47 protein-coding genes and 1 pseudogene (2 of these 48 running past the window's edge) are annotated in these 57,671 nt (G+C 49.9%); 21 read left to right on the forward strand and 27 right to left on the reverse strand.

Going from position 1 to position 57,671, the window contains the following annotated elements:
- From BMY62_RS01510 to BMY62_RS01545, 8 genes are all read right to left on the reverse strand, one after another.
- A protein-coding gene (locus tag BMY62_RS01510; RefSeq protein WP_090655549.1) for a hypothetical protein crosses the window boundary here: on the reverse strand, positions 1 to 82 show its beginning. The gene continues 779 nt to the left of window position 1, outside the view; 82 of the gene's 861 nt are visible here — the first part of the coding sequence; it begins with the start codon at positions 80 to 82; the stop codon falls past the left edge of the window.
- 84 nt (positions 83 to 166) lie between these two features.
- Positions 167 to 751 carry a Pvc16 family protein gene (locus BMY62_RS01515; protein WP_090655552.1) on the reverse strand — a complete coding sequence of 195 codons (585 nt, stop codon included), beginning with the start codon at positions 749 to 751 and terminating at the stop codon, positions 167 to 169.
- Between the two features lie 34 nt (positions 752 to 785).
- Complete coding sequence (gene dacB, locus BMY62_RS01520) at positions 786 to 2,261, reverse strand: D-alanyl-D-alanine carboxypeptidase/D-alanyl-D-alanine endopeptidase (protein WP_256207384.1); 1,476 nt, start codon at positions 2,259 to 2,261, stop codon at positions 786 to 788.
- A 35-nt stretch (positions 2,262 to 2,296) separates the two neighbouring features.
- Positions 2,297 to 2,635 (reverse strand): hypothetical protein, encoded by a 339-nt coding sequence (locus BMY62_RS01525; RefSeq protein WP_090655558.1) that lies wholly within the window; start codon positions 2,633 to 2,635, stop codon positions 2,297 to 2,299.
- A gap of 183 nt (positions 2,636 to 2,818) precedes the next feature.
- A complete protein-coding gene (gene sucD, locus BMY62_RS01530) occupies positions 2,819 to 3,697 on the reverse strand; it encodes a succinate--CoA ligase subunit alpha (protein WP_090655560.1) in 879 nt (292 codons plus the stop codon).
- 42 nt (positions 3,698 to 3,739) lie between these two features.
- Positions 3,740 to 4,906 carry an ADP-forming succinate--CoA ligase subunit beta gene (sucC, locus tag BMY62_RS01535; protein WP_090655802.1) on the reverse strand — a complete coding sequence of 389 codons (1,167 nt, stop codon included), beginning with the start codon at positions 4,904 to 4,906 and terminating at the stop codon, positions 3,740 to 3,742.
- Positions 4,907 to 5,094: 188 nt separating this feature from the next.
- Positions 5,095 to 6,096: an agmatine deiminase family protein gene (locus BMY62_RS01540; protein ID WP_090655563.1), complete on the reverse strand. Its 1,002-nt coding sequence runs from the start codon at positions 6,094 to 6,096 to the stop codon at positions 5,095 to 5,097.
- Positions 6,097 to 6,210: 114 nt separating this feature from the next.
- Entirely contained in the window at positions 6,211 to 6,582 is a 372-nt protein-coding gene (locus tag BMY62_RS01545; RefSeq protein WP_090655566.1) for a DUF4156 domain-containing protein, read from the reverse strand.
- 286 nt (positions 6,583 to 6,868) lie between these two features.
- Between BMY62_RS01545 and BMY62_RS01550 the strand changes: the two genes are divergently transcribed.
- Entirely contained in the window at positions 6,869 to 8,377 is a 1,509-nt protein-coding gene (locus BMY62_RS01550) for an alpha/beta hydrolase family protein (protein ID WP_090655568.1), read from the forward strand.
- Between the two features lie 3 nt (positions 8,378 to 8,380).
- On the opposite strand, the gene BMY62_RS01555 is transcribed toward BMY62_RS01550, so the two are convergent.
- From BMY62_RS01555 to BMY62_RS01580, 7 genes and pseudogenes are all read right to left on the reverse strand, one after another.
- Entirely contained in the window at positions 8,381 to 8,713 is a 333-nt protein-coding gene (locus BMY62_RS01555) for an acylphosphatase (RefSeq protein ID WP_090655571.1), read from the reverse strand.
- A gap of 61 nt (positions 8,714 to 8,774) precedes the next feature.
- On the reverse strand, positions 8,775 to 9,503 hold the full coding sequence (locus BMY62_RS01560) for a hypothetical protein (protein ID WP_090655574.1): 729 nt from the start codon (positions 9,501 to 9,503) through the stop codon (positions 8,775 to 8,777).
- Positions 9,504 to 9,651: 148 nt separating this feature from the next.
- Complete coding sequence (locus tag BMY62_RS01565) at positions 9,652 to 10,773, reverse strand: deoxyguanosinetriphosphate triphosphohydrolase (RefSeq protein ID WP_090655577.1); 1,122 nt, start codon at positions 10,771 to 10,773, stop codon at positions 9,652 to 9,654.
- Positions 10,766 to 11,866: a 3-dehydroquinate synthase gene (gene aroB / locus BMY62_RS01570; RefSeq protein ID WP_305728779.1), complete on the reverse strand. Its 1,101-nt coding sequence runs from the start codon at positions 11,864 to 11,866 to the stop codon at positions 10,766 to 10,768. Before aroB ends, BMY62_RS01565 begins: the two co-directional genes overlap by 8 nt.
- A gap of 105 nt (positions 11,867 to 11,971) precedes the next feature.
- Positions 11,972 to 12,466: pseudogene (locus BMY62_RS16635) on the reverse strand (shikimate kinase); the annotation flags it as partial.
- A gap of 79 nt (positions 12,467 to 12,545) precedes the next feature.
- A complete protein-coding gene (locus tag BMY62_RS01575) occupies positions 12,546 to 15,725 on the reverse strand; it encodes an efflux RND transporter permease subunit (RefSeq protein ID WP_090655583.1) in 3,180 nt (1,059 codons plus the stop codon).
- Positions 15,726 to 15,767: 42 nt separating this feature from the next.
- A complete protein-coding gene (locus BMY62_RS01580) occupies positions 15,768 to 16,901 on the reverse strand; it encodes an efflux RND transporter periplasmic adaptor subunit (protein ID WP_090655586.1) in 1,134 nt (377 codons plus the stop codon).
- 484 nt (positions 16,902 to 17,385) lie between these two features.
- Here BMY62_RS01580 and BMY62_RS01590 point away from each other — a divergent pair, with 484 nt between their 5' ends.
- From BMY62_RS01590 to BMY62_RS01610, 5 genes are all read left to right on the forward strand, one after another.
- Positions 17,386 to 19,110 carry a multicopper oxidase domain-containing protein gene (locus tag BMY62_RS01590; RefSeq protein ID WP_090655592.1) on the forward strand — a complete coding sequence of 575 codons (1,725 nt, stop codon included), beginning with the start codon at positions 17,386 to 17,388 and terminating at the stop codon, positions 19,108 to 19,110.
- Positions 19,103 to 20,230 (forward strand): cupredoxin domain-containing protein, encoded by a 1,128-nt coding sequence (locus BMY62_RS01595; protein ID WP_090655595.1) that lies wholly within the window; start codon positions 19,103 to 19,105, stop codon positions 20,228 to 20,230. Before BMY62_RS01590 ends, BMY62_RS01595 begins: the two co-directional genes overlap by 8 nt.
- Positions 20,231 to 20,444: 214 nt before the next feature.
- Positions 20,445 to 20,624 (forward strand): hypothetical protein, encoded by a 180-nt coding sequence (locus tag BMY62_RS01600; protein ID WP_090655598.1) that lies wholly within the window; start codon positions 20,445 to 20,447, stop codon positions 20,622 to 20,624.
- 214 nt (positions 20,625 to 20,838) lie between these two features.
- Positions 20,839 to 22,182: a SulP family inorganic anion transporter gene (locus BMY62_RS01605; protein ID WP_090655601.1), complete on the forward strand. Its 1,344-nt coding sequence runs from the start codon at positions 20,839 to 20,841 to the stop codon at positions 22,180 to 22,182.
- A 295-nt stretch (positions 22,183 to 22,477) separates the two neighbouring features.
- Positions 22,478 to 22,888, forward strand: coding sequence for a universal stress protein (locus tag BMY62_RS01610; RefSeq protein WP_090655604.1), 411 nt, complete (start codon positions 22,478 to 22,480; stop codon positions 22,886 to 22,888).
- Positions 22,889 to 22,959: 71 nt separating this feature from the next.
- On the opposite strand, the gene BMY62_RS01615 is transcribed toward BMY62_RS01610, so the two are convergent.
- Both BMY62_RS01615 and BMY62_RS01620 read right to left on the reverse strand, forming a co-directional pair.
- Positions 22,960 to 24,240 (reverse strand): sensor histidine kinase, encoded by a 1,281-nt coding sequence (locus BMY62_RS01615; protein WP_090655607.1) that lies wholly within the window; start codon positions 24,238 to 24,240, stop codon positions 22,960 to 22,962.
- Positions 24,227 to 24,910: a response regulator transcription factor gene (locus BMY62_RS01620; protein WP_090655609.1), complete on the reverse strand. Its 684-nt coding sequence runs from the start codon at positions 24,908 to 24,910 to the stop codon at positions 24,227 to 24,229. The genes BMY62_RS01615 and BMY62_RS01620 overlap by 14 nt, the downstream gene beginning before the upstream one ends.
- Positions 24,911 to 25,227: 317 nt before the next feature.
- Between BMY62_RS01620 and BMY62_RS01625 the strand changes: the two genes are divergently transcribed.
- The 6 genes from BMY62_RS01625 to BMY62_RS01650 all read left to right on the forward strand — a co-directional run bounded on the left by BMY62_RS01625 (position 25,228) and on the right by BMY62_RS01650 (position 31,362).
- Complete coding sequence (locus tag BMY62_RS01625) at positions 25,228 to 25,680, forward strand: c-type cytochrome (RefSeq protein WP_090655612.1); 453 nt, start codon at positions 25,228 to 25,230, stop codon at positions 25,678 to 25,680.
- Positions 25,681 to 25,743: 63 nt separating this feature from the next.
- Entirely contained in the window at positions 25,744 to 27,075 is a 1,332-nt protein-coding gene (locus BMY62_RS01630; RefSeq protein ID WP_090655614.1) for a cbb3-type cytochrome c oxidase subunit I, read from the forward strand.
- A gap of 18 nt (positions 27,076 to 27,093) precedes the next feature.
- A complete protein-coding gene (locus tag BMY62_RS01635) occupies positions 27,094 to 27,906 on the forward strand; it encodes a CbbQ/NirQ/NorQ/GpvN family protein (RefSeq protein WP_177170264.1) in 813 nt (270 codons plus the stop codon).
- A 5-nt stretch (positions 27,907 to 27,911) separates the two neighbouring features.
- Positions 27,912 to 29,846 carry a nitric oxide reductase activation protein NorD gene (locus BMY62_RS01640; RefSeq protein WP_090655620.1) on the forward strand — a complete coding sequence of 645 codons (1,935 nt, stop codon included), beginning with the start codon at positions 27,912 to 27,914 and terminating at the stop codon, positions 29,844 to 29,846.
- Positions 29,847 to 30,201: 355 nt separating this feature from the next.
- On the forward strand, positions 30,202 to 30,576 hold the full coding sequence (locus BMY62_RS01645; RefSeq protein ID WP_218142913.1) for a pentapeptide repeat-containing protein: 375 nt from the start codon (positions 30,202 to 30,204) through the stop codon (positions 30,574 to 30,576).
- Between the two features lie 9 nt (positions 30,577 to 30,585).
- Complete coding sequence (locus BMY62_RS01650) at positions 30,586 to 31,362, forward strand: hypothetical protein (RefSeq protein ID WP_177170260.1); 777 nt, start codon at positions 30,586 to 30,588, stop codon at positions 31,360 to 31,362.
- Positions 31,363 to 31,585: 223 nt separating this feature from the next.
- Here BMY62_RS01650 and BMY62_RS01655 read toward each other — a convergent pair whose 3' ends face one another.
- The 5 genes from BMY62_RS01655 to BMY62_RS01675 form a co-directional block, all read right to left on the reverse strand.
- Positions 31,586 to 31,954: a VOC family protein gene (locus tag BMY62_RS01655; protein WP_090655626.1), complete on the reverse strand. Its 369-nt coding sequence runs from the start codon at positions 31,952 to 31,954 to the stop codon at positions 31,586 to 31,588.
- An 86-nt stretch (positions 31,955 to 32,040) separates the two neighbouring features.
- Positions 32,041 to 32,757: a glutamine amidotransferase-related protein gene (locus tag BMY62_RS01660; RefSeq protein WP_090655630.1), complete on the reverse strand. Its 717-nt coding sequence runs from the start codon at positions 32,755 to 32,757 to the stop codon at positions 32,041 to 32,043.
- Positions 32,758 to 32,794: 37 nt separating this feature from the next.
- Positions 32,795 to 33,958, reverse strand: coding sequence for an iron-containing alcohol dehydrogenase (locus BMY62_RS01665; protein ID WP_090655633.1), 1,164 nt, complete (start codon positions 33,956 to 33,958; stop codon positions 32,795 to 32,797).
- A gap of 10 nt (positions 33,959 to 33,968) precedes the next feature.
- Positions 33,969 to 35,360: an aldehyde dehydrogenase family protein gene (locus BMY62_RS01670; protein ID WP_090655636.1), complete on the reverse strand. Its 1,392-nt coding sequence runs from the start codon at positions 35,358 to 35,360 to the stop codon at positions 33,969 to 33,971.
- Positions 35,361 to 35,364: 4 nt separating this feature from the next.
- Positions 35,365 to 36,738, reverse strand: coding sequence for a glutamine synthetase family protein (locus BMY62_RS01675; RefSeq protein WP_090655639.1), 1,374 nt, complete (start codon positions 36,736 to 36,738; stop codon positions 35,365 to 35,367).
- A 617-nt stretch (positions 36,739 to 37,355) separates the two neighbouring features.
- On the opposite strand from BMY62_RS01675, the gene BMY62_RS01680 reads away from it, so the two are divergent.
- The 7 genes from BMY62_RS01680 to BMY62_RS16640 all read left to right on the forward strand — a co-directional run bounded on the left by BMY62_RS01680 (position 37,356) and on the right by BMY62_RS16640 (position 48,584).
- Entirely contained in the window at positions 37,356 to 39,653 is a 2,298-nt protein-coding gene (locus BMY62_RS01680) for an LPS-assembly protein LptD (protein ID WP_090655642.1), read from the forward strand.
- A 49-nt stretch (positions 39,654 to 39,702) separates the two neighbouring features.
- Positions 39,703 to 41,124: a peptidylprolyl isomerase gene (locus tag BMY62_RS01685; protein WP_256207385.1), complete on the forward strand. Its 1,422-nt coding sequence runs from the start codon at positions 39,703 to 39,705 to the stop codon at positions 41,122 to 41,124.
- Positions 41,124 to 42,146 carry a 4-hydroxythreonine-4-phosphate dehydrogenase PdxA gene (gene pdxA / locus BMY62_RS01690; protein ID WP_090655645.1) on the forward strand — a complete coding sequence of 341 codons (1,023 nt, stop codon included), beginning with the start codon at positions 41,124 to 41,126 and terminating at the stop codon, positions 42,144 to 42,146. The genes BMY62_RS01685 and pdxA overlap by 1 nt, the downstream gene beginning before the upstream one ends.
- Entirely contained in the window at positions 42,143 to 42,940 is a 798-nt protein-coding gene (rsmA, locus tag BMY62_RS01695; RefSeq protein WP_090655647.1) for a 16S rRNA (adenine(1518)-N(6)/adenine(1519)-N(6))-dimethyltransferase RsmA, read from the forward strand. The genes pdxA and rsmA overlap by 4 nt, the downstream gene beginning before the upstream one ends.
- A 144-nt stretch (positions 42,941 to 43,084) precedes the next feature.
- Positions 43,085 to 43,297, forward strand: a complete 213-nt coding sequence (locus BMY62_RS01700) for a DUF4177 domain-containing protein (protein WP_090655650.1) — start codon at positions 43,085 to 43,087, stop codon at positions 43,295 to 43,297.
- Positions 43,298 to 43,311: 14 nt separating this feature from the next.
- Positions 43,312 to 43,725: a TM2 domain-containing protein gene (locus tag BMY62_RS01705; protein WP_090655653.1), complete on the forward strand. Its 414-nt coding sequence runs from the start codon at positions 43,312 to 43,314 to the stop codon at positions 43,723 to 43,725.
- Positions 43,726 to 44,081: 356 nt separating this feature from the next.
- On the forward strand, positions 44,082 to 48,584 hold the full coding sequence (locus BMY62_RS16640; protein WP_090655656.1) for a calcium-binding protein: 4,503 nt from the start codon (positions 44,082 to 44,084) through the stop codon (positions 48,582 to 48,584).
- A gap of 85 nt (positions 48,585 to 48,669) precedes the next feature.
- Here the strand turns inward: BMY62_RS16640 and BMY62_RS01715 are convergent, their stop codons facing one another.
- From BMY62_RS01715 to BMY62_RS01730, 4 genes are all read right to left on the reverse strand, one after another.
- Positions 48,670 to 51,426, reverse strand: a complete 2,757-nt coding sequence (locus BMY62_RS01715) for a valine--tRNA ligase (RefSeq protein WP_090655659.1) — start codon at positions 51,424 to 51,426, stop codon at positions 48,670 to 48,672.
- Positions 51,427 to 51,611: 185 nt separating this feature from the next.
- Complete coding sequence (locus BMY62_RS01720) at positions 51,612 to 51,953, reverse strand: hypothetical protein (protein WP_090655663.1); 342 nt, start codon at positions 51,951 to 51,953, stop codon at positions 51,612 to 51,614.
- A gap of 288 nt (positions 51,954 to 52,241) precedes the next feature.
- Positions 52,242 to 52,670, reverse strand: coding sequence for a DNA polymerase III subunit chi (locus tag BMY62_RS01725; protein ID WP_090655666.1), 429 nt, complete (start codon positions 52,668 to 52,670; stop codon positions 52,242 to 52,244).
- Positions 52,671 to 52,701: 31 nt separating this feature from the next.
- Positions 52,702 to 54,198, reverse strand: coding sequence for a leucyl aminopeptidase (locus BMY62_RS01730; RefSeq protein ID WP_090655669.1), 1,497 nt, complete (start codon positions 54,196 to 54,198; stop codon positions 52,702 to 52,704).
- Between the two features lie 249 nt (positions 54,199 to 54,447).
- Between BMY62_RS01730 and BMY62_RS01735 the strand changes: the two genes are divergently transcribed.
- Together BMY62_RS01735 and serB are read left to right on the forward strand one after the other, a co-directional pair.
- The gene (locus tag BMY62_RS01735) at positions 54,448 to 55,902 is read left to right on the forward strand and encodes a sensor domain-containing diguanylate cyclase (RefSeq protein WP_090655672.1); all 1,455 of its coding nucleotides are present in this window, start codon (positions 54,448 to 54,450) and stop codon (positions 55,900 to 55,902) included.
- Between the two features lie 32 nt (positions 55,903 to 55,934).
- Positions 55,935 to 56,768, forward strand: a complete 834-nt coding sequence (gene serB / locus BMY62_RS01740; protein WP_090655675.1) for a phosphoserine phosphatase SerB — start codon at positions 55,935 to 55,937, stop codon at positions 56,766 to 56,768.
- 22 nt (positions 56,769 to 56,790) lie between these two features.
- On the opposite strand, the gene BMY62_RS01745 is transcribed toward serB, so the two are convergent.
- A protein-coding gene (locus tag BMY62_RS01745) for an NAD-dependent malic enzyme (RefSeq protein ID WP_256207386.1) crosses the window boundary here: on the reverse strand, positions 56,791 to 57,671 show its 3' portion. 784 nt of this gene lie beyond the right edge of the window; the window shows 881 of its 1,665 coding nt (coding positions 785-1,665); its start codon lies off the right edge, out of view; its stop codon occupies positions 56,791 to 56,793.

Below are 57,671 nucleotides of genomic sequence, written 5' to 3' on the forward strand. Positions count from 1 at the left end.
CAAAATTAAGTGACTTGCAGACATGATCGGTGAAATACATATGCTCTACAGAAACATTAAAAAGCAACTGGTAGGCATTCATCGGTTTGATTCACGCTCCATTGTAACTTTGGCTCATCCTCTGAGATCATTTTGGCAACACTGTAAATCCAAATGTTGTCAGCTGTCAATTACTACCCACGGGCGGAACCGTAGGTTTTGAAACAGTCACAACCGGCTGACGGCCGATAATGTCTTCCGAATCGAATGTAACCATGCGCACGCGGTACAGTATTGAAGGCATGTATTTCCCGCCTAAAGCACTCCATAAATTGCTCTGGTCCTGTACTGATAAATTTTCGATATCCAATACCAGTTTCTCGATTCGTTTATCCATCTCTGGTACCGTATGATGGCTAAACATCGGGTTTCGCTGAAAAAAACTGATCGTACTGGATAAAAACTTTAAAGCCTCGGCGTAATTGTTGCCGGTAAAGTTTGCAGTCATCATGACATACAGATTGAAATGCAGTGCGGTGTTGCGTTGGAGGGCCCTTTCGCCAAACCCCTGGCTTCCCCCCAGTGAGGCCGACACAGCATCTTTTTCAATATTAGTTAAGAAAATTACAAGTTTGTTATGTGTATTTGGCACAACGCTGCCATCCATTTCCAACAGATTGGAAACAATCGCCACATCTTCATTAACTGCGTAGGTTCGTTTCAAATGCTGATTGAGTTGTCCCGCCAGCAATTGTATTGCCAGGTTAATCATTTAATTTCCTTATTTGACGGTATCTTGACACATGCTACCGGTCATAAATCCACTGCAGCAGTGCATCCATTGCATCGCGGGAATGTACAGCTTGCGGGTGATTAACAAAAATGACGACAACGATACGCTGTCCGGATTGATCAAGCATATAACCGGCCAGTGCCCTGACGTTATTTAGTGTCCCGGTTTTCATATGTGCAAGACCACTGACCGCCGTACCGGTAAGCCGGCCTCTCATGGTACCGTCAACCGCTGCAATCGGTAAAGATGCAATAAATTCAGGCATCACCGGACTGTTAAAGGCCGTTAGCAGTAATTTTCCCATGTGCCTTGCACTGATACGTTCTATTCGCGATAAACCCGAACCGTTTTCGATAACCAGTTCGGGGAAAAACAGCTGTTTGGAAGCCAGCCACCGTTTCAGGGCATGCTCGGATTTGTCGAGTGTAGCCGGGGAACGTGTGCGATTTGTCGAGCCGGCCGTTCCAAGTGTCAAAAATAACTGGCGTGCAGCAATATTGTTACTGAATTTGTTAATGCCGCGTATTACCTCAGCCAGTGGTGGTGAGTAATAGGTCTTGATATGCAACAAACCTGCAGGCGCTTCTGCCGTAATGACATCGCCATCAAAAACACCGCCCTGCTGCGACCAGAATCGCTTGAACAAATCCCGTGTGTATGTTGCGCTGTCGTGCAGGCCCAGCATGATAGACTGCCTGCCACAGCGCGCGGAAAAACTGCCATTTAGAATTACCTGCAGCGAATTGTTGATTGTTTCACCATGCTGTATTTCAACGTCAAGATAATTGCGCCAACCGCCCCCACATGCTTTGTCGGTGAGCTTCAAATTGTTCACAACGTGCAACGAATCGGGTATCGGATCGGCAACCACTCTGATTCCTTTCTTTTCGACATCTGGCATGAGATGAAGCGCCGTGGAACGATAATTGACCAATAGCGCTTCGGGCAGAATGTTATATGTTCGGTAGGGCTCACCGTCAAACGCGCCGGGATCGCTTTGTGGAATATCGTAATAGCTATGATCCAGAATCAGATTGCCAGTAATCTGTGCCAACCCAGTCTGGCGCAGGCGGTGAATCAACAGCCAGAAATGTTCCAGATCCAGCTTTGGATCGCCATACCCCTTAATAACCAGATCGCCATGCAGGGTGCCATCGGATATTTTGCCGTGCGCAGACAAAACCGTTTGCCAGGCATATGCGGGCCCGAGAATTTCGAGTCCGGCATAAGTCGTCATCAGTTTCATAACAGACGCAGGATTCATGGCGGCATCAGCATTCAATGCCAGAACGGGGTGCGGCGCTCCAATTTTATGCACATAAATGCCGACAGCTGATAGCGGGATACCGGCTTTGTCCAGTTTTTGCTGGATTGTTGCAGGAAGTTGATCAATCGCTGCGGAATCAGCTTTTTGTTCGGCGACCAGCGATAACGGCATACAGACCAGCAACAAGAATCCCGTCAGTATGCCCAATTGCATGTATTTCATGGAAACAGTTTCAATCCGCCAATACGTTTTGACAATTATATCATTTTACCGCATATAGCATAGCCGTCATCCCAACCGGTCCGGTATTGACCATCGCTTTCATACCGCTCACGGTCTTTAAAGCCCCACTTGGATCCTTTGGCGCTTTCGCAACCGTCTATATAACCTTCTTGAGAGCCGGGCGGATAACCCATCAGGTTATAGGTTGGCCGGGTACTTGGTGGCAGTGGGCCTGCCGGGCGTTCTATAGAGGGTTTGGCGGCCGGTTTGGGTGGTTTCGGGGTTTGCGAGGCCGGTTCCAGCAGTGCGCAGCCTGACACCGTCAAAAAAACACACGCAGCAACACAGTATTTAAAATGGTTCTTTGTTTGCATCTACTATCCCCGTACGCGAAACAGATGAAAAAATGAATCCAGAACTCTATCCGTGCGTTATTGTCAGGTATAACGTTACCACGCTGTCATGCCGGAAGGTACAGCACGCACGAAAGATGCTTTCCTTTTTAGGTACTGCTTACCGAACCCGACAAAATCACGTGGATAAAGTACTCACCGCAATCAACCCAGCGCCGACTTCAGCAATTTTCCCATCTCAGCGGGATTGCGCGTTACCTGTATTCCACATTCTTCCATAACCGCAAGCTTTTCCTGTGCCGTGCCCTTGCCTCCCGAAATGATCGCGCCGGCATGCCCCATCCGCTTTCCTGGCGGTGCCGTAACACCGGCAATAAACCCAACGACAGGTTTGCGCATATTATCCTTGACCCAGCGCGCGCATTCTTCTTCATCGGTACCACCTATCTCGCCGACCATCAGCACTGCATCGGTTTCATCGTCATCATTGAATAACCGCATCACATCAAGATGTTTCAATCCATTGACCGGATCTCCACCGATACCGATACAGGTTGATTGCCCAAGTCCTTGCTCCATCAACTGAGCTACCGCTTCATAGGTCAGTGTGCCTGATCGTGAAACCACACCGATACGCCCTTTTTTATGAATATAGCCGGGCATAATGCCAATCTTGATTTCATCAGGTGTAATAATACCGGGACAATTCGGACCGATCAGGCGGGTTTTTTTGCCTCGCATTTTATAGCGCGTACGGATCATGTCACGTACCGGGATACCTTCGGTGATACAAATTACCAGATCAAGTTCCGCTTCCACTGCTTCATCAATCGCTGCAGCGGCATACGGCGGTGGTACATATATTACCGAGACAGTAGCGCCCGTGGCTTCCCTCGCTTCCCTGACTGTACCGAAAACCGGTATACCTTCGAAGTTTTCGCCCGGCTTGCGCGGATTGACGCCTGCCACAAAACATGACTGACCATTCGCGTATTCACGACACATTCGGGTATGGAACTGACCTGTTTTGCCGGTTATTCCCTGAGTCATTACACGGCTGTTCTGATTGATAAGGATGGACATGAATCACAGCTCCTTCAATAGATAAATCGAATACATAACAAATCAGGCGTTTTCAGCCGCCCTGACAACTTTCTGCGCCGCATCGGCCATATTCCCGGCAGCAATAACGGAAAGACCTGAATCTGCAAGTATCTGTTTGCCAAGCTTCACATTAGTCCCTTCCAGACGGACTACCAGCGGCACTGTCAACCGGACCTCACGCGCCGCCTGTACCACACCTTCCGCGATCACGTCACAACGCATAATGCCACCGAAAATATTGACCAGAATCGCTTCAAGCTTTGGATTTTTCAACATCAACTTGAATGCCTCGGTCACTTTCTCAGCTGTTGCACCGCCACCAACATCCAGAAAATTGGCCGGGTTACCGCCATATAACTTTATGATATCCATCGTTGCCATCGCAAGTCCGGCGCCGTTAACCAGGCAACCGATATTACCGTCGAGTGGAATATACGACAAATCGTGTTCAGAAGCCTCGATTTCAAGCGGTTCCTCTTCATCCAGATCACGCAGAGAAGCGATTTCTGGATGACGAAACAGCGCATTATCATCAAAATTCATTTTTGCATCGAGTGCGAGTATGTGGTTGTCTGCCGTCAACACCAGCGGATTAATCTCGGCAAGCGATGCGTCCTTGTCGTCAAATGCCTTGTACAGTCCTTTCAGCAACGCTGCGGCTTCATCACGACCCGCATCAGGAATACCGGTTTTCGCCGCCATGTCCAACGCCTCATCATCCGATATCCCGGCAATTGGATCAATCATCAGCTTGTGGATTTTTTCCGGCGTTTCCGCCGCCACCTGCTCAATATCCATGCCGCCTTCAGCGCTCGTCATCAAGCATACACGCTGGCTGTCACGGTCGACTACCATACCGACATAATATTCAGTGACGATACTCACGCCTTCTTCTATAAACAACCGGTGAACAGTCTGCCCATCCGGACCGGTCTGATGCGTTACCAGCTGCATGCCAAACATGTTACCGGCCAATTCACGAACTTCCTCAATCGATTGTGCGATCTTGACGCCACCACCCTTGCCTCGCCCGCCGGCATATATCTGCGCCTTTACAACCCAGGTGTCGCCACCGAGTTGCTGCGCGGCGTTTACAGCCTCATCGACGTTGAAACAGGCAATACCGCGTGACGTTGCCACCCCATATTGCCGCAGAATTTCCTTGGCCTGATATTCATGAATTTTCATAACACGGATTCTGATAAAGATTGGAAATTTGAATAATGCCCGCCAGTATAGCGCAAATTTTCTCACTCGCCATGCATGCCGGGAACACAATTATCTGGCCCAATCCATATAGCCTATACTGAAAAAACTGGCTTATGCCCGTTCCAGTAACGGGGCTGTGGCTAAATCAACAGCACTTCAACTACACGTCAGACCGGCCACTGTTGAGTCACACAATGAATGCCCCCGCCTCCGACAACCAGATTGCTTGCGTCAAACGGAACAATTTTCCTGCCAGGAAGAGCCCGTTTGATAGCATCGACGGCAGCGATATCATTTTTTTGTCCAAAAATCGGAAACAACAACGCATCGTTGACAAAATAAAAATTGATATATGAAGCTGCAAGGCGTCTTTCACCAGCATACATCGGCAACGGCTGATTAATTGGCACCACCTGCAGGCTGCGCCCCCGCGCATCCGTCTCCCGATTCAGAATAGCCAGGTTCTCTTGCAAAATCTCGTAATTCGGGTCGGTAGTATCATCGCTGCATAAAGCTGCGATCATGCCTGGCTGAATGAACGCTGCGACATTATCACTATGACCATCCGTTTCATCGTCGCAGAGACCCTGCGGCAGCCAGATCACTTTTGTCACGCCAAGCAAATCCTGAAAATACACCTCTGCTTCAACCTTGTCCAAACCGGGATTGCGGTTATTATTCAGCACGACGCTTTCGGTGGTGAGCAATGTTCCTTCGCCGTCAACGCTAAAACCGCCTCCCTCGAAATATAGCGGCGCTTCAATCAAATCCATGTTATCCAGCAGTGAAATATAGTCAGGAAGCCGGGCGTCGTTATGAAAAGGGGTGTACTTCCCGCCCCATGCATTGAACTTCCATTTCAGAATTTTCTGCGCATTGCTGTTATCATCGCTGACATAGACCGGTCCGCTGTCCCGCACCCAGCCGTCGTCAATCTGTACCGGGATAACGGTAACATTCGGTTCCTGCACATCCAGCCGATTAACAATAGATTGATGGTCCGCCGGTGGTACCAACAGGCGCACCGGTTCAAAACGCGCTATTTCTCTGGCCAGCGCCATATAAGTCTCGACCGCATCGTTGTACTTGTCTTGCCAAATACCGGATCTGGCAGGCCAGGCAATATACGTTAACCGATGCCTCGCCCATTCTGCCCTCATTATATACATCACACACTCATTGCCGAAAATTACGAACACGCATTTTGCTGTCTTTTTAATGTTCAATCTGCGTCATTTACGAAATCGCTGCCGGTATTTTTCTGCAACAATATTTCATTCGAATCATTCGCACACGTACGCGTTTCCCGTAAACATAATCCTTTGTTCGACTCCGGGAATTGCATAACGCGCAGTATTATAGGTCTGCAGTACATGCACGGTATTACCGCCCAGCTTTGCTGTTTCCGCACGCAACCTGTCGCGAGCGATAATCAGACGTTCCGGATAGGTTATATCGCTGTCCTCGGCCTCTGATGCACCTGTGACTTTGCCAAGCAGCTTGCAGCCCGTCAAATCCTGTTCCTTGCCTAGCAATAGCAAAATCGGTCCGGCCTTTTTGGAATCGGGCGTTTCGGCCACCACTGGCTGACCGGCCAGCAGAAAAACCAATCCAGCGACCGGAACCAGCAACGGCATTTTCAATTGAACAAACATCATAGCCTCCATAAACAATTGATTGATTGATTTTATTGATATTCAAGAACTGTTAAAACTAGCGATATATTTTAACACCCGTTAACGCTGTTGTTTCAGTCCCGCCAATCAACCGCCTCCTGCATTGCGCCCGGTGCAAAGCCAGTGCACACTGGCGCGATGCAAAACGGTTTCAAAAGAACAGATTGATTGACGTTTTTTATGTTAACGTGAGATTTATGATTTTTTTCACAAAAACTGCAAAATACAGAACTATCAAAACAAACCTGCGTATGGAAAAACCGGTATGAATCACGACATTTGCACACATTATCTGCTCCGGTTAAAGAGTCTGTTACGTTTTTTTACCGCATTGATGGTAGTTACGACTTGCACACCACTGCATGCCGTCGCATTGCTCTCCGACAAACTGGAACTCTATCTGCCCTGGACGCACTACCGCGGACAGACCTATTCCGTACAAATGAATCCAGCAGCCGGTAGCGTACATGCATTCCGACTGAACAGTACGACAACGCGCGACGTCAGTACGTTTGAATCCGTGCTTGCAATTGTCGACGATGACCTGACGGTAGCAATTCCGGTGGTTGGGTTCCGTGGCGAACTTTACCGCGCAACGCTGAATCATGACGGCGGCGATGTATTCCGGGTTACGAATGCCGCGCCTGTATCCGCCACAACTGGCAGGGGCGTTCCGCTTTCGGCGACACTGATGGAGACCAGAACAGTCGAACAGATTGCGCTGGAATATCCGATAGCCGCCTTCGCAGGGATAGAATTGCGTTATGATGTCTCGGTATACCGGATCGGATACCAGACACAGGATGCATTTGGCAATCTTGTTTCAGCATCCGGCGTTGTCGGCGTGCCGTTGGGCATACCGGCAGGTGCGCCGCTGCTGAGCTTCCAGCATGGCACCATTACCCGCAGCGACCACGCGCCAAGCATCAATCCTGAGGAAACGGGCGCCGATCTGGCACTGTATCTGATGGCCGCGCGCGGTTATGCAGTCGCGGTGCCGGACTATCTGGGATTTGGCGACAATACAGGCCTGCACCCGTTCATGCACGCCAAAACACTGGCCTGGTCGACGATCGACCTGATCCGCGCCGTGCGTTCCCTGGCAGCAGATATCGGTTTTCCGTTAAACGGACAATTGTTTCTGGCTGGTTATTCCGAAGGCGGTTATGCCACCATGGCAGCACAGCGCGAAATCGAAACCCATCATGCCGACGAGCTTATCATTACCGCTTCAGCACCGATGGCGGGCGCCTACGACTTGTCCGGCACCATGCTCCAGCAGGCACTGTCTGGCAACCCTTTACCCAGGCCGATGTATTTTCCGTATCTGCTGCTCGCTTACAACCAGATTTACGGTTTTGACGGCGATCTCGAAAATCTTTTAAATGAAAATATTGCCACTGCGGTACCCGGTCTGTTTGACGGCTCAAACGATGGCGACATGATCGATGACGCGCTGCCAGCAACGGCACGAGAACTGTTTTCACCCGTTCTGATTGCCGCACTGGAAAACAATGGTTATCATCCGCTCAGAGCGGCGCTGGCGCACAACGACGTGTACCGCTGGACGCCGGTTTCACCAATGCGCCTGTATCATTGCCTGGATGATGAACATGTGCCCTACGCCAACGCCCTGGTGGCCATGGATTACTTTAACACCGTGGGCGCTGATGTCAGCCTGGAAACACTGTTTCTCGGAGGGCACTCGGACTGTGCAATTCCGGCGCTGCTCAGCGGCAACGCCTGGTTTGATTCGCTGGTCGTGCTGCCGTAAGCATCACAGATAAAATTCCACATTGGGCGACCAGTTAAACCGGCTGACGTTGTCGGTGGTCACCTGATGTTCGAATAACTCGATAAAATGGTCGTAGACATGCAGCGATTCAACGCGTGCCTGCCACGAATTGATGGGTTTTCCAGCCTGCAGTTTCCCGATCATTTCATCGATCACGGCGGCATCGCCTACAAGCGAACAATGCACGCGGTTCGTATCGGCAGCATCGTTTGAGGCGCCACCCGCGAGTTTGCGCTGTTGTGCACCGCGAATAAACGTCTGCCTGAACATGACATTCTGGACATTGCCGGTCACATAAAAGCTGATCTTTTTCACCGATAATTCACAGTTAAATATTGAACAAATTTATGCCTATCAAAGTTCCGCCCATTGGCAGTCATTCAGACAGAAATGTGATTTTCTTGATAAACGCTTCCGATACACCTTGTGTTTTACTGGTATTCTTCTGAAAAGCGAACGCGGTAATCGGGGGTGTTTTCGCCTGATTAAAAACCGTTTTAAATCGCTCGTCTACTTCAAAATCCGTGGTAATGGTTTTACCCGACTGATCACCCGAAGCCACGCAAAAATAGCGGCCGCCTTCGCGCCAGAGTTTGCCGAGATACATTTTGCCCTGCTCTTCTTCCTTGCCGATAAACGGACTTAGAAAGTAAGGCGCGGATTTGATACCCAACGGCAACCCACTTGACAGTTTTTCCGTACCAAACGACAGCATGACCGCAATCGGCACGCTGTTGACACCATTATTCCAGTCCGCACCCTCGGGATATTGATTGACACCCCACACAATTTCCACACGCTTGACGTTGTGAATAAAATCCTGCTCTGCTAATCTCAGACCAAATAAACCCGCCGTCTCCATTTGTGTACTGATGACCAGAGCATCGTTTTCAAATCGCGGGGCCAGCGCTTCGGCGTCCAGTTCGAATTCGAACCCCTGCTGTTCAAGCCAGGCCAGTGCGCTGCCTTCGTCCTTTCCGGTAAAGTCAATTTCGTGAATCACTCGCTCTGCAGCAAGTGCAGTTGTTGTATAAACGAAAAACACCAGACAGGCTATCACTGCAGCCCATCCATGTTTTATGGTATGAAGTGATGTATCTCGCATTGTGTTTCCCTCAAAAACGGCTAAACTGGAAGTCACATGTCATAAAAACAACATTGTCTTTTTCAGATTAGGAACATATTTTAGCGAATAGGTTGCAGATTCTCTACCAGATTTGAAAGTACAGGATTTCAGATCCCAATATCTGCAGTTAATCCTGTGTGATTGCGAACAGCCGCTGATATTCGCGAATGGCGTAACGGTCGGTCATGCCTGCGATATAATCAGCGATGGCCTGATGGCCTTCCCGCTCGAATTTGTGTTGATATTTGACGGGAAGCAGGCGCACATTGGAATTGAAGGCTTCAAACAGCCGCCTGATCGTATGCGACGCCTTATTGCTCATACGCGTCACACGATAATGCAGGTACAAATTGTCATACAGGAATTTTTTCAGCTGTTGCTGTTCCTTTTTGACGGGCTCACTGAAACCGATCAGCGGCGGCGCCAGGTATACATCATCCAGACAATGCAATTGCGTCTTGGCTATATTCTGTCTGCTTTGTGTCGTCAAATCGATGGCCAGGGTGTTGATCATGCTGCGCACGGTTTCATAAACCAATCGCCGTTCTGTCAGTCCGGGATGCGTTTTCCTGACTTCATTCAGATGCCGGGAGAAGATACTGACCTCCAGCAACTGCTCAAGTGAAATCAGTCCTGAACGCAGCCCGTCATCAACATCATGATTATTATAAGCGATTTCATCGGCAAAATTGGCCAGCTGCGCTTCAAGCGACGGCCTTGTACTCTGAATAAAACGCTCTCCCACAGCACCCAGCTTGCGGGCATTATTTTTTGACGCACGTTTCAGGATGCCCGCACGGGTCTCAAAACACAGATTTAACCCGTCAAACGCGGCATAACGCTCTTCCAGAATATCAACCACCCGCAATGACTGCAGATTATGTTCAAAACCGCCATATTCCTTCATACACGCGTTCAATGCGTCCTGCCCGGCGTGACCGAACGGAGTATGCCCCAGATCATGTGCAAGCGTGATCGCTTCCACCAGATCCTCGTTCAGATACAGATTGCGTGCGATCGAACGACCAATTTGCGCCACTTCAAGACTGTGCGTCAAGCGCGTGCGAAACAGGTCGCCTTCATGGTTGACGAATACCTGGGTTTTATATTCAAGCCGCCGAAAAGCTTTTGAATGAATTATACGGTCACGGTCGCGCTGGAACTCACCGCGACCCGCAGGTGGTGGTTCGCTAAACGTTCTACCGCGGGAGTTTTTTTCGGATACAGCATACGGTGCAAGTTCATTCATGCGTCATACAGGTATTCAGTGTATCAATAATCAGCTCGGGTGGAATATCCGCACGCATTACGGCTTCGCCGATACGGTTGAGCAGAATAAAGCGGGTTTTTCCGGCGGATACCTTTTTATCCAGCGCCATCAGCTCAAGATATCTTTCCGGTTTGAGTCTTGGAGCTTTAACCGGCAGACCGGCCTGCTGAAAAATAGCATGTATACGAGCGACATCAGCTTCGTTGATTAATTTCATGCGCCGTGACAAATCTGCAGCCAGCACGGTTCCGGCTGCAACGGCTTCGCCATGCAGCCAGACACCATAACCCATACCATTTTCGATCGCATGACCGAAAGTGTGGCCGAGATTCAGCAGGGCGCGTACTCCACTTTCCTTTTCGTCTGCTGCGACAATTTCAGCTTTGTTTTCGCAACTGCGTTGAATTGCCTCATTCAATATCGCCGGATCGCGTGAAAGCAACCTTTGCATGTTTTTTTCAAGCCATTCAAAAAATGCCGGATCGCGAATCAAACCATATTTTATGATCTCCGCAATGCCTGCCCGCAATTCCCTGTCCGGCAGCGTATCCAGCGTCGCACTGTCGGCAAGCACCATGCGCGGCTGATAAAATGCGCCGATCATGTTTTTCCCCAGCGCGTGATTGATTCCGGTTTTACCGCCGACAGAGGAGTCGACCTGCGCCAGCAATGTGGTCGGTATCTGAATAAACGGCACGCCGCGCAGGTAGGTGGCTGCGGCGAATCCGGTCAGGTCGCCAATCACTCCCCCGCCCAGTGCCAGGATAGTTGTAGTACGTTCACAATGATTCTTTAACAGGGCATCAAAGATTTGATTCAACGTATCCCAGTTCTTGTAGGCCTCGCCATCGGGCAATATGATGGGGATCGACTGAACACCTTTTTGTTCCAGTGCAGCAGAGAGTCTATCCAGATACAAGGGCGCTACTGTGGTATTGCTGACAATGGCCACGCGCTGCTGCTTGAGACAGGACACGACAAGTTCTGCCTGGCCCAGAATACCGTTACCGATATGGATTGGATAATTCCGTGTCTCGGAGGATGAGGAAAATTCGACCGTTATGGTTCGCATAGATTGATCTGTATATGAAATGGGTTGAGTTAATTGGAAAGCTGCCAGTCGCTTGACCAGTTCCTTGACCAGAAAACGGATATTTTGCCTGGCTGTGTCTATGATAATATGGGCCGTTTGCTGATAGAACCTGTCCCGCTGCTGATACAGTTGAGTCAGTTTATCGCGCAGATTGCTTGTCTGCAGCAATGGCCGGTTTTTATCGTGTCGCGTCCGGCGATATAAATCATTAATCGATGCTCTTAAATACACCACGATTCCGCTTTGTCTCAATACATCCCTGTTTTCCTGACTAAGTACAGCACCACCGCCGGTCGCCAAAACAATGTTGTTTCTGCAGACTAGTTTTTTCAACGCCTGTGATTCCCGCCTGCGAAAGCCCTCTTCTCCTTCGATTTCGAATATAACCGGAATCTTTACACCGGTGCATTTTTGAATTTCATGATCGCAATCGAAAAACTGCTTGCCTGTATAGCTGGCCAGCGCTTTTCCTATGGTCGTTTTCCCGGCCCCCATCATGCCAATCAAAATGATATTACGGTTGTTTAGAGACTGTACGAGCTTTCTGTCCGAAACAGTAGCTTTATTACGTGTATTCATAGTCGGATTATATCAAGCCTGCCACGGAAAACTGTCGGTAACTCAGACATTGTAGTTAAACCATGAATCCAACTTCAGTCTATTCAGCTTTGCCGTTTCCAGTTGATGTCCGTAGGGTGTTATAGTGCAAACCATCTGCATTATCCGATTCAAACTTTTTCCAGCGCATGCTTGATCGAGGCGGTTCATGTTTTGAAACAAACCACGAAAAAAACAATGGTACAAACACAGTAGCAACAAACGCTGCCAGAATCATACCTCCAAAAACGCCTGTTCCCATGGATTGCCGTGCGGCCGAACCCGCGCCGGTCGCAATGACCAATGGCACCACACCCAGAATAAACGCCATTGAAGTCATCACAATGGGACGAAAACGCAGATGAGCGGACTCTATCGCCGCACGCTTGGCATCCATGCCCGTTTTCATTTTCTGGTTGGCGAATTCAACTAATAATATCGCATTTTTCGCCGCCAATCCGATCAACGTTACCATGCCAATCTGAAAATAAATATCGTTCGGCATATCCCGCAACAGTACGGCTATCAACGCACCAGCCATGGCAAAGGGCACCGCCATGATCACTGCCAGCGGCAGCGCCCAGGTTTCAAACTGGGCCGCCAGAATCAAAAACACCATGATAATCGCCAGGCTGAACGCAAATACTGCCGCCGCTCCCGTTCTTTTTTCCTGAAAATCCTTACCGGTCCATGCAATCTGATAGCCGTCAGGCAAAACCCGTTCTGCCACCTGTTCAATTAATGCAATTGTATCCCCCGAACTTGAGCCCGGCACACCGCTGCCTATAACCTTGGCTGACAGCAAACCGTTAAAACGCTCCAGTTGTTCGGCACCAACGATATGTTTGACCTGCACCAGTGCAGACAGCGGTATCATAAGACCCGAGTTTGAACGCACATACACCTTGCCGATATCTTCGGGTTTCATGCGATAGGCAGCTTCGGCCTGTAACTGCACACGATAGGTTCGGCCGGCACGATTAAAATCGTTCACATAAAGCGACCCCATCGTGCTTTGCAGCGTCTCGTAAATGTGTGCTATGGGCACACCCTGTGAAACCGCCTTGGCTTCGTCGACCGACACAAAAAACTGCGGTACCCTGGATCGATAGAAGGTATTGGCAGTTGCCAGTTTGGGTTCCTGTTTCAAAGCCTGCATAAAGTCATCCACAACCCTGGCAAGTTGCTGCGGATCAGTGTTTGTTCGGCTTTGCACATAAAGTTCAAAGCCCCCAGTGCTACCCAGTCCACGGATTGCAGGCGGATTGAATGCCACGGCCAGGCCGTCGGTTTGCTGCGCGCCCACGGCAAATAACTGATTTACCAGATCATCGGCAGTCGTTTCCCGGTCCGACCAGTCTGTCAATCGTGTAAAAACCGTCGCCACATTGGTCTTGTTGCCACCACCGATAAAATCCAGACCGTTTACAGCGAATTGAAAAGCAACATCCGGGTTTTTCGCAATTTCGGTACGAATCGCATCACTGGTCGCAATCGTACGCGACAGCGACGCACTGTCAGGAAGAATAACCGCAGTAATCACATAACCCTGGTCCTCCGATGGAACAAGGCTGCCCGGTATGATCTTCAACAGCAAACTCACGCCACCGATGAACGCGGCAAATATCAATACGCTGACCAGAACATGTCGTATTGCGGCATCGACCATGCTGACGTAAAAATTGCGCAGCCGGTTGAACGCACGGTTGAACCAATCAAAAAATACCGCACGCCGTTGGGTGGCATGTAGCAGCATGGCACACAAGGTTGGCGTCAGTGTCAACGCTACAACTCCGGAAATCACACCCGCCACCGCAACCGTTACGGCAAACTGACGGTATAACTCGCCAGCCATACCACCCAGAAACGCGACCGGAACAAAAACCGCCACCAGAACCAGCGTCATTGCAACCACGGCGCTGGACACCTGCTGCATGGCCTTAATGGCAGCATTTATCGGCGCGAGTTTTTCCTCGGAAATCAGCCGCTCAATATTTTCCAGGACCACGATCGCATCATCAACGACAATTCCGATAGACAGCACCATGGCAAACAGCGTCATGGTATTAATTGAATAACCCAGCAGCCATAATCCGGCAAACGTCCCGATAAGTGAAATCGGTACGGCTATGATCGGAATGATCGTCGCACGCCAGCTTTGCAAAAAGATATAGACAACAAGCACAACCAGCAACATCGCTTCCAGCAGTGTCTTGACAACTTCCCATATCGACGCCTTGACGAATTCGCTGGTGTCATACGGCAAAACATATTGCATGCCTTCCGGGAACGTCGGCTGTAGCGCTGCCATTTTGGCCTTGATCGCGGCAGCCGTATCCAGCGCATTTGCGCCGGTTTGTAAAAAAATACCGATACCGACGCCCGGTTCGCCATTCAGCAGATTTTGAATATTGTATTCCTGCGCACCCAACTCGATACGTGCGACATCCTTAAGGTATAAAATACCACGCTGCCCGTCGGCACGCAGAATAATATTGCCAAAATCCTCCGTTTCTAGGAGTCTGCCTTTAGCAGTCACAGTATAAACCAGCTGCTGATCAGCAAGAGCCGGCTCCTGACCGATTTTACCTGCTGCATATTGCGCGTTTTGAGTGCGAATCGCCGCGGCAATATCGCTGGTGGTAATCCCCAGTTGCGCCATTTTGTCCGGCTGCAACCAGATGCGCATAGAATAGTCCTGCGATCCAAAAATTCGCGCTTCGCCGACACCAGCTGTACGTTTGAGTTCATCAAGAAAATGATTGGTGATATAGTTGCTCAAAAACAGCGGTGTGTGGGCTTCGTCAGTCGAGGTAACTGCAAATACAAGCAGCAAATCATTGGCACGTTTCTGAATGGTGATGCCTGAACGCCTGACTTCATCAGGCAGACGTGGCAGCGCGATATTGACCCGGTTGCTGATATTGAAAGTCGCAAGATCGATATCTGTCCCGATCTCGAACGTTACGGTGATGGTCAATTGACCACTCGAATCAGCACTCGAATTAAAATACAGCAAGTCATCGACACCGCTTAACTGTTCCTCTATCGGTGCGGCAACTGTTTTTATCAGCGTCTCGGCGCTGGCACCGGGAAATCTCGCAGTTACCTGAACAACAGGCGGTGTAATTTGTGGATATTGTGCGATGGGTAATTGAAATGCCGCTGCGATACCGGCAAGTACGATAATTATCGACAGCACGGACGCAAAAATGGGACGTGTTATAAAAAACTTGGTCATTATTCTTAGGATCGTTTATGCGTGCATACCAGGTGGCTGCTTTCAATAGTGTCCGGAAGACAACACAGCTGAGGCGTCGAGCCGCTCCGGGCTGACGACCATCCCCGGACTCAGCCGTATTAGATTGTTGATGACAACCTGATCACCCGGGTGCAAACCATCCAAAATGATCCAGTCCTTGCCAATCCACTCGCCAATGGTTATCTGTCGCGCAGCAACGACATTGTCATTCTCGATCACGTAAACGTATCGCCCCAGATCGGACGTCATAACCGCCACTTGAGGCAACAGAAACACATCGTCTGTTCTTCCAGAAATGACGCGAACACGCACAAACTGGCCAGGCAATAGCCGACGGTCCGGGTTTTCAAATGTTGCTCTGAGCTGCTGCGTCCCAATCAACGGATCGATTTCGCTCGCGGCAAAATTGATGGTGCCGCTAATGGGATACTCGGTACCATCAGGCAAAATTAAAATAACTTCCTCAACATTATCTTCACTGAGCCGGCCGTTAAAGCGGGCAAGTTCATTATCGGAAAAGCTGAATCGCACCCAGATTGGTGATATCTGCGTCATCGTTGTCAGTACGCTGCTGTTTGCAGCCACCAGCGCCCCCTCGGAAATCAGTGAGCGCCCGGTAATACCATCAATGGGCGCTTTGACCGTAGTGTATGACAAATCCAGTTCAGCCTGCTGCACACGCGCTTTCAACGCGTGCAATGCCGCCTCGGTAATCATCAGGTCGGCTACTGCATTATCGTATGACCGCTGGCTGACAAAATTTTCGGCAACCAGTTTTTCCTGCCGCTCTTTTTCGGTTTTGGCTTTCATGGCTCGAATGCTCTGTTCAAGAAATTCCGCCTGCACCTCGGCCAGGTTTTTTTGGAACGGATCCGGATCAATCAAGTACAACGGTTCATTGGCCCGAACGGCCATTCCTTCATGATAGTGACGTTTAAGTACAATACCGCCGACTCTGGGGCGAATTTCAATCTCTTTGGCACCTTCCGTCTGAGCGATTGTCTCTGCACTCAAACGCATATTGACCGGCTCTACTTGCAGTACACCAACTACCAGAGGTTCAACGGATGATTCAGTGTCAACGGTATCATTGCTGCAGGCGGAAAGTAACAGCAATGCAGCAACCACCGCTAAAGAAACAAAAATTATTCTCATTATCAAAATTTTATTGTTCAATTCTTATTTGATCAATACATCTAAAAAACAGAATTTGAGCCGGCATGCCGAATCAGCGACAAGAATACATCAGTGGCAAATGGCATTCCAAGAAAAGCTTACATGGCCGAATGGGTTCTGTATAATAAAAAAATTTGCATTGGGTAGGGGTATTGCTCTTGCATGCACGGATGCACACAATATCAAATTTCTGCAGCAAACAGAATGATACAAATATTAAACATAATTCATACATAGAAAGTAAAATCTTAAAAACCTTTTAGCAAATAAGGTATCTAAAAAAATTAAAAGGAAATCTGGGGAATTTTAATCAATCGGTGGATCCTGGTAAAACAACAGATCGTTACTAATATCAATAAAGATTGTGTCGCGTTCGGTTCGGGATAACGCAGATTGAGAGTTTATATAAAAAAACGTAATAGTTTTTAGATAAAATTAATTCAAAGAAAAGGTGCTTAAAAAAATGCCAATCCGTAATTTGATGGCCGTTCTGGCAGCCTGCTGCATCGTTTTACCGGTGAATGTGCTGGCCTCGCTGAAGTTGCCTGAAACTATAAAAGTCAATCCTGCAGCATTGGATGCAGAACCCATATGCGACCCGAAAATTTCACCTTCCTGGCGCAAGGCACAGGTCATAGAAGGCGTTAAAATAGAGGCCTCTGAAATCTGCAGTCCGGACAATCCACATCTGATTGCGGCGGTTGTTAAAGGAACCAACAATATTTCCATGGCCACATTAATGGAAACCGACCTGTCACCCGACACGATCATTAAAACCGATGACATCGATGGCGACGGAGACCCGGACCGTATTGTTATCAAGCTCGAAGTAATTGAGTTAAACGGACGCACACCCGATTTTGAAGGTGTCATTCCGACATTTGATATTGCACCGGGTATTCAACCCGGCGCCTGGGTGTTCGCTCCCAAGACGAGCGGCATGTCGACGGAAAATTTTGAAAGCATCAGAGCCAATTCGTTGCTGCGGCTGCCTTCACCCGTGATACGTGTCGAAGTTGGCGACATTGTTCAAATTGTGCTGGAGAATACGCATTATTTCCCTCATACCATCCATCTGCACGGCGTGGACCATCCGTTTTCCCACCATGAATACGGCAGCGGGAAACACGGCAATGACGGTGTAACGCAAACCAGCGAAATCAATCTGATGCCCGGCGAAAGACGTGTCTATGAATTTCAGCCGCGCCAGGCCGGCACAATGTTCTACCATTGTCATGTTCAAACCCACACGCACTTGGCCATGGGACTGGCCGGTATGATTATCGTAGAGGAAAACCGACCGAATAACTGGCTGCAAACGCTGAATGTCGGCGGAGGCCATGTAAGACATCCATCCGTTGCCGTGAAAGAGCAATACGATATGGAATACGACTTGCATTACCACGCCATGGATAAGGAGTTGACCAGCATTATTCAAAAATACAACGATCCCCGGCTGATAGCGCGCGAAATGAACAGACGCTATGATCTGACCGATTCTACCGAGGATTATTACACACTGAACGGGCTGTCTTTTCCGTATACCCTGCGAGAATCCATGATCATCGTCGAACCCGATCAGAAAATCAAGCTGCGCATGCTAAACAGCGGCGGCGAGTTCATGGCGGTACATACGCACGGCCATAAAGCAACCATCACTCATTATGACGGTGTCGAACAGAACCCGGCAGCCCAGATAACACGCGATGTTTTTGACATGGCACCTGCCCAGCGCCTTGATCTGCTACTGAACACAGCGAACGACGGACTGCACAGTTATGGTGCCGGTGCATGGCTTTTTCACGACCATCGTGAAAAAGGCATTACAACCGACGGCATGAGCGAAGGCGGCAGCATGAGTATGATTGCTTACAAGTCCTATCTTGACGACATCGGATTGCCGAAAGTCGCACACGGGATCGATTTATCAGTTTACTTTACCAAGGAATATTACGAGAGGAGACTTCCTATCTGGCAGGATTTAGATGAAGCGGGTAGCCTGGGCGCACCCGGTGTACGTTCAGGTATGGATGCCGAAACACAGGAGACCGTCACAAACCTGATAATTGGATTCATTATTGGTCTGTTGATTTATATAGTCTTTGCCAGAAAGCAGCACATCAAGGGAGCCGCAGCGGTTATTGTATCGAAGCTAAAAGGCTCTAAAGGGAGTAAAACCAATGAATAAGCAGTTTCTTACCATACTAGCCTGTATGATTGCGTTCTCATCTCACGCGTATGCGCAGCAGGATGAAACCGATCACAGTCAGCATGAACATGAACAACAGAATGATCACAGTGGCCTCAGCGATCAAGAAATGGATCACAGTGCTCATGAGCATGATCACAGCGACCATGACAAAGTGGACCACAGCGCGCACGAGCATGATCACAGCGACCAAGATGAAATGGACCATAGCGCGCATGACCATAGCACCCAAGATCACAGCGGTCATGACATGGATCACAGTGCACATGATCACGGCGGGCACGATCACATGGGCGACCACAGCGGTATGACGCATGGGGATGATCATATGATGGATGCTCCCGGCGACCATTCGGAGCTTCATGGCGATGGTGACGGGCATGCGGGACATCACGGAGACCATCATCATCATCATGACGGCCATATCATGGACCACGAAGGCACCCATATTATGGGACAGAATTTTGACAAGTTGCCCAGCAGTTGTACCAGCATTTCGGAAGAAATCGAAATTACCGTGCGTGCAGGTACCAAATATGCCAGGAAATTCCCGGGAACCGCATTCGCTTTCGACCAGCAGGAATGGCACGTCAAACCTTGCTCCAAGATCACCTGGCATTTTGTCAACGAAGACAACATCCGCCATCAGTTCATGATGCACGGATTACCTCGGTATCTATACCCGCTTGGTATGTTTCACCTTGAAAATACAGGGCCAAGAAAAGTCTCTGGCACCATGATTGTGCCCGCAGCGGATGAAACCTATTTGGTGCATTGCGACATCGCACAGCACATGGAAAAGGGCATGAAAGCTCAACTCGTCGTCGGAAAGGGCGGAGAGGATATTCCAAGTATTCCCGGGTTGACACCTTATATCATCAACGACAAGTACGAAGCGGAAGATTTACCTCAAGTCTCGGACGAGGATAATGGCAAAAAGAAAGATTCCTTTACAAAACAGGTTACCGATTTTTACGATGAAAACGTTCCGCTTTCAGGGATGTCACTCATTGGCTTGCTATTCGGTATAGTCTGTGCGCCGTTATTTATCAGAATGATTGCGCTGGGAAAAAGAAAAACAAAGGAAGAAAACGTTTAATGCACTGCAAAAGCATTCCTTTCGCATCTGCTGAATGTTGAATTGCAGAAGATGAACCGCGCAAACCTGCGCACGTAGCTGAAACCAGTGGTATTGCAACAAAAGTTGCCGTACCGCTGGTCTGTAACCGAAATCGCTCTTCAATCCACGCTCCTGCCCTTGCTGATTCAGCTATAAACAGCCTGAACAGCTTATTAAATTTAATCCAGAGACCATGACTGGACCCAGCGCAATTATTCCCGTAAAAACGAAACTGCTGCATACTGAGCGCGCCGGGCAATCAGTGCCGGGATTGAATGTACAAGATACCGGACTGATAAAACCGGCACTACAACCCGATACCCGATGGATTAAATTGCGGTTAAAGACGCAAAAACAGCCCATGCTGATATGATTTTCCAACTGTCAATCGGGCTGGCAACTGGTTCCATAAGCTCTTAAAGATCAAATTTTATGCAAATATAATTAATTGATAATTAAAAAGTTTAACAAAACGTTAACATTCAGTTTGCATTGCTTTAACGTTGACTATGTTAATAGTTGGTTAAAAGTTGATTGCTTGAATAAAGCAATTTTCAATCTTTACCAAACTGGAGAAAGAGTCAAATATGAATACGCAAACTGAAAGCAGGCCATCTGCGAGTGGCCAAAAAATACCTGAGGCTGCACCTGTAACATCAAAAGGGGCAGCAGCTTTTCAAGCACAATATTTTCTGCGCGATACCGCCGCCGGTCTGATTACCGGCGCAATGGCAATACCACTGTCTATCGGTATTGCAATCATGTCCGATTATCCGATCAAGGTTGGCCTGGCGACCGTCGCCTTTGCCTGCCTTGTTGGCTGGATCAATGCATGGTTCAAACCAGGCAATTTTATCGGCGCTCCCGGAATTGCAGCCGGCCTGGCACCTGTACTGGCGTTGGGTGTTGCAACTTTTGGCTGGGAAAATATGGCATTCTGTATTTTTCTGACGGCCTTCATGCAAGCCATTATCTGGAAATTCAACTGGCAGCGATATCTGCTTATTGCCGTACCCGTTTACCTGGTTGAAGGCTTGCTGGCCGGCGTGGGTTTGAAAATCCTGTTGAAGTTTTCTGAATTCACCTACGAAATACCCGAAGAAGCTGTTGCAGCGGAATTCTGGAATGGTGCGCGAATTCAGATGGTCATGATTTCAGCTGTTGGATTGGGTCTGTTCCTGTATCTCTTCTCAAAATTCAAGGATACCCAACCGGCAATTCCTTACTTTGTATTGATTATCGGCGGCGTGTTGCTGGCCCAGTTTGTCAATGTACCGATGATATTCGTAGAAGATATCGATCTGCATATCAAACTGCCACTGCCTGAATCGGACGTCACTATAACGCTGCTGATCATGATGTTTTTGTTTTGCGCGATGCTGGCCATCGTTGACGTCATCGAGCAGGTAATGAGCAATGCCGCAATCGAGAAGATTGATCCGCTCAATCGCAAAACCAACAGTAACAACAGCCTGCTTGCTATCTGGATCGCGAATATGGGTTCCAGTTTTTTTCATGGCATGACCAATCTGGACGGTTTGGCAAAAAGTACAACCAATAAACTGGCCGGCGCCATGACGAAATTTTCTGTGCTGGTTATTGGCTTTGTGGTGTGCTTTTTTACATTCAATACGCAGTACCTGGATTTCCTACCTAAATTCGCGCTTGCAGCGATCATGATGTTTACCGGATACAAAATGGTGGCCGGGCTGGCCCATGTCACGCACTATGGCCCATACGCGTTAATGCTTTCATTTATTACCGCAGGGCTGGTATATCTGGTGGGTATTTTCGAAGGCCTGCTGATCGCTATGGCCGTCCATGGCGGCGTTCATTTCATGGTCTATACCAAGCATGACAAGATGCCAGGCAGAGCGGTTGTCAAACGTTATTTTGACAACCTGAAGAATGACAGCAGCAACCTGCAATAGAAGTTGCTGCATACTTTCAAGACTATGTCATATGTAGCTGTTGTTTACTCCTGACCGGTGGAACCGACCAGTACAATGCACTGTGAGAAAGCGTACCGTAATGATAAGAATACGCAGATACTCAGTTAAAATTGCCTGATCAGCCCATCGGTTAACAATCCCCAATTCCGATTCAACTGCAAACTGCTGACATAGTCTTTTTTTATTCCATTATCCATTACAGGTTATTGTTTTGCACGTAAATTTTTGATAGCTTAGATTTCGGTGATTTCATTTCGCGTTTAGGAGTTCAGATATGTACAAAAAAGTTATGGTAGCAGTCGACGGCAGTGAAACGGCCAATCAGGCGCTGGCAGAAGCAGAAAATATTGCCAATACGTATGACGCAATACTTTGTATTGCTCATGCAGTCCAGGGAGATACGGAGGCGGACAAACAGGCTGGCACTGACATGCTGGAAAAAGCCAAATCATCGGCTGGCACAAAGAAAATTGAAACCCGTCTGGTGCAAGCCAATATTGAATATGGTTTAAATGGCATTGCCGAAGCTATTGCCGACGCTGCGGCTGACTGGGAAGCGGATTTACTGGTCGTCGGCACAGCCAATCGCCGCGGACTGGAACGTTTTTTTGTGGGTTCTGTCGCAGAACAGCTTGTTGCCAAAGTCAGCGCATCCATACTTCTGGTGCGTCCTCAGTCTACATAAAAAAAAGACGCGGATTTATATGCACCGTATATAGTCCATCCCGCCAGTCTCAAAGGAGACTGGACGGTTTCCTAATCCGAGAAAGTGACCGTGAACTGCGAACCCTGGTTTTTCTTGCTTTGAAAGGAAACGCGCCAACCATAACGTTCACAGATACGTTGTACAATCGCCAGACCTAATCCGATTCTGTCAGTTTTTCCTGTATTGCTTATTACATGTCCCTTGAAAATTTGCGCCTGCGTAGGCAAGTCGATGCCAACACCGGTATCGCTGACTATAAGCTGTTTTTTTGTTAACACCATTTCTATCATACCCTGTTCGGTATAGCGAAATGCGTTCCGTACCAGATTGGCCACCAGTACGCTGAGAATCCCCGGATGCGCCACTACATTCAATACTTCCTTCGCTTGCACGATGACCTCAACCGGCTTATTTCCCAGCCAAACACGTTGCTGCTCAATTACCTTGTCAATTATCGGGCCCATGTCACAGCTGATGTGCGATTTTGTCGAGTCATCATTGATTTGTGCAAGTATCAGAAACGTATCGATCAATTCTGAAATTTCGCCGACAGCGCGCTGGATCCGTTGAATTCTGGCATATTCCGGGGCCGACACCCCGGTTTTACTGGCCAGTACTTCTGCCGCCATGCTGATACTGGTAATGGGTGTTCGCAACTCGTGACTGACGTTGCTCGCAAACTCTTTTTCCCGAACCAGCAATTGCTGCAATTGTTCATGATAATGCTGCAGCTTGCGAGCCAGCACACCGACTTCGTCATCTCCAAACTCCGTCATATCCAAAGACTCGCCCGGCTGATTCTTAAACGCCATGACCTGATATGCAAGCTTCTTAATAGGCTGGAACACATGATTGGCGACACCCAGCCCTATCACAAACGCGATGATCAGTGTGATCAGTGCGCACAACCATACCAGTCGGATAAAGTCTCTCTCGCGCTGATGGATACTGGTATCGTCGAATTGCACAATATAGCGCAGGTTATCAGCATGCACGATCAAAACCCGGTAATCTCTGTTTTTGTAGGTAACATCATGTATACCCGGCGGTAGACCGCGGACATGCGCCGGCATACCAGACGGGTAATCATCCTGTGACACTGTATGAATCATAATTGTTGAGTGCGAACGAAACGAATCAGATACCTGTTCGCTGCTATCAGTTTGCTGTCGAAAGCCGAAGTATTCGGAATACAGTATATCGTCCAGCACATTCGTTTCGACAGATTTCAGGGCAATCACCAGACTAACGCCGAACATCAGCGTTATTGTCGCGCCGAAAAATAAAAAAGCAAACATGATGCGATGTCTGAGTCGCTTAGTCTTCTGCATACCGGTCCGTTAGCCTGTAACCAAAACCGCGCACTGTGTGTATGAGCGAGTAACCAAACGGTTTGTCGATCATCTGGCGCAAATTCGACAAATGTGTGCGCAAAGCATCACTGTCCGGTGGATTTTCTTGCCATACAGCGTGCTCCAGTTCTTCCCGCTTAATTACGCGATGCGGGTTCTGCATCAGAAACGCAAGCAAACGGAACAGTGTTGGATTCAGCGAAATATACTTGCCGGCCCGTGACACTTCGTGTGTTTCCAGATCCAGGCACAAATCCCCAACCTGCAATTTGGAAACCGCCGCATGCCGGGCACGTTCCGAAAGAACCTTTACCCGTGCTGCCAGCTCTTTCAGGGCAAACGGTTTTATCAGATAATCATCCGTGCCCGATTGAAAACCTTCCAGTTTATTGTCCAGTGTATCTCTTGCTGTAAGCATGATTACTGGTACTGTTCGATGCGCGTCCTGGCGAAGCCGCTGGCACAGCTCAATACCGTCTATTCCAGGCAAACCCAGATCCAGAATAATCACATCGTAATTTTTTGTGATTGCCAGGTGCAGCCCTGTTACGCCATCGCCTGCCGCATCGACTGTATAGCCCAGCGACTCCAGATAATCATAAATACTGGCGGCAATGTCCTGGTTGTCTTCTATGATCAGCACATTCATGAGTTTCTGTTGTTGCGCAAAATATTCCTGTTGACTGATTAAGCGTTATTCCAAACAGCCATGGATTGTTCACACCTCATACTGGTAAAGACAATTCAATAATAAACCTGCGTACTCGACAATACTATTCGTTGGCCCGACATTACCTGCCAGCGTTGTTTCCGGTGCGAATCACCAGCACCCTTCTCAAACAGGGGAAGATGCGCTAGAATCCATATAAATCTTCAAGAATACCATATATCCATCTGATTATTAGGGTAATTGAAGACATCTTCTGTTGTACGTTTGCTAACCATTTGTAAACAAAAGGGGGAAGTATGGCAGAGTATTTGACCAAATCGGCGGCACGCAATATTTTCTATGGCGGCACAATTTTTTTTCTGGTGCTTTTCACAATTCTCACGCTGCACAGTCATTACTATATTCAGAATGTTTCAACGGATGCATCCACGCTCACCGAATCAGTAGCGCGCGGCAAGCATGTATGGGAGCGTAACTCCTGTATTAACTGCCATACACTGCTGGGTGAAGGCGCTTATTTTGCACCGGAATTAGGGAACGTATGGGTGCGCTATGGCGGTCGTGAAAGCGCTGAAGGCGCACGTATGGGTTTAAAAGCCTGGATGCGCGCGCAACCGACCGGTGTGCCGGGACGGCGTCAAATGCCCCAGTTTAATCTGACCGAACAGGAGCTGGATGACCTGATAGATTTTCTCGAATGGACAAGTCGTATCGACACGTTGGGATGGCCGCCCAACGATGCCGGCTGATGGCCACAAAGGGTACTCCGCATCACAACCGCTCACCGCTGATTTTACTGAGGAGACGCATACATGAAATATCATACCCAGGCACTTGCCTATCCCTATTTTATTGCCGCACTTGCATTGTTTCTCGTTCAGGTACTTGCAGGCGTACTGGCCGGCACCGTATACGTTTTTCCCAATTTTTTATCAGAAACCGTTCCGTTTCATATCATTCGGATGATTCATACCAATGCGCTGCTGGTATGGCTGCTGCTAGGCTATTTTGGCGCCAGCTACTTTCTGATTCCCGAAGAATGCGAGCGTGACATTCACAGTCCCAAACTGGCCTGGCTGCAGCTTGGTCTGTTTGTGTTCGCCGCGCTGGCGGCGGTCGTCTCATATCTTTTCGGCATACACGAGGGTCGTGAATTTCTGGAACAGCCATTATGGGTCAAAATTCTGATGGCCATCGCCTTTATCGTATTTATCTATAATATAACCCTGACCGTGCTGAAGGGGCGCAAGACGGTGGTTTCCATCGTTTTGCTGCTGGGCCTGTGGGGCGCACTGCTGTTTTTCCTGTTTGCATTCTACAATCCCGACAATCTTGCGCTCGACAAACTTTACTGGTGGTGGGTCGTACATGTCTGGGTTGAAGGCGTGTGGGAATTGATCATGGCCGCCATGCTGGCGTTCCTGTTAATCAAACTGACCGGCGTCGATCGCGAAATCATCGAAAAATGGCTGTACGTCATCGTTGGTTTCTCCCTGTTCAGCGGGCTGCTGGGAACGGGGCACCACTACTACTGGATCGGCACGCCCCAGTACTGGCACTGGATCGGTGCGCTGTTCTCGATTCTTGAGGTAGTGCCCTTCTTCGCCATGGTTCTATGGGCTTTTTACCTTGTATATCAAAGCGGACGCGAACATCCTAACAAGGCGGCCATGCTGTGGAGCCTGGGCTGCCCGGTGATGGCTTTTTTTGGCGCTGGCGTACTCGGCCTTCTGCACAGTTTTCCTTCGATTAATTTTTACACGCACGGCACCCAGCTAACTGCGGCCCATGGCCATCTCGCTTTTTATGGCGCTTATGTCATGCTGAATCTTGCGTTTTTCACTTATGCCTTGCCCGCTTTGCGAAAACTGCAGCCTTACAATCAGGTTATGAATATGTGGAGCTTCTGGCTGATGACCGGCTCAATGACGATCATGACATTCACGCTGGCCTTTGCAGGCGTATTGCAAACACATCTGCAGCGCGTTCTTGCAATGGGTTTTATGGAGATCCAGTCGCAGATCGAACTGTTTTACTGGTTCCGTCTAGGATCGGGCCTGTTTTTCCTGATTGGCGCAATACTGTATCTCTATTCTGCTCTCGGGTCGGTACGGGAGCAGGCCGCAGTTGCCCGACGGTCGTGACAGATTCGTATGAGCCGAATGCAACCGCAGGATATACACAGTCTGTCAACACAGAATGCCTTGCCGTTTTACAGGCCGGTCGGTCATGAATGTACGGTATTTGAAATGGCATACCGGCAACGGCTGCCACTACTGGTCAAGGGTCCCACGGGCTGTGGCAAAACCCGGTTTATCGCCCACATGGCCGCCCGGCTGGATCGTAATCTGCATACCGTTTCCTGTCACGACGACCTGACAGCGGCGGACCTGACCGGACGTTATCTGCTCAAAGGAGGCGAGACGGCGTGGATGGATGGTCCGCTCACTCGCGCTGTGCGCGAAGGGAGCATCTGTTATCTCGATGAAGTGGTCGAAGCACGCAAGGATGTCACCGTGGTCCTGCATCCGCTGACAGACGACAGGCGCATACTGCCACTGGAAAGAACCGGAGAAATACTGCACGCGCCCGACACGTTCATGCTGGTCATATCCTACAATCCGGGATACCAGAATATTCTCAAATCATTAAAACCCAGCACGCGCCAGCGCTTCATTTCCCTGAGCTTTGATTTTCCACCGCCGGAAATCGAAACCGGTATTATCGCCTGCGAAAGCGGTCTCCCCGAAGAACAGTGTGTTCCTTTGGTCAATCTCGCCAGGCAACTGCGCGAACTGAAAGAAGTAGATCTGGAAGAAGTCGTGTCAACGCGTTTGCTGGTCTATTGCGCGATACTGATAAAAAACGGACTGCCCCCCTGTCAGGCAGCCGAAACCGCGCTGGTCGAACCGCTTTGTGATGATCAGGATGTCAAGCAGGGATTGCTTGAACTGGTACGCGCGACATACGGCTAGCGTACGTGAGTCACTGGGATTTTCTTGAACTTGAAGAACTGGTCGGCCGCTGCTGGCATCGGCTTGTCGGCAAAGCCGGCAGTTATCCGTACTATGCGGATGCGGCCGTCACGCTTGATTCAATTCGCACGCCGCTGAGTGTTTTTTTTCATGGACTGGGGGGCGCACCCGGCATTACATTTGCTGTTGCCGCCCGGCAATCGTCAGGACACCGTCTTAAACTGACACAGCGTCTTGGTATCGAGAAAGAATCCATGTCGCTCGTCGAAGGCGATTCGGAAAGAATTTTACTGCCTGAAACGGTAGCATACTTCCCTAGCCGCGAGCTGAACCGGCGTCTTTATTTCTGGCTGGCTGGCTATTTCGCCGTATCCGGACAACCGGCCGCTTCTACGCCGCATGATCCGTTGCAGGCCGATCTTGCTTTTCTGCACCACGCTTACCGGACGTGTGCTCAAATCAGCGAACGGTTTCCTGTTCTTGCCAGCGATTATCAACAGCTTTGCGACGCATTGATCGCACAGCGGCCACAGCGCCCGCTGCCCGGGCAGGAACAGGCTGTCGAGACTGTGGTTCGAGCGTTGTTGGGAAAACCGTGTAGCGATCCATTAGCGCATGCAATGTTACAGTCAATCCAACAGTCCACACCCGATTTCAGCCACTGGCAAGCGGCAAAACACTACCAGCCATTTCTACCAGTCCCGCTCTGGGGAAAAATCCGTTCATCCGCCCTGTCACCTGCTACAGAAAAGGATCATGCCGACCAGGACGGCGGCAGTCAGGACATGCATGACAACCAGAGAAAAAAAGGCCGCAGGGAGCGGTTCGAACAAAGCGAGCGTGACGATCCGCTGCTGTTAAACCGGTTTGAGAAACTCTTCAGCTGGTCCGAAATGCTCAATATCAATCGCGCCGTCCAGGACGACGATGCGGATGCCGCGCAAAACGCCGCCAAAGACATGGAAGAAATCGCGCTCAGCACGCATCAGCGCCCAGCCGCAACCAGACTGAAATTCGATCTCGATCTGGCGCCTGGCGATGTTAACCCATTGTTATTGATTGATGAATTAATCTACCCGGAATGGGACTACCGACGCGCCAGCTATCACGCCAGCCAATGCCGGATCATTTTTCAGCAGGCCGAAGAAAAAGGAGAAACGTGGACGCCGGATCTCCAGGCCAGACGGCGCTTTCGCAAAGTTCGTCGTCAATTTGAAGCGATCCGTCCCAGACGCGAGATTTTACGCAACCAGCTGGATGGCGTCGAACTGGACATGGACGCGCTGGTACGCTCGCAAAGCGATCTGCTTGCCAACGGCAACTGCTCGGACCAGGTCTACATGAAATCGCAGCGGCAGGCCCGCGATCTTGCTGTCGCCATCCTGGTGGATGTTTCGTTATCCACCGATAGCTGGATCAGCGGCAGGCGCATTCTCGATGTTGAAAAAGAAGCGCTGGTTACACTGGCAACCGGACTGTCGGCCTGCCGTGACACATTTGCCATCTATACCTTCACCTCGCGCAAAAGAGATTTCGTGCGCATTGCCGCCGTCAAGGATTTCAACGAAGCCTACAACGACAAAACGCTGCGCCGCATCGCCTCATTGCGTCCCGGTTATTACACTCGCATGGGTGCCGCTCTGCGGCACACACAACAATTACTAAACAGTCGTCCCGAACGCAATCGCCTGATGCTGCTGCTCAGTGACGGCAAGCCCAACGATCTGGACTATTATGAAGGCCGGTACGGTATTGAAGATACCCGGCACGCCATTCTCGAAGCCCGTCAGTCGGGACTGTCCGTATTCGGCATCACCGTCGACCGCAAGGCGCAGGATTATTTTCCCTATCTGTTCGGCAAGGGCGGATACGCCATCGTAAACCGGCCCGACCGCCTGTCCCAGGTGCTGCCGTTAATCTATCAGCAACTGGTCAGTTGACGGCGGTTCAGCTCATTCAATTTTTGAGGCCTAAGAAGATAAGATCAGATCGCGCGAGGAAAGAGCCACGGTCTAATCTTATATATACGATATGACCAGGTTCGGTGAGTTTGTTGCTGTACATAACCAGCTGTTCTTAAAAAATTTCTATTGAACGATGCAACTCTAGAGCACGATAAGTTCACCACAAGGCATTATCGTGGCGCTCTCTAACCGCGTTATAGGGTTAATAAATAGATAATTTTTTCCCGCTTTCTATGCCTTATTGCATAACATCATAGCAACCCTACACCTGACAATTCCATTTGAATAGAATCCTCACAGATTAGAATATTACGATAAAATTGTTAATTTTTTGTTACATTTATTTTTCCTATTGTATCAATATCGGAGCCAATCTTCGCAATGCCATCTTCGTCAGCGCAAGCCTTTAAAAACCGATTTTTCCAATGCAGACTTGACGAGATCTGATTTTACCAGCGGCATATTCATAGACGCCGGATTAATGGGAACATCCGCTGATCTCTCGGTTTTTTCAAATGCTGACCTCACCAATGCGAACTTTGTCGGAGCATCACTGATAGGTGCAGATTTCTCCGGTGCGGATTTTACAGGTGTTTCTTTGGTTAAGCTTAAACTTGCACAAGTTTCCAATACGACAGGATATAAGAATAATAACTTTGTGGAATACCGTCACTGCGGTAACACTTACTCCCCAAATTATTTTTAGGAGATAAATATGAAACAACATACCATTTACAAAACTATTGCAGCTGCTCTGTTGTTAATACTGCCATTTCATGCCACGGCCGAAGAGACTGTCTGTGCCGGGTTTATAGAAAATACTACGGTCGATAATTTGCTTGTACCCAGTAACAGCGAGTGCGATTTGAGTAATGTACGTGTAATGGGAACTATACAGATAGCGATTAACGCAACCATTACTTCACGAAATATAGTAGTTATCGGCAATGTACAAGCCGAGAATGCACGACAGATTAATATACTTGAAAATTCGAGAATTGGAGGTTCTGTACAAATCAACCAAGGTGGCGGGGCCATTATCAGCGACAGTACAATAGACAGTGACATACAGTTCGAAAGTAATTCAGATTTCTTCCAGGCCCAGCGTAATATTGTTGGCGGCAATGTTCAAATTTTCCAAAACAACGGTGGAGTTGAAATATCCCAAAATACAATAGACGGCAATCTGCAATGCAAGGAGAATGCGCCGGCGCCAACCGGTGGCGCTAATACGGTCCGTGGATCAAAAGAAGATCAGTGCAGCCAGTTAGAGATGGTTGCATCCAAGGAAACGGAAAACAAATGCAATTCTTCTCAACCAACATTTGGAACTGACGGCCACTTGCACATTCCTAGATTAAGTGTTCTAACGCAAGGCGACGACACCAAATATTGGGCAACGCTACAATATGTTCCCTCATTATCGTCTGGCAATAAGCTGGTTTTTGAGCTGCGCGACCCGGTTACAAATACTGGATCGTGTAATCAGTAAGTACATAAATGCTTTCTTAAATGTGAAAGGAAAGATTGCAATACCAACCTGGGTGATTTTCTACAAAGTTTTTCCGGGTTTACTGAAAACTCTGTTCTCTGTTTCTTGAAAGAATAGAGTTTCTCCACCAAAGAAACTCAGTGCAAATAAAAAGCACGCTGCGCTTTATATCACAACGATAACCATCGAGTCCCAAACAGCATATTTGGTCAATTTACAAGCATCACTTCATCGAATGCAGACCGATCATGTTGCCTTCGGTGTCTGCCACCAACGCAATAAAGCCGTATTCACCGATTGAAAATTTTTCCTTAAGCACCTTGCCGCCATGCTCGGCTGAACGGGCCTGCTGGACTGCGCAGTCGTCGCAGGCAAAATACACGATCGTGCTGTTGCCGCCTGCCGAAAAGCCTTCCATTTTGACCAGCGCACCCATGGCGCCGTATGCATTCTGATCCCCGGAAAAACACCATAACTCGACGTCCGGACTACTCAGCTGCTCCAGTTCGCATTCAAACACCGCTTCATAAAAGGATTTTGCTCTGGACATGTCGTCCACATAAATTTCAAACCAGCCAACAGGGTTCTGCATACAACACCTCCAGTGTTATTCATGGATTAACCCGACCGGCAAAGCCGGCCGGTCGAACAAGCAGTATTTGTATAAAGTTACAGGCATCAGCGACCCGGCGCATTGAAAAAGTTGACCGCCCAGCGCGCGAACAACTGATCATCAAGCGTTTTCTGCAGCGATGCAATCCCCTGCTCAATGCGCTCTGCCGGAATGATGGCGCGGCGGATTTCCATCAGTGCGTTGGAGTACGCCTTGATAAACTCCGGGTGCCCCTGGACGCTGAAAAAATGATCGCCACAGGCCAGCATGTAATAGGGGCAAAACGAACTGCCGGCAAGCACGTCGATATCGACAGTCGGCGGCAGCGAGACGACCTGGTCCTGATGGCTGGCGATCAGATTCAACACCGGTTGCGCCGGTTGCATCCAGGATCTGGTGTGCAGCACCTGATTGACCGTCACGCCGATTCCCCAGCCTTTGTCGGACTTTCTGACTTCGCCGCCAAGCGCCTTGATCATTAGCTGGTGACCGAAGCAGATACCCACGTATCGCTTTTTCACCTGGTGCAGCTGATGAATAAAATCTTCCAGACGCTGAATCCACGTATGACCGTCGTTGACGCCGTGACGACTGCCGGTGGTGATATAGGCATCGCATTCATCCAGGCTGTCGGGATACTCGAACGCCTGCACGCGAAACACCCGGAACCTGCAGTCCGGCGCTACACCGGCAAACAAATCGGCAATCATCTGCGGATAATCGCCGAATCTCGGCTGCAACTCCTCACGCACATGGTCGCACTGCAAAATACCTATTTTCATGCTCTGTAGCGTATCGTAATCAAATTAAAAACCAACATTAAAGCCTGCCATTGACGGCATCGATAAAAATTGCGCTGTAACGTTCAGCGCTTAGGCCGACCGGATTACCGCTTGCAGATGGATCGGCAACAGCCATTTCTCCAATCCGATCAGCCTGCGACGTATCGATGCCGATCGCGGACAGGTTGTGCGGTATGCCCAGCTGGTCGCGTAATGCCAGCACCCAGTCCATAAAACCTTTAAAAGAATTCGTATCCAGCGCTAAAAAACGGGCTAAGCGTACGATCCGGTTTTCGATTGCCGCCTGGTTTGCCTTTAGAATGTACGGCATCAAAATGGCGTTGAGCAGTCCGTGGTGCGCATCGTATAACGCGCCCAGCGAGTGTGCGATAGCGTGCATGCCGCCCAGTCCTTTTTGAAACGCGGTCGCGCCCATCATTGACGCGGACAGCATGTGCGTGCGTGCTTCCAGATCCTGTCCGTTCGTAAAAGCGGTCGGCAGGTATTGCTTTACCAGACGCATGCCTTCCATGGCTATGCCGTCCGCCATCGGATGGTAAAACGGCGCACAATACGCTTCCAGATTATGCGACAGGGCATCCATGCCGGTTGCGGCAGTTATTCTGGCGGGCAGCGACACAGTCAGCGCAGGATCGAGAATCACCTGAACGGGCAGCATTTTTGGGTGAAAAATGATACGTTTTCGCTGCTGTTCGGTATCGGTGATCACGGACGCGCGGCCCACTTCTGAGCCGGTTCCGGCGGTGGTGGGTATGGCAATCACTGGCGCCATGCCCGCTTCGTCCACACGCTGCCAGTTATCGCCACAATCTTCAAAATCCCACAACGGACGCTGTTGCCCGGCCATCAATGCGACCGCTTTTCCGGCATCAAGCGCCGAACCGCCACCCAGCGCAATGACACCGTCGTGACCGCCTGCATGATAAGCAGCCACACCATCAGTGACATTCTGGCCGGTCGGATTTCCCCGAATGCCGCTGAATACCGCGCATCGTACACCGGCTGTATGACAGCGGTCGACGGTTTCCTGAACAAACGGTAACGCCGCCAGCCCTGGATCGGTAACCAGCAGCGGCGCATCCATGCCCTGTTGTTTACAGGCTTCGGGTAACACACCAATGCGTCCGCTGCCCAGACTGATTGCAGTGGGATAATTCCAGTTGGCATGAAAATCAGGCATGATGCGCCTCTTACGGTATGATTTTGATATGAAAAGACTTGGGGCGGGTAAACGCATTAAAACCCAGTTTCGACAGCGTACAGCCGCGCCCGGTATTTTTAACGCCGGTCCAGGCAAGCTCGGGATCGAGATAATCGCAGCGATTGACAAAAAAAGTGCCGGTATCGATCTGCCGCCCCAGTGCCTCGGCCGCTTCGATATCCCGGGTAAAGACCGATGCGGTCAACCCGTAAGGACTATCGTTCATCAGCTTTACCGCCTGCGCATCGGAGTCCACTTTCATTATTCCGACGACCGGCCCGAAAGTCTCCTCGGTCATCACACGCATGCTGTGATTCACCTCTGTAAGCACCTGTGGTGCCATATACGGCGTATCAATACTGTCCAGCGGAAAATCCAGTGAATTGATGTGCGCCACGGCACCCTGCGCAACGGCCTCGTTGACCTGGTCGCGCACGAGTGCAGCCGCCCGGGCACTGACGAGCGGTCCCAGCGTGGTTTCAGGGTCGTCGGGGCGGCCCAGCCGGTATTGTTGTACCAGATTCACGAATTTGCCGACATAAGACTCATACACAGATGCATGTACATAAATACGCTCGATCCCGCAGCAGGACTGGCCGGAATTGAAAAAAGCGCCGTCGACGGTATTCTCTACGGCATAATCCAGGTCTGCATCTGCGCGGATATAACCCGGGTCCTTGCCGCCCAGTTCCAGTCCGACGCCGATGAAACGCCCTGCAGCCAGTTGTTCAATCCGCGCACCGACCGATACCGAGCCGGTAAAAGCGATGAAATCAACCTGTCCCGACTGAATGACATCTTCTGCAGCCGCATGCGACATATGTAAATACTGGAAAACTCCTTCCGGAATACCGGCCTGCTGAAACCCCTCAAAAATCCGCTCGGCACACAACGGTGTTTGCGCGGAATGCTTGAGTATGACCGCATTTCCCGCCAGCAATGCCGGAATAATCGAATTAATCGGCGTGTGCAGCGGGTAATTCCACGGCGCGATTACCAGTACAGTACCCACAGGCTCACGACTGATGTAACGGATGAAACCGGGCCTGTCACTGGTCTGCACTGGCGCCAGTGCGTCATCCGCAATAGAGATCATATAACGCGACCGTTCTGCAAAGCTTGCGATTTCATTAGCAGCAAAACGGATCGGCCTCCCCATCTGCCAGCACAGTTCCTCGGCAATCGCCGCTTTATTGGCGACAACTGCTTCGACAGCACGGCTGCATATCGCCTTGCGTTGTTCCAGCGGCGTATCACGCCAGCCTGTTTGCGCATGTTTCGCCTTTGCCAATGCTGCATGAACCTGTTCGTTACTTGCCAGCCTGCGCTCGACATATACTGAACCGTCGATGGGGCTGATGGTTTGTTGTGTCTCTGTCATAGTCTCAGATGATTTCGAAATACCGCTCAAGTTCCCACTCGGTAATATGTTTGCGAAACTGGCGCTCTTCCCATTCGCGTGTCGCCACAAAGTGGTCGACAAATGCATCGCCAAACAGCTCGCGCGCAGCGGTGGACTGCCTGAGCTGCTGCGCCGCGTCCCATAAAGTCGCAGGCAGCGCCAGATGCGGCGGCAAAGGATGCTGATACGCATCGCCTTTGACAAACGGATCGTGTTCCCATCGATGCATGACGCCGTACAGGCCGGAAGCCAGCGCCGCCGCCAGCGCTATATACGGATTGCCGTCAGCCGCACCGATACGATATTCGATACGCTGCGACTTGTCGCTGCCGGGAATCACCCGCAGGGCCGTAGTACGGTTTTCCACGCCGCAGGTCGCACCGGTCGGCGCCCAGGCGCCCGGAACCAACCGTGTATAGCTGTTCACCGTTGGTGCGACCATGGCCAGAAACTCAGGCATCAGGCGCTGCTGACCGGCGAGAAAATGACGCTGGGTTGCGCTCATATGATGCGCCTGGTCTGCGTCGTAAAACGCCGAGCGGCCGTCTTTGCAATGTCGCAGCGACAGATGGATATGGCCGCTCTGGCCGGGATAGTCCGGCGACCATTTGGCCATGAAAGTTGCCATCAGGTCATTTCGCTGTGCCAGCGCTTTCATGAATGTCTTAAACAGCGCCGCCTTGTCCGCCGCATCGCCGGCACTGTCCACCGCCAATGCCGCCTCGAGCACACCCGGGCCGGTTTCATCGTGCAGTCCTTCAATCGGAAAGTCCATCGTCTCTGCCATATACAGAATCTGTTCCATAAAGCCGGCGTAGACCGAACTGCGCAGCACCGAGTACCCGAACCACCCTTGCGTCAACGGTTGCAGATTTCTGAAGTTTTTTTCGCGTACGCTATCGGATGTTTCCCTGAACATGAAAAACTCATATTCAAACGCGGCAAACACATCAAACCCCATGTCGCTTGCACGCTGAATCACGCGCTGCAACAGATTGCGCGGGCAAATCGACGCTGCCTCCCCTGCAAATTCACAGATAAACAACAACGTGTTTTCTTCAAACGGAATCTCGCGGCAGCTGTCAACGACAATACGCACCGGCGCATCGGGGTAACCGGTGTGCCAGCCCGTATAGGCAGTGTTGTCGTAGAGCTGGTCCTTTGAATCCCAGCCCAGCACCACGTCGCAGAACGCAAGCCCGTCTTCCAGCGACGCGAGAAACTTGTCCGCACTGAGATATTTGCCGCGCATCACACCGTCGATATCGAAGATGCCGATTTTGACATGCGACAGATTGCGTTCAGTAACAATCTGCCGCGCGTCCTCAATGGTTCTGACCTCTCTGGGATTTAACATGGCAACCTCAACTGGTTTTCAACGTATCCTGTTAAAATGTGCTGTTTAACGTTCGCACGGTAACTGTCTACCCTGCTCCAGGGCATTAGCGTACACACAAATCCATCGATAATAAACCGGCATGATGACAATTGAATGAAATACAATGTCTACGATAGAGTATACGCGCGATTATAGACGCCATCATTCAGCATTGCTGCTTATAAACCCATGCCAATCACTCTCCATTCGTATCAACCACAGTTTTCATATAGGCGAAAAACATGACCGCACCCTGATTCATCGTTAATTTCACTGCATATCTGTGTTATTCACCGGCTTTATCATATAATTGCGTGTTTGAATTAACAGGCGTTGGGCTTCGATGCCTTCAACCGGAGTCACCATAAACCAAACGACAACAAACAGACAGCGAGGCTTTGGCAGAACGCAGGGAAAACTTGCAAGCAGCGCTGCAACAATAAAAGAAAAGGCTCAGATTCGTATGATTCACTGTATGGCACGGCAGGCTGGAATTCACCTGGAATCGCTATGATACTGTCAATCGTTCAAAAGCGTGTTGATCTGATATACCTGATATAGGCAGACGCGCAGCAGCCGGTGTTGAAAACACAAGCATGAAAAAAGAAAAAAAACACGCTATCCGTTCAATCTTTTACCTGATACTCGGCTGCTGCCTGTCCTCGGCTTTGCTGGCGGAAGACACCATCGTCAAACCCCGCCAGAAACCCGCATCATCGGCAACGGTTTCAACAGGCAATGACACAACCGTCAAAACCGGACCGGACACCGTAACGATCAAGGCCGACCGCGTGGAGGGCATTTACGAGCAGGAAATGGAAGCGATCGGGAATGCCACGCTGTGCCACGCCGGTATGACGCTGACAGCCGACCGCATGAAGTATTTTCCGCAGTCCAAGGATGCCGAAGTCACCGGTAATCTTCACCTGGACAGGAAAAAAGATTTTATCGAAGGCGACTATCTCAAGCTGAATCTCGACACCCAGGTCGGTTTTCTAACCGAACCCCGCTATACCATGAAAGAAGGCGACGGACGCGGCACAGGAGAGCGGCTTTTTTTTGAAGGCAAAAACCAGTACCGCCTGAAAAAAGGCGAATACACCACCTGCCCCGTCGACGACGAAGACTGGTACATTCGGGCAAGCGATCTGAAAATCGACAGCGAAAAAGAAGTCGGGGTAGCACGCAACGTCAGTGTTGTTTTCAAAGGCGTGCCCATCCTGTATACCCCCTGGCTTGATTTTTCATACACCGGCCAGCGCAAAAGCGGATTTCTGGCGCCGGTTGTCGGCCATACAAAACGCAGTGGCGCCGATCTGGCTATACCATATTACATCAACATCGCTCCGAACATGGACGCGACCATCGCACCGCGCGTCATGTCGGAACGCGGATTCATGCTCAGTAATGAAGCACGTTACATCGGCCATGGCGTGCATGGCCGCGTTCAGGCCGACGTGCTGCCCGACGATTTCGACACACACAAAACGCGTTACGGAATCTCCTTTCAGCATGGGCAGTACCTGGGACACGGCTGGCGCGGCCAGCTGGACTATAACCGGGTATCTGACGACCGCTTTTTGCGCGATTTGTCCAACAATCTGTCGCAAACCAGCCGGACAAACCTGCTGCAGCAGGCCGGTCTGTTTTACCATGGCGATCTGGGTCTTGACGGCACGGTCAGTTTTTCCGCAATAGCGCAGCGCTTCCAGACATTGCAGGACCCGTTTCTGCCGCAGAATTCAAACCTGCTGATCATCTCGCCCTACAAGCGTTTACCGCAACTGACGATGAACGCCATCAAGCGTAATGTTGCCGGCATGGATTTCGGCTTGAACGCAACCTGGACCAATTTCGCGCATTCAAGCGCGGACCGCACTGAAGGCAGGCGGTTGACGCTTTACCCTACAGTCAGCGTCCCGTTTCGAAATTCCTACGGTTTCATCACACCCAAATTCGGATTGCACTACACCCAATACGCATTGTCCGATAATGTCGGCACGGTCGGCAGCAATACCGACCGGGTGGTACCGATCGTCAGCCTCGACAGTGGCGTGATATTCGACCGCAACGTATCCATCGGCGGCAATAACTATATTCAGACGCTGGAACCGCGTGCGTTTTATGTTTACGCCCCTTTCAAGGACCAGAGTTTTCTGCCCAATTTCGATTCCGCGGAATCGGACTTCAGTTTTGCGCAAATGCTCACGGAAAACCGTTTCAGCGGTCATGACCGTATCAACGATGCCAATCAGATCACGCTGGCGCTGACCTCCCGCCTGCTGGAACCATCGACGGGAATCGAACGGCTCAGAGCCGCAGTGGGTCAACAGTTCCGTTTCATCGACCGCCGCGTCATTCTGGATTCATCGCAGGTCACCAGTCGCAGAGCCGATTTTATTGCGGCGCTGGCCGGTCGCATTACCCGTGAAATCAGCACGGACGTCAACATTCAGCTTGACCAGCAGTCGCTGCGTACGGAAAAAATCCGCGCCGGTATCAGTTACCAGCCTGAACTGGGCAAGGTCATTAATCTGGGCTACCGGTATACGCGTGATGTACAGGAGCGTCTCGATATACCGGACAATCAGCTCAATACCGCGATCAAGCAGGTGGACACCTCGATTCAATGGCCGTTTTTTTCCAACTGGCATACTGTCGCCCGCGTGAACTATTCGTTGCGCGACGACCGGCTGCTTGCGGGCCTGGCCGGATTTGAATATATCTCCTGCTGCTATAAATTCCGTGTCGTGGTCCAGAAATTGACGACGGCAACAAGCCGAAGCACGACGGCAGTGTTCGTACAGCTTGAATTGAACGGATTGATGAATATCGGTTCCAATCCGTTACGTGTACTGGAACAAAGCATTCCGGGTTATGCAAGTATTTATTGAGAAAACCCGTCGGTATTAATTTTGAACCCAGTGTGATTCATATATGCTTATGCCAAAAAAAATATTGTCTACACTTATTATTGGTTTAATGATTTTGTCGCCGTTTCAAACGGCAGCCGAAACCGATGATATCAGCCTGTCTACTGATAATTTATCGATCGATATGCCGCTTATCGGTGACGACGAGACATCTGTCGACCCTGAATCCGAAACAGCCGATCCAGCCGGCAGTCTCGCAGCCGATAACAACCTGCTTGACCGTATCGCGGCAATTGTGAACGAAGATGTCATCACGCAACGGGAGCTTGACAACGCGGTTGTCACTGCAACCCGAAACCTCAGGCAGCAAGGCATTGAACCGCCGGAACTGAGTTCAATGCAGAGTCAGGTACTGGAAACGCTGGTGATTAAATCGATACAGCTGCAGCATGCCAGGGAAATCGGCATGTCCGTCAGCGATAGCGAACTTGACGACACCATCCGCCGCATCGCCGATGAAAACAAACTGTCGCTGCAGGAGTTTTACTCGGTGCTTGAACAGGACGGCATCAGTTTCAATAAATTCCGCAAGGAAATCCGCGACGAAATTATTCTTGCCCGTTTGAGAGAGCGGCAGATTAACAGCCAGGTCAATGTCACCGATGGCGAAATCGACAACTTCCTGCGCACGCAGGAAGCTTCGGCTGCCGGCAACGAAGAATTCCTGCTTGCGCATATTCTGATTTCCGTTACCGAACACATGGACCCCGCGCAAATCCACGAACGCAGTCAGCGCGCTGAACAGGCGCTGAAAAAAATTCAGGAAGGCGCCGATTTTGCACACGTCGCCGCCGAATTTTCCGATGCGCCGGATGCAATGAGCGGCGGCATGCTTGACTGGCGGCCCATCACACAAATGGGACCGACATTTGCGCAACTGCTCTCGCCGCTCGACACCGGAGAAATCACACCTGTCGTGCAGAGCCCGAACGGATTTCACATTTTCAAACTCATCGACCGGCGGGAGCAGGAAAATAGTGCCGTTGTGATCGACCAGATCCATGCCCGTCATATTCTGATCAAAGTCAATGAATTAACCTCGGACAACGATGCCAGAGAGGAAATCCTGCAGTTGAAATCGCGTATCGAACAGGGCGCCAATTTTGCCGAAATGGCCAAACTGCATTCCGAGGACGGCAGCGCTTCATCCGGCGGTGATCTTGGCTGGTTGTCTCCGGGCAATACAGTGCCGCCATTTGAAAAAGCGATGAATCAGCTGCTGCCCGGGCAAATCAGTGACCCCGTAAAAACCCAGTTTGGCTGGCATTTGATTCAGGTCATCGAGCGTCGCGAACAGGATGTCAGCGACGATCATCAGCGCGAAAATGCACGGCAGGCGATCCGGTCCCGTAAAGCAGAAGTCGTCGTTCAGGAAATGCTTCGCCAGCTTCGCGATCAGGCCTATGTCGAATACCGGGCAGACGATATCTAATGACCGCTGAATCGCTATCGTCCATTGCACTGACAGCAGGCGAGCCGGCCGGCATCGGACCGGATATCTGCCTGCAAATGGCGCAGTACTCGTTATCCTGCAACCTGGTGATCATCGCCGACCGTGATTTACTGGCAGCCCGTGCGCAGCAACTCGGCATAGCTGTCGAATTCACTGACATCACCACTGCCCCGCCCGCACCGCACCGCACAGGTTATCTGCAGGTTTTTCACCGGCCGATTCAACAATCCGTCCAGCCTGGCGTATTGAATTCCGCGAATGCAGCGTATGTTCTGGACACGCTGCAGCATGCCGTTACCGGTTGTCGCGACGGACTGTACACCGCCATGGTCACCGCACCCGTTCACAAAGGGGCGATTAATGATGCCGGCATCTCATTTACCGGACATACCGAATATCTGGCGGAATTGACGCGCAGCCGGACCGTTATGATGCTTGTCGGCGGCGGTATGCGTATCACGCTGGCGACAACCCATCTGCCGCTTAAAGACGTACCGGCGGCAATCACACGGCAGAGCCTGGAAGCCAAGCTGCGAATCATTCAGCTTGATTTGATCAATCGATTCAATATTCCCCGTCCGCGCATCGCCGTCGCAGGCCTGAATCCGCACGCAGGTGAATCAGGTTATCTGGGCACGGAAGAGATAGACACAATCATTCCGGCGCTGGACACATTGCGCCAAGAAGGTTTACGGCTTGACGGACCATTGCCTGCAGACACGCTGTTTAACCCGGTTCAGCTTGCCAATTACGACTGCATTTTTACCATGTACCATGATCAGGGCCTGCCCGTACTCAAGCATGCAAGCTTCGGTACAGGTGTTAATGTGACGCTGGGACTGCCAATTATACGCACGTCGGTAGATCACGGCACTGCACTTGACCTGGCCGGAACTGGCAAGGCCAATCCCGGCAGCCTGCTTTCCGCAATTGAACTGGCGATTGAACTGTCGCAAAACACAAAGGCAGCGACAGACAAACAAGCCGTACAGACGCCATGAAACAGACAGCACATACGGCTCACAGGGCGCGAAAACGTTTTGGCCAGAATTTTCTGGTCAATTCCCAGGTTATCTCGGAAATAATTGAATGCATTGAGCCGCAGCCGGATGACCGCATGGTAGAAATAGGCCCCGGACTCGGTGCATTGACTATTCCGCTGTTGGAAACGCTGAAGCACCTGACTGTCATTGAACTGGACCGGGATATTGTCGAAAGACTCAGGCACGATCACCCTCAGGACAAACTGACGATTCATTCTGCCGATGCGCTGAAGTTTGATTTTTTCTCGCTGGGCAAAAAGCTGCGCGTCATTGGCAACCTCCCCTATAACATTTCGACGCCGCTGCTGTTTCATCTTGCCCGATTTTCAGAATCGATTCAAGACATGCACTTCATGCTGCAAAAGGAAGTAGTCAAACGTATGGTTGCATTGCCCTCCACTGCAGACTATGGCCGTTTGTCGGTCATGCTGCAATACCGGTTTGAAATGGATTACCTGCTGACCATCTCAGCCGCATCCTTTCGACCGGCACCCAAAGTCGAATCGGCAATCGTTCGCATGCGTCCGATCAGACAACCGGCACTGGCCTTGCCCATTGAAGCAGCACTTTTCCGTATTGTCGCGGCTGCATTTTCGCAGCGGCGCAAAACACTGCGTAACACGCTGTCCGGCTATCTTAGCGCAGAAGATTTTCGACACATGGAGATTGACCCTGTTTTACGCGCGGAAAACCTGACCGTTGAAGAATATATTACAATCGCCGAATATTGGGCAGCGAAGCAGCCGGATTGATTCGATTGTTGAAACATCCGCAAATAGTTCATCCAACGATGTCCCCGGCTGTATACATTTGCACTGCCCGACTCCTGGTTTGTTACAATCTGTTGCGCTGTTTTCAGCACTATCGCATGAATATTGATAAAGGAAGAACAATTGATGGCTTTCTCGGAATATAAAATACTGCATATTGCCGAAGGTGGGCTGGGTACGATCTTTTTGGGCGCCTCGGGTTTACCGCTCAAAAAACTGGAGTCGGTTCTCAATAAGGAAGCAGCAGACGGCTGGCAGCTGGTATTTCAGCTCGTAGAACAAAAGCGCTTCATGTTATTCTGGAAACGCGAGGCCGTGATCATTACGCTCGGCCGCTGAAGTTTTGTTCAATCATGACAGCAAAACTATCTGAGCAGGACGTACTTGACGAAGAAGAACGTCTGCGTAAATACGTCCGCGCTCTGCCAGACGACAAACGGTTTGCCTTTCACCAGCAAGCGGAAAAACAGCTGAAGGATCCCGACACCTATGCAACGTTAAACTATATCTTTATCGCCGGCCTGCACCATTTCTATCTGGGAAAATGGATTCGCGGACTGCTGAATATCAGTATATTTATCACCGGGATAATTATGCTGTTTACACCGCTTGTCCTGGTCGGTATTCTGATCATGGTGTTTATCAGTGCCATTGAACTGTACGCACTGTTCAGATCGCAGGTTATCGTGCAGGCGCACAATAATGCGATCATGGAAAAAATCTACCGGAAGATAACAAAGGTAAACACCTCTCGCCGCTGTTCATAAAATCCGCGTTCGTATCACCATGAACGGCAAAACATTGACAGCATCGCGTATTGAACAGCATCCTGGCGGCCTAATAGTGTAAAAATATTTTACACTGCATTGCCTGAACGTATGCCAGCCGCATAAAATTAACTATAATTCATGCTATTATATTCTTGGCATATATTTTGCTTTCATAGTAGAGATGACGATAAGAAGGTGCTCGACGATGCGGTTTCATCACCATATTCCATACACCACGTATTGATAACGATATAAATAAACAACAAAATACAGCGCGTTAGCACGTCCATTCAACACCACCACAACCGGTTCAGTCTAATGGGTGCGCCGTATTAACATACGGAGAAAAAAACATGTCTGCAGGTCCCGAGCTGCGCTCATACAGCAGCAACTTAACACAGGCCAACACGAATGTCCGTGACATACGCGGCTTAATTGATAATATTGACGAAAAAATCGACAGGGTTGAAATGGCCATAGATGCCGTGGATGCCGTCGAGAGTAAGGCTGATGAATTCAGCGACACCATATCCAAACTGAAACTCAATCTGAAACTGATGGACAAGGCCGGTCCCTTGAAGTTTCTGGCCAAAGTAGCTGGCAAAGTACTCGACAGCGTACAAAACGTCACTAATAAAGTGCGGGACAAGGCCAAACAACTGGCTAAAAAAATTGACGACAGCAAGCTGGAAGATAAACTCGACGCGGCGCAGGAAAAACTGGAAAACTATGACCTGAAACTTGCCGGTACACAAAGTCTGCTGCTCAAAAATATCACTGCTGTTGACCAGCTGATTAATGCACTGGACAAAATTGATGAATTCGATCCGGACGGCGACCCCGCTGCACCTGCCGCAGCAGGTGCCGATACCCTGGTAGCACCTCCGAATGATGCCGTAGCAGCCATTAATACGCTGTTTGCCGAAGTCAAGGAAAAAACGCAGATTCTGGATAATGCTGTGCCCAGCGCGACGTTCCTGCCGGTGCTCAGTGTACGGATTGCATTTGACGGCATCTCATCTTCACTGAGTTTTTTACGCGGCCCGCTCAATGCGGTTTCAAAAGTGCTCAAACCGGTCGAGGGCATCCTCGATGCAGTCGGATTTATCTTCAAGGTAACGGTCGAGCCGATTATTGATTACATTCTGGAAACGCTCGGGATCAACCGTGTCATCAACTCTGTTTCTGAAAAAATCAATAAACTGCTGCCTGATCCCGGTATTTTCGACAATATTCTGGAAGATTTTGACACTGCATTCCTGGAAATCGATCCGCTGGGTCAACTGGACGACTATCTCGGTGTATCGAACTGGCTGGACGAACTGAACCAGAAAGTCGCTGAACCCGTAGGCGACGCACAGACCGGCCCGATCGGCATCGGCACACCTTTGAACGACCCGCTGACAGGCACCGGTGACCATAATCTGCTGTACGGCGGCGAAGGTGACGACACGCTCGTTGGGGAAGCGGGTACCGATATTCTGGTCGGCGCTGCCGGCAACGATTTTCTGGATGGCGGTACCGGCACCGATATCGCTGTTTTTCGTGGCAGCTTCCTTGAATACAACTATTCCCAGTCCGAAGATGGCGAATCGATAACCTTCAATCATCTGTATCCTGTCAACCCGAATCTTATCGACGGCACAGATGAAACTCAAAACATCGAATTGTATGTATTTGCCGATATCGCCCTGACGCCTGACATCCTGTTGAACAGCGTATTCAGGGCTATAACCGGACAAAACGTGCTGGATGGCACTGAAAACCGGGATATTCTGTTTGGTGGTTCTACGGCCATCACCATTAATGCATTCGGCGGCAATGACATGCTGGCCGGCAGTCCTGCCAGCGGGGATTTTCTGAATGGCGGCGCCGGCGATGATCTGCTTGTATTCACTGGCGGTGAGGATACGTTCTCCGGCGGTTCTGGAAGCGATACCTGGCGATTCCCGATTAACAATGAATCCGGCAACCCTACTATCGACGCCGACATCGAGCGCGGTACAATTTTTGCAGGCAGTAATAATACTTCTACTCTTTCTTCCATAGAAAATATCGTAGTTGAAGACCATCGCCAGTCTTTTCAATTTGGAGATTCAGCAGCCAACCGTCTGGTCGCTTCGAGCGATCGGGACGTGCTCGACGGCCGCGCCGGAAACGATTATCTCGATGGCGGCGGCGGTCAGGATATCCTGATCGGTGGTCCTGGAAGTGACGCGTTGTTCGGTGGTGAAGGGAACGATACCCTGGTTGCGGGGGACCTGGCTACGCCAGGGAGTTCCAATTTCTACGACGGCGGCGAAGGCGATTTTGATGCCTTGACGTACGCCTCCGACATTCGCGATGTTCTGCAGCGGGAATATATTAATGATGGCATCCGCTTAAAAGCCCGATCTCAGGAAGCCTCTGGTCCGGTACGCATATTCGCTGAAACAGGAAAAATCGAACGATTATCCGCTGACGGCAACACCGTTATTGTTACAGACACCGCGGTCAATATCGAGCAATTTTCAGGCTCCGACTTCAATGACACATTATACGGTGGCACCGGGAACTACACAGAAATTGACGGTGGACAGGGCAATGATACGTTATACGGCGAGCAGGCAGGTCGCTACGTCGGCGGTGGTGAAGGCGACGATACCGTCTATGCGGGCACAGGCGGTGCCAGATATGACGGTGGCGGCGGTTTCGATACGCTGTACCTGACAGAAATTCCGGATGTTCGCTGGCTCGTTCGCATAGACGGCTCTATCGGCTCCTCACTGCGCGTATTCAATGCACTCGAGGGCAATGAACTGGCCACGCCGGGCGGCAGTCTGCAAAATGAAAGCGGTCCTTCAGTAATCGCGTCAGGCAACGTAGAGAATTTTGACGTTTACTACGGTGGCGATCTGGACGATTACTTTGATATCAGCGACCGGGGCCAAATCACCATTCATGCGGGCGACGGCGATGATTACGTACTGGGTAACAACGGGGGAAGCAACAACCCATCGTTTGAGCTCTATGGCGAATCCGGTGATGATGAAATTGTGATCAAGGAAGCCGGACTTGCTTCTGGCGGAGACGGCGACGACACAATCGAAATCGACGCCGGCCTAAGTCAAATCGTGCAGGCCTCGGGTGATGAAGGCGATGATATTTTCATTCTGCGGAGTGGCGATGTCAGTATCGACGGCGGCGCGGGTCGGGATGTCCTGTCCGCTAACCAGCGCAGTATTTTTGCCGGGCTCGATGTTGATCTGCAGTCTGGAACAATTCGAACATTTGACGACAGAGAACGATTCTCCGGCACCGTTAATAATGTCGAAGAGCTTATCGGCGCCAATGATTATCCCGATTTACTGCAGGGCGGCAACATCGGAGAGCGATTCATCGGCGGCGGGGGCAACGATACCCTGCGCGGTCGCGGCGGGCAGGATTCGCTGTATGGTGGCCCAGGAAACGATAATCTGTTTGGTGGCGATGACGATGATCTGTTGCATGGTGGTGCCGGCAGCGATGTCATAGACGGCGGCAGCGGGGTCGATACAGCATCATGGGCATTTGCGGCCCCGGGTCCGCAGCAGGGCGAAGTCGAAAGCAGCAGCTTCGGCCATCTGGAAGCCGATCTGGATTCTGGCAACGCGGTATTCAGATTATTCTCCGGCGGCCAGGAGAATAATACATTGATCAATATTGAGAACATCATTGGCGGCGACGGCAATGACACTCTCCGCGGCGATAATTTCGATAATATGCTGGCAGGCGGTGCAGGCGATGATCTGCTCGAAGGACGTGGCGGCAATGACGTACTGGTACTGGACGGTAATGATACAGCCAACGGCGGCGCGGGCGACGACCGCTTTGTCATAGGTCTGGGTGATATGACGATTGATGGTGGCGATGGTATCGATACGCTCGATTTCGGCACACTGAAAGGAACCATACGGATCGATACGTCTTCGGGCACTTACGAAGCCGAGCTGGAATTTGACAAACCGGTCTGGAAAAGCGATTCCGGGACTGCACCACGCATTTCAAACGGAATTGAATTCACGCCGCGGGATGTCCTGGAAGCGGATGTGGCATTTTCGAATTCTACCGAGGACCTTGCGCTGAATGCCGTTCTTAACTCACCTGAAACAGAGACCGATACTGACACAGATCTGGCAATTGATTTCATTACCGAGACTCAATCGGTTAGCGGTACATTCAACAGTATTGAGCAGTTTATTGCAGGTGCCGCCACGCTGGTCGGCTCGACCGGCGACGATCGCTTTGACGGCGATGACGGGGTTAATGTCTTTGAAGGAAAACAGGGCAATGACGTTATTGACGGACAGGGTGGCTCAGACACGGCGGTCTTCTCGTATACAAGTGCTAACTATACGTTCACTCGCAGTGACAGTGGCATTGAAATTACTGATACGGTCAACGATGATGGCCAGGACACACTCACCAGTATCGAGCGTTTACAATTCTCCGATATGGGTATTGCGTTTGATCTGGACAGCAGTGCTGGCCAGGTAGCTAAATTGATCGGCGCGGTTTTCGGCGCAGCGCAGGTTCGCAATTCCGGCATTGTCGGTATCGGCCTGGAATTCGCCGATGACGGCATGACCTATGAGGAACTGGCAGAACTGGCGATCCAGGCAGCCGGTCTTGACACCTCGCAGGCAATTGTTACACGGCTCTGGACCAACGTTGTTGGATCACCGCCGACAACGGAACAGGCGCAGCCTTTTATTGATGCGCTCAATAACGGGATGACAACCGGTGAGCTGGGCGTACTGGCTGCGGAAACCGATTTAAACGCAGCAAACATCGATCTGGTCGGGTTATCGAATACTGGAATCGAATATACGATTTAGCTGCAATACCAATAAATTATCCGCATCGCCAATGGGGCAGCGACAACTGCTGATCATAATGGCGATACGGATATCTCAATGCTGATTAACGCAATTTTTGCAGCTGTTCGTTCAAACTGTCCAGCCGTGCATTAAATCCAGCCAGGCGGTCTTTTTCCTGCGCCACCACAGCTTCCGGAGCGCGATCAACAAAATTCGGATTTGCCAGTTTTGTTTCTGCTTTGGATATTTCTGCCGCGATTCGCGTTATTTCCTTATTCAGACGCTCACGTTCGGCACCGGCATTGATCTCGACTTTCAGCATCAGTCTGAAATCACCTACGATGGAAACCGGTGCGTCTGCATCAGGCAGTTGATCCAGAATCTCAACCTCGGACAATCTGGCCAAAGTCATCAGATAGGCCCTGTTGTCAGTCAACACCGCTAGATCGCCCACGGCCTGCAGCGGCACTTTCTGCGCCGGGGATATATTCATTTCACCACGCAGTGTACGACAGGCGTTGACCATTTCCTTGAGCAATTGTATTTTCTCAATCGATGTCTGATCAATTTTTTTCAGATCGGCTACCGGATACGGTTGGCACATGATACTGGTACCTTTTTTTCCAGCAAGCGGTGCTACTTTCTGCCAAAGTTCCTCGGTAATAAACGGAATGATCGGGTGCGCCAGACGCAGCATTGCCTCGAGTACGCGAACAAGCGTTCGGCGTGTTGCCCGTTGTTCGGATTCATCGGGACTGTTCAGGCGTACTTTTGCCAGTTCAACGTACCAGTCGCAATATTCATCCCATACCAGTTCATAGATTTCTCTTGCAGCCAGGTCGAAACGATAACTGGCGAAATATTTCTCAATTGCGCTTTCGGACTGTTGCAAACGACTGATAATCCATCGGTCCGCATTCGAATATGTACATGCCTGCTGCGTATCCAGACCGGTATCCCTGCCCTCGCAATTCATCAATACATAGCGAGTGGCATTCCACAGCTTATTACAGAAATTACGATAGCCCTCGCAACGCTGCAGATCGAATTTAATATCCCGTCCATGCGAAGCCAGGCTGGCAAATGTAAACCGCAGGGCATCTGTGCCGAAGGCCGGAATTCCCTTGGGAAAATGCTTGCGGGTGTTTTTCTCGATTGCCGGTGCGGTTTTCGGATTCATCAGTCCTGTTGTTCGCTTGGCAATGAGATCGTCCAGAGAAATGCCGTCGATCAGGTCCAGTGGATCCAATACATTGCCTTTGGACTTGCTCATTTTCTGGCCTTCGGCATCACGGATCAATCCGGTGATATATACCTCCCTGAATGGTACCTTACCGGTGAAATGCAGTGACATCATTACCATTCGCGCAACCCAGAAAAATATAATATCAAAACCGGTAATGAGCACCGAAGTTGGCAAGAACGTATTTAATTCCCGGGTATCCTCCGGCCAGCCCAATGTTGAGAAAGGCCACAATGCTGAAGAAAACCAGGTATCCAGCACATCATCATCCTGCCTGAGCTCGGTTTTACCCGAAAGCTGTTGCGCCTCTTCAAGGTTATGGGCAACTGTAATATTACCGTCCTCGTCATACCAGGCAGGTATGCGATGCCCCCACCAGAGTTGACGTGAAATACACCAGTCCTGAATATTCTCCAGCCACTGGTTATAAACATGCGTCCAGTTGTCGGGCGTAAACCTGACTTCGCCATTCGCGACGACCTCCAGACCACGCCTGGCCATTCCTTCCATGGACACATACCACTGATCTGTCAGCATGGGTTCGATGATTGTGTTGGTACGGTCACCGCGAGGCGCCATCAACTTGTGCGGTTTTGTTTCAATCAGATAACCATGACTTTCAAGATCGGATACAATCTTTTTTCTTGCATCGAAACGATCCATGCCCTGATATTGGGTCGGCGCCAGCTCACTGATTTTGCCGTCCAGTGTGAATATGCTGATCGGCACCAGTTGATGCCGCTGTCCCATCTGATAGTCATTAAAATCATGTGCCGGCGTAATTTTGACGCAGCCTGTGCCGAATTCCGGATCAACATAGCTGTCGGCAATGACCGGAATACTGCGCTCACACAATGGCAGGCGCACATGCCTTCCGATCAGATGCTGATAGCGTGCGTCTTCCGGATGCACAGCAACCGCGACATCACCAAGCATGGTTTCCGGTCGAGTGGTCGCGACAACCACCGCTTCATCGGCGGAAAGGCTGCCGTCTGGCTGTTCGAGGGGATATCGGATATGCCATAGAAAACCGTTTTCTTCTGTCGAAATCACCTCTAGATCGGACACCGCAGTCTGTAAAACAGGGTCCCAGTTCACCAGCCGCTTGCCACGATATATCAGCCCTTCACGATAAAGACGGACAAACACTTCAGTCACGGCGCGAGACAGCTCGGCATCCATGGTAAACCGTTCGCGCGTCCAGTCACACGATGTACCCAAACGCCGCATCTGGCGGGTAATCGTTGAACCTGATTCTTCTTTCCATTGCCATACACGCGCTAAAAAAGCCTCGCGTCCGAGATCGCGCCGGTCGATATTTTTTTGATCAAGCTGCCGTTCAACGACAATTTGTGTTGCGATTCCGGCATGATCGGTACCCGGTTGCCAGAGGGTATTGTCGCCTTTCATACGGTGATACCGTGTCAGCGCATCCATCAAGGTATGCTGAAAAGCATGACCCATATGCAACGTGCCGGTTACATTCGGCGGTGGCAGCATAATACAATAGGCAGCTGTATTGTCTGCATGATCTGGTTTGAAATACCCGGCGGATTCCCATATTGAATACCACTGATTCTCTATCAGTTTGGGATCAAAACTTTTCTCAAGCTCCATGAAATTTTTAAATTTGAAGATGGTTAGTATATTTTTAAAAGGAAATAAAAAATTTTTATTATAATGTAAGAGTCGTTGAATTGCGTATTTGCATATTGGCGTATTGGATAATCAAATACGACGCCAAGTCTTGACAATTTGCAATCAGCTGCACACATCAACGCAGATCAGTTTGAACGCTGCCCTCAGTCTTGCTGCTCCAGCAACGCCTTCTCCTGAACAATAATACGATTCTCCAGAGCGTGCACCAGGGCCTGCCTGTCAGCCTGATTAAGCTCAATCCCGGCGTCGATTAGCGCTGCGTCCAGTAACAGGCGCAAAGGAGACAATTCATCAAACTGGGGCTGCATGTGTTTGGATCTTAAAACCACACATTCGGTAAGAACAGGAACTTTGTCGATGTCTTCGATGTTCTCGGGAACAACCTCCGTTCTAGCACTGTGGTGATATTTGTCAATCAGAAAATCAAATTTCTTCAGGATTCTATCGTTATCCGCATCCACTTCTGTTTCGACTGTATCGTTCATAGTGTATATATGCTGTAAATAACCTAGTACTCTATCAATTTGATATTGTCAGGTACAGCGTTGCCGTGGTGTTATGGAGCAAGGCACAGTACGCGGGAAAGGGCTGTTCCCTTTTCGAGTACTGTAACGCGGCTGCAGGACACCACGGTAACGCCCTGTGGATGAGCTTGTCAGCGTCCAGGGCTGCGTTGTGTCTTTTGGTAATAGAACGACTATTTCCTGCAAAACACGCCTTGCCATGAACACTGACAAGATCACTGAACCCGGCAATATCATATTGATAGAGTACTAGCTGGGCTGAAGCTGATGATGATGCAATGCATATCCAGCCTGCTGGTAAAATCGGTAACGTTTACGCGCTGAAGACCTGTCTTCGGGCGACAAACTCGCAATTTCAATTATGCGTTCGAATTTCGCAAAATCAGGCGGACATTGATCGTGCAGATTCAACAATATGCTGCTGCCGTTTTCCTGGGTCACTCGATTACTCAAAACAACGGGGGTTGATCTGACCAGCGCCGCTTCGTCATGTATGAAACAATGGGGCAAAAAGCTCGTTGGCTGAAATGTCCAGAGCATCTTGTCGAGCTTTTCCAGCATGCTTTGATTCGAGGTAAAAACGACGATTCGCGCATTCTGGCTTAATGCCTTGGCGCATAATCTGCAGGCCACCAGCAATTTATCCTCAGCACCAGAATAAAAATAGATGTCAGTCATGCCGCACCTGATTCTGTCTCATACAAATCCGCTAGCTTGTGGGTCCCGCCTGCGCAATCAAATAAGTGGTCAGCAATGGCACCGGTCTACCGGTAGAACCTTTTTCCTTACCGGATTTCCAGGCCGTACCCGCAATATCCAGATGCGCCCAGTGGTATTTTTGGGTGAATCTGGATAAAAAGCATGCAGCGGTTATTGTCCCGGCTGCCCTGCCACCAATATTAGCCATGTCCGCAAAATTACTTTTTAATAAATCCTGATAATCTTCCCATAAGGGCAACTGCCAGACCTGATCGGCTGCCTGTTCACCAGCCTTGGTCAGCGCCTGCGCCAATGCTTCATTATTACTTAACAGACCTGTCGCCACATGACCCAGTGCGATGACACAAGCACCTGTCAGTGTCGCGATATCAATCACAGCCTTCGGATTGTAGCGTTCCGCGTACGTTAATGCGTCACACAGAATCAGGCGCCCCTCCGCATCGGTATTTAACACCTCAATCGTCTGCCCGGACATGCTGGTCACCACATCTCCCGGTTTGGTTGCACCACCACCCGGCATGTTTTCTGTTGCCGGTATGATCCCGACGACATTAACCGGCAAATTGATTTCGGCAACAGCCTTAAGTGTGCCCAGTACACTGGCCGCACCACTCATGTCGTATTTCATTTCATCCATTTCAGGAGCCGGTTTCAATGAAATGCCGCCGGTATCGAAAGTCACGCCTTTACCTACAAGCACGACCGGTTTTTCTTTCTTGCCCTTCCCCTGATATTCCAGCACGATCAACTTTGCCGGCTGGTGGCTGCCGCGTGCCACCGCCAACAGGGCACCCATACCCTGCTTTTCCATATCTTTCTTGTCGAGAATGGTCACTTTGAGTTTATATGTCTTGGCCAGTTCTTTTGCCTGTTCTGCAAGATAGGTGGGCGTACAGATATTGGGAGCCAGATTTCCCAGGTCTTTGGTCAGGCTCATTCCGTGCGCTATTGCAGCTCCCTGGTTGAGCGCTTCTTCACCAGTCGCAAGATCAGCACGGTCACCAATACAAATGGTGATTTTACGCAATGCTCTTTTAGTAGTCTCCGGTTTGCTTTTGAGCTGATCAAAACGGTAATTGCTTTCAACTGCAAGCTTTGCAATCTGCATTACCTTCCAGGCAGAGTCCCGCTTCTGAACTGGCAAATCCGATAAAAAAAGCGCGCAGTCTGTAGTCCCGGTATTCTGCAGCGTGCGGAATGTTGTCTGAACAGCGGCTATAAAAGCATTGCCGTTAAAATCGTCTTCCTTGCCCAGACCGACAAGAAGCACGCGTTTGCATTGCAGGTTAGGAATTTTATGCAGCAACAGTGCAGTATTGGTTTTTCCTTCCAGATCACCCTGATCAACAATTTCCTTGATATAACCATTTGATAAGCGATCCAGCTCTTTTGCAGCATCAGTCATTTTTTTTGATTCAAAAATACCTACCACTACGCAGGCGCCTCGCTGTTTCTCTGTAGTTGCTACTTTGATTCCAAATTCCACACCCTACTCCTTTATATCTTTACAGTTGTAAAACTTAAATGCTAAAACGTTTTTTAACAATAATAATGCTTGCTTTCTATCAAATTCTCCGCTTATCGGTTAATATAACATGGCGTTTGCCAGTGTAAGGATGAATAATGCAATATCTAAGCAGTAAGTTCGAACTACCAGACTTTTTACTGTCATATAGTGAAACATATTCAAGCAGCCCTGTTTAAAGCAAGAACCTGAACCAAAAGAGATTACTCTGTGAATGCCGACTTAGCCAAACGCGTACGCTTCTGTACTACACTCCCCAGTCTCCCGGCTATTGCTTTAAAAATTATAGACTTGGCAAACGACCCCAACACAGATATCAACACTTTGTGCGAACATATCGTCTATGATGCAGCGCTTTCAGCAAAAATTCTCAAAATAGCCAATTCTCCGCTCTACAAATCCCGCCGTTCCGCTACCAATATTCGACAGGCGGTCAGCCTACTGGGCACACACACGGTCATCGTTGTCTCACTGTCTTTCTCTCTGACGGACTCGCTGGTAAAAAAATCCGGTAATCTGCCAGTACTTGACAGTCACCTGTTCTGGCGCCGTTCAATTGCAACAGCTCTGGCTTGCCGGGCATTAGGAGAGAAATTAAAAAAAACCTGTCTGGATGATTTATTTTTAGTTGGATTACTGCAGGAAATCGGCATCCTTGTTTTTTGTACAGTTATGCCGGAAGAATATGCACCCGTCTTCTCATCTACAAATGACCACGACACACTATTGATGAGAGAACGTGAAATGTTCGGGACCGGACATGACGAACTGGGCTATACGCTGCTTAAGCAATGGCATATACCTGACTATATCGCAATGGTCTGTTTGTCCAGCCATGGTCAGCCCGAACCCAAAGCACTCGAGCCCACATTGCAGGCGTGTGCCGCAACATCAAGATACCTGGCAGACTATTTTCTAAATCCACATGCGCCCGAAAAACTCGGGCAATTGTCACAAGCGGCCCGTTCATGGCTGGATATTGATGAGTCAATTCTGATTGACGTAATCGACATCATGAAGGAAGGCTTGCGCGCAGTTGAGGATCTGTTTGACGTAACCATTCATCAGCCTTCCGAGGCATCAGGGATTCTCACCGCAGCCAAAGAACTGCTGACTATTCATTCCCTGTCTAAAGTTAAGGAACTGGAAGAAAAATCGTATCGGGATGGTTTGACGGGGGCATATAACAGAGGATTCTTTGACGAATCGCTCAAACGGGAATTTGAACTATCCATTCAACACCAGTTGCCACTTACTATCGCCATGATTGACCTTGATCATTTTAAAAGAATAAACGATACTTACGGCCATATTGCTGGCGACGGCATACTGGTGACTGTAACCAGAACAATCCTGGGACAGATACGCCAGGATGATACACTTTGCCGTTACGGCGGAGAGGAATTTGCGCTGATATTGCCTGGTACGACGCTGGCCGTTTCACGACAAGTTACACACCGTCTGAAAGAAGCAATTGCAGCCATATCGTATCATTCTGAAAATAATTCAACGATTAGCATAACGGCTTCAATTGGTGTTGCATCCTACATGCAGGACATCAACCAGTTCAAACAACCGGCAGATCTGGTAAAAGCTGCTGATTCCGCACTGTACGCGGCAAAAAGTGAAGGGCGTAACCAAATTGTTGAATGGCAAAACACGTAACCTTATCAATCAAAACAACAACTAATTACTTTATGCATCTTATTATTCAGGGTCTTGACGTTGGAAATTATGACTTGAGAGCGCTTGCAAAACTTGCAGGCGCTGATGAAATTGAAAAAGTTTCCGGCCAGGCATTCAGATTGAAAAATATTCAGCAACAGGACGGTATCAGCGACTATTGCGAAGAGACCCAACTTGACTATGCAGTAGTCGAACCCGATTTAAATTTAACAGATTTCAAACTGATTGCGATGGATATGGATTCAACGCTGCTTGCAATTGAGTCTATCGATGAAATAGCAGACATCCATCACACCAAACAGCAGGTTGCAGAAATTACTCTCAAAACCATGCGTGGAGAAATCAGCTTCGAGGAGAGCCTGACGCAGCGTACCGCGCTTCTTCGCGGCGTGCACATAGACGCCTTGCAAAAGGTTTATGAAGAACGCATGCGGTTGAGCCCGGGTGCAGAGATCATGCTTAAGAAAGCGAAAACAGCCGGCCTGAAAACGATGGTTATTTCAGGTGGATTCACTTTTTTTACAGACCGTATCAAGGAAAAGCTCCAACTGGATTTTGCAACCGCAAACACTTTCGAAGTTCAGGAAAACAGGCTCACCGGCAAAGTACTGGGAAAAATACTCGGACGAGAAGGCAAAGCTGAAGCGTTAAGTAATGTCTGCGACAAATTAGGAATTTCCCGTAGCCAGGTCATTGCCATCGGTGACGGCGCCAATGATCTGGACATGCTTGCTGCCGCCGGGGTCAGCATTGCTTACCACGCCAAACCCGTGGTACAGCAACAGGCAACCTTTTCACTTAACCATGTCGGACTGGACGGTGTCATCAATCTGTTTAATCAGTAAAATTCTTGTGACAATTGTATGACTAATACAAGGGATCGTACATGAGGGATAGAACATATTCATCCAGGTTTTCGGGTATCTCTCCTCGTGCCAGGTTGTCATGCATCGCCGCCTGACAAACTGCTACCGCTATCGAACGGGATACCTCGCGGACACGATTGAGCGATGGATACACCGCGCCTTTGGCAATTTCATCATCGGTCACGCGTTCTGATAAAGTTTTCGCTGCAGCCAAAAACATTGTTTGCGTAATGCGATGCGCAGAGCAGGCTGTAATACCCAGACCGATTCCTGGAAAAATGTAGGCGTTATTACCCTGCCCCGGCTCGAAACGTTTATCCTGGAACTGAACCGGTTCGAATGGACTGCCACTGGCAAAAACTACATGCCCGTCGCTCCACCCGTAAGCTTCTTCAGCAGTACATTCCGTATGTGATGTTGGATTTGACAACGCAATTATTACCGGCCTGTCATTGACTGCGGCCATTTGTCGCACAACTGATTCTGTAAATGTATTGGGCACACCTGTAGCACCAATGAGCACATCGGGCTTGATATCTGCGATCGCATCGACGAAATTACAGGGAAAATGGTTGTGTGCAAACGGCTTGATACGTGGCTTGACGGTATCATTGGTGGATACTACCAGCCCTTTCCGGTCCACAAACCATAACCTCTCACGAGCCTGTTGCAAGCTCAGACCTGCTGCACCAAATGCAGCCACCATTAACTCTGCTGTCCCGCCTGCAGCGGATCCCGTTCCAAGAAACATAATGGTCAAATCGGAAAATTTCTTTTGTGTAATTCGGCATGAAGTATAAACACCCGCCAATGTGACCGCTGCCGTTCCCTGTATGTCGTCATTAAAGCAACAAACCTTGTCGCCATATCGGTCCAGAAAAT

Source organism: Nitrosomonas marina, assembly GCF_900111605.1.
Lineage (GTDB): Bacteria > Pseudomonadota > Gammaproteobacteria > Burkholderiales > Nitrosomonadaceae > Nitrosomonas > Nitrosomonas marina_A.

Bases quoted from the DNA above. Each gene is read 5' to 3' on its own strand.
- sucD (WP_090655560.1), bottom strand. From the start codon at position 3,697: ATGTCCATCCTTATCAATCAGAACAGCCGTGTAATGACTCAGGGAATA.
- BMY62_RS01590 (WP_090655592.1), top strand. From the start codon at position 17,386: ATGCCAATCCGTAATTTGATGGCCGTTCTGGCAGCCTGCTGCATCGTT.
- BMY62_RS01715 (WP_090655659.1), bottom strand. From the start codon at position 51,426: ATGGAGCTTGAGAAAAGTTTTGATCCCAAACTGATAGAGAATCAGTGG.
- aroB (WP_305728779.1), bottom strand. From the start codon at position 11,866: ATGCGAACCATAACGGTCGAATTTTCCTCATCCTCCGAGACACGGAAT.
- BMY62_RS01595 (WP_090655595.1), top strand. From the start codon at position 19,103: ATGAATAAGCAGTTTCTTACCATACTAGCCTGTATGATTGCGTTCTCA.
- sucC (WP_090655802.1), bottom strand. From the start codon at position 4,906: ATGAAAATTCATGAATATCAGGCCAAGGAAATTCTGCGGCAATATGGG.
- dacB (WP_256207384.1), bottom strand. From the start codon at position 2,261: ATGAAATACATGCAATTGGGCATACTGACGGGATTCTTGTTGCTGGTC.
- BMY62_RS01635 (WP_177170264.1), top strand. From the start codon at position 27,094: ATGCAACCGCAGGATATACACAGTCTGTCAACACAGAATGCCTTGCCG.
- BMY62_RS01705 (WP_090655653.1), top strand. From the start codon at position 43,312: ATGACAGCAAAACTATCTGAGCAGGACGTACTTGACGAAGAAGAACGT.
- BMY62_RS01670 (WP_090655636.1), bottom strand. From the start codon at position 35,360: ATGACAGAGACACAACAAACCATCAGCCCCATCGACGGTTCAGTATAT.
- BMY62_RS01625 (WP_090655612.1), top strand. From the start codon at position 25,228: ATGGCAGAGTATTTGACCAAATCGGCGGCACGCAATATTTTCTATGGC.
- BMY62_RS01545 (WP_090655566.1), bottom strand. From the start codon at position 6,582: ATGTTTGTTCAATTGAAAATGCCGTTGCTGGTTCCGGTCGCTGGATTG.
- BMY62_RS01700 (WP_090655650.1), top strand. From the start codon at position 43,085: ATGGCTTTCTCGGAATATAAAATACTGCATATTGCCGAAGGTGGGCTG.
- BMY62_RS16640 (WP_090655656.1), top strand. From the start codon at position 44,082: ATGTCTGCAGGTCCCGAGCTGCGCTCATACAGCAGCAACTTAACACAG.
- BMY62_RS01685 (WP_256207385.1), top strand. From the start codon at position 39,703: ATGCCAAAAAAAATATTGTCTACACTTATTATTGGTTTAATGATTTTG.
- BMY62_RS01620 (WP_090655609.1), bottom strand. From the start codon at position 24,910: ATGAATGTGCTGATCATAGAAGACAACCAGGACATTGCCGCCAGTATT.
- BMY62_RS01725 (WP_090655666.1), bottom strand. From the start codon at position 52,670: ATGACTGACATCTATTTTTATTCTGGTGCTGAGGATAAATTGCTGGTG.
- BMY62_RS01605 (WP_090655601.1), top strand. From the start codon at position 20,839: ATGAATACGCAAACTGAAAGCAGGCCATCTGCGAGTGGCCAAAAAATA.
- BMY62_RS01515 (WP_090655552.1), bottom strand. From the start codon at position 751: ATGATTAACCTGGCAATACAATTGCTGGCGGGACAACTCAATCAGCAT.
- BMY62_RS01600 (WP_090655598.1), top strand. From the start codon at position 20,445: ATGACTGGACCCAGCGCAATTATTCCCGTAAAAACGAAACTGCTGCAT.
- BMY62_RS01610 (WP_090655604.1), top strand. From the start codon at position 22,478: ATGTACAAAAAAGTTATGGTAGCAGTCGACGGCAGTGAAACGGCCAAT.
- BMY62_RS01525 (WP_090655558.1), bottom strand. From the start codon at position 2,635: ATGCAAACAAAGAACCATTTTAAATACTGTGTTGCTGCGTGTGTTTTT.
- BMY62_RS01615 (WP_090655607.1), bottom strand. From the start codon at position 24,240: ATGCAGAAGACTAAGCGACTCAGACATCGCATCATGTTTGCTTTTTTA.
- BMY62_RS01720 (WP_090655663.1), bottom strand. From the start codon at position 51,953: ATGAACGATACAGTCGAAACAGAAGTGGATGCGGATAACGATAGAATC.
- BMY62_RS01550 (WP_090655568.1), top strand. From the start codon at position 6,869: ATGAATCACGACATTTGCACACATTATCTGCTCCGGTTAAAGAGTCTG.
- serB (WP_090655675.1), top strand. From the start codon at position 55,935: ATGCATCTTATTATTCAGGGTCTTGACGTTGGAAATTATGACTTGAGA.
- BMY62_RS01665 (WP_090655633.1), bottom strand. From the start codon at position 33,958: ATGCCTGATTTTCATGCCAACTGGAATTATCCCACTGCAATCAGTCTG.
- BMY62_RS01630 (WP_090655614.1), top strand. From the start codon at position 25,744: ATGAAATATCATACCCAGGCACTTGCCTATCCCTATTTTATTGCCGCA.
- BMY62_RS01565 (WP_090655577.1), bottom strand. From the start codon at position 10,773: ATGAATGAACTTGCACCGTATGCTGTATCCGAAAAAAACTCCCGCGGT.
- BMY62_RS01540 (WP_090655563.1), bottom strand. From the start codon at position 6,096: ATGTATATAATGAGGGCAGAATGGGCGAGGCATCGGTTAACGTATATT.
- BMY62_RS01660 (WP_090655630.1), bottom strand. From the start codon at position 32,757: ATGAAAATAGGTATTTTGCAGTGCGACCATGTGCGTGAGGAGTTGCAG.
- BMY62_RS01675 (WP_090655639.1), bottom strand. From the start codon at position 36,738: ATGTTAAATCCCAGAGAGGTCAGAACCATTGAGGACGCGCGGCAGATT.
- BMY62_RS01580 (WP_090655586.1), bottom strand. From the start codon at position 16,901: ATGAGAATAATTTTTGTTTCTTTAGCGGTGGTTGCTGCATTGCTGTTA.
- rsmA (WP_090655647.1), top strand. From the start codon at position 42,143: ATGAAACAGACAGCACATACGGCTCACAGGGCGCGAAAACGTTTTGGC.
- BMY62_RS01655 (WP_090655626.1), bottom strand. From the start codon at position 31,954: ATGCAGAACCCTGTTGGCTGGTTTGAAATTTATGTGGACGACATGTCC.
- BMY62_RS01560 (WP_090655574.1), bottom strand. From the start codon at position 9,503: ATGCGAGATACATCACTTCATACCATAAAACATGGATGGGCTGCAGTG.
- BMY62_RS01575 (WP_090655583.1), bottom strand. From the start codon at position 15,725: ATGACCAAGTTTTTTATAACACGTCCCATTTTTGCGTCCGTGCTGTCG.
- BMY62_RS01680 (WP_090655642.1), top strand. From the start codon at position 37,356: ATGAAAAAAGAAAAAAAACACGCTATCCGTTCAATCTTTTACCTGATA.
- BMY62_RS01650 (WP_177170260.1), top strand. From the start codon at position 30,586: ATGAAACAACATACCATTTACAAAACTATTGCAGCTGCTCTGTTGTTA.
- pdxA (WP_090655645.1), top strand. From the start codon at position 41,124: ATGACCGCTGAATCGCTATCGTCCATTGCACTGACAGCAGGCGAGCCG.